Here is a 45,279-nt window from a genome sequence, read left to right as displayed (position 1 = left end):
CGCGCCCGGCGACCCCCCTTCACCCCTGCGGCCCAAGGTCCGCAACCGGACCCAGCCCCGGGCCCTGCTGATCGGCTCGTCCACGGGCGGGCCGCGGGCCGTGGGCGAGATGCTGGAGGGCATCGGCGCGGCCGCCCTGCGGCGCCTGCCGGTCCTGATCGTCCAGCACATGCCGCCGATCTTCACGGCGGTCTTCGCCGAGCACCTGTCCACCCGCACCGGGCTCCCGGCGGCCGAGGGCAAGGCCGAGGAGCGGGTCGAGCCGGGCCGCATCTACGTGGCCCCGGGCGGCCGCCACATGGGGCTGGCCGCCGGGGCCGGCGGCCCGATCATCAAGCTCACCGACGGCCCGCCGGTGAATTTCTGCCGCCCCGCGGTCGACGTGCTGTTCAAGGACGCGGCGGTCGTGTTCGGCGCCGCCACCGCGACGGTGATCCTCACCGGCATGGGCTCGGACGGGACCAACGGCGCCCGGGCGCTCACCGAGGCCGGCGGCCCGGTCCTCGCCCAGGACGAGGCCACCAGCACGGTCTGGGGCATGCCGGGCAGCGTCGCGCGGGCCGGGCTCGCCGAGGCCGTGCTGCCGCTGCCCGAGCTCGCGACGGCGCTGCGCGCCCTGATCACGGGGCAGCCGGCATGACCGAACTCGAGTTCGAATTCCTGCGCACCTTCCTGAAGCAGCGCTCCGGCCTCGCGCTGACGCCGGAGAAGCGCTACCTCGTGGAGAGCCGGCTGACCCCGGTCTGCCGCCGCTTCGGCCTCGCCAGCCTCGGCGACCTGATCGGCACCCTCAAGCTCGCCCAGAACAGCACGATCGAGCGGGCCGTGGTCGAGGCCATGACCACGAACGAGACCTTCTTCTTCCGCGACCGGATCCCCTTCGACCTGTTCCGCGACACGCTCCTGCCGGACGTGCTGGCGCGCAATGCCGGCCGCCGCCGGCTGCGGATCTGGTGCGCGGCGGCCTCCACCGGGCAGGAGCCGTACTCGCTGGCCATGCTCCTCCAGGAGGCGGCGCCGCGGCTCGCCGGCTGGCAGGTGGAGATCGTCGCCACCGACCTGTCGACCGAGGTGATCGAGAAGGCCAAGCTCGGGCTGTACAGCCATTTCGAGGTCCAGCGCGGCCTGCCGGTGCAGTGGCTGATCAAGTACTTCACCCAGGTCGGCGAGCAGTGGCAGATCGCCCAGAGCCTGCGCAGCATGGTGGATTACCGGCAGCTCAACCTGCTGCACAGCTTCGCCTCGCTGGGCCAGTTCGACGTGATCTACTGCCGCAACGTGCTGATCTACTTCGACGCGCCGACCAAGTCGGACGTCCTGGCGCGGCTCGCGGCGCAGCTCGCCCCGGAGGGCGCGCTCCTGCTCGGCGCCGCCGAGACGGTGATCGGCCTGACCGACCGGCTGTCGCCGAACCCGAAGCACCGCGGCCTCTACGGCCACGCCGAGGCCGCGCTGCGCCCGGCCGAGGCGGCGCCGCTGCGCATGGCCGCGAGCCTCTGAGCGGCGCGATCGGGGTTCCCGGTCGCGCCCCGGCTCCGAGCCGTCGCCGTACTCGACCCCGCGGCAGGGATCCGGGCGATCCCGGAAACGCGGCTTTAAGAACCGCGTGGGTAATTTGCACACGGACCCGCCGCCGGGCGAATCCGGCTCATCCGTGACCCGAGCCCCGTCATGAGTACCCTCACGTCCACCGCGGCAGCACAGCTCGCCGCGCAGCGATGGTCGCCGCCTCCGTCGCCCCAGACCCGGATGTCCGACACGATCAGCGGCGCGCTGTCGGCCGGCACGATCAGCAGCACCGACGCGACGGCGCTCACGAACGCCCTGAGCAGCATCGATTCGAGCCTGTCGTCGGCCAGCTCCGCCTCGGGCAGCACCGCGACAGGGTCGAAGCTCGACCCGTCCTCGATGAAGGACCGGATCGACGGTCTGATCGCCGATCAGGTCAGCAGCGGCAGCCTCACCGCCGACCAGGCCGCGGAACTGAAGAACCTGTTCGCCAGCCACGGCCGGAGCACCCAGAGCGGCGACGCCGCCGGCGACGGCATCGGCGACGTCGCCGGTCCGGCCGGCCCGCCGCCCGGGCCCCCGCCCGGCCCGCCGCCGGCGGACGCCGCGGGCAGCGCCGGGAGCGGGACGTCGGCCTCCGCGTCGGCCTCCGCGGCGGCCTCGACGTCGACCACCTCCGCGGCGCGGACGACGAACGACCTGCTGTCCACCTTCATCCAGCAGCTCCAGAGCAGCCAGTCGGTCAGCGCCGGCTACGGGGCGAGCGGCACCGCCAACGGCGGCACCGCCTCGGCGCTTCTGGTCGACTTCCGCAGCTGAGGCCCCGGCCCGTCCCGGCGAGGGGCCGGGGCGCGGGGCCGGGGCGCGCTCGGCGGGCCTCCCGCCCGGCGCATCGCCCGCCTGCGCGCGGCCGGGGTCGACCGCGGCCGCGCGACGCGGCATCACAGCGTGGACAGGATCGGGAGAGACGGCATGGCGGCAGGATCGGGGACCGGATTGCCCAAGGTCGCGTTCATCGGCACGGGCGGGACGATCTCGTCCCTCGGCCGCGACGCCCTCGACATCCTCGACTACACCGCCACCGACCGGCGCCTCGAGGCCGGCGCGATCCTGGACGCCGTCCCGGAACTCGCGACGGTCGCCACGGTGGTGCCGGTGCCGTTCCGGGCGGTCCCGAGCCCGGCGATCGGGTTCGCCGAGTGGCGCGACCTCGTCCGCCTGTGCGAGCGCCTCGCGGCCGAGCACCCGGATCTCGCCGGCATCGTCATCGGGCACGGCACCGCCACCCTGGAGGAGACCGCCTACGCCCTCAGCCTGACCCTGACGGTGGATCTGCCGGTGGTGCTGGTCGGCTCGCAGCGGCCGATGAGCGCCCTCTCCACGGATGCCAAGCTGAACCTCGTGGCGGCCGTGCGCACGGCCGCGGCGCCGGCCTCCCGCGGGCGCGGCGTGCTGGTGGTGCTCAACGACGAGATCCAGGCGGCCCGCGAGGTGACCAAGACCTCGGTGGCGCGGCTCCAGACCTTCCGGACCCCGGATTTCGGCGTGCTCGGCCACGTCGACGGCGAGTCCGTCCGCTACTACCGCCGCTCCGAGCGGGCGCACGCGCCGGGCACGCCGTTCGACATCCGGACGCTGTCGGCGCTGCCGCGGGTCGACGTCGCCTACGGATACGCCGACGCCGACGGCACCGCGGTCCGGGCCTTCCTGGCCGCCGGCGCGCGCGGCCTCGTCGCGGCCGGTCTCGCCCCCGGCATGACCCCGCCCGCCGAGGCCGAGGCCCTGGAGGCGGCGGCCGCCGCCGGGATCGTGGTGGTGATGTCGACCCGGGCCGGCAGCGGGGTGGTCCCGCTCACCACCCGGCTGCGCAACCGCGGCATCCTCAGCGCCGACAACCTCACCCCGCAGAAGGCCCGGATCCTGCTCGCCCTGGCGCTGACCGTCACGGCGGAGCCCGAGGCGGTGGCGCGGCTGTTCGCGACCTACTAGGCGCCGCGCCCGCCGGGCCCCGGACGCTCCCCGACGCGCGTGGGCTGCCACGCGCGAGCCCGTCGCGCGCCTGCGGGACGCGCCGGCGCGGCGGGCCGCATGTGCGATTTGGTCCAGAAAGTCCTACCGGACCCGGATAGGTCACGGATCAGTTCGGTGCAGTCCAGCTGAAGGGTCCTCGTCCCGGAAGACTGTCATCGGACGGAACAAGGTTCTGAAAGACGCCATCAGCATTGCGGAAGATGCTCGGGATCGGCTTCCGCGCAGGGCATGACGGTTCGCGTGCCCGCACAGGGATTCACGGCCATGCGCGCGACATCCATCGTTTCCATGACGCTGGCGCTCTCGGTCCTGTCCGGACTGGGCGCCCGGGCGGAGACCGCCCGGAGCGCCTCCGCGACGCTGGCCACCGGCGCCAGCGCTGCCGCGATGTACAATCTCGGGATCCTCTACATCAACGGCCAGGGCGTGAAGCAGGATTTCGGCACGGCCGGACGCTGGTTCGAGAAGTCCGCCGCCGGCGGCGACGTCGATGCCATGCTCAACCTCGGCAGCCTGTACTACAACGGGCAGGGCGTGAAGCAGGATTACGCCGCCGCGGCCGCGTGGTTCGAGAAGGCCGCCCGCGCCGGCAACGCCGAGGCCATGAACAACCTCGGCAGCCTCTACGATGCCGGCCAGGGCGTGGCGCAGGACTACGCCGCCGCCCGCAGCTGGTACGAGAAGGCCGCAGCCGCCGGTGCCGCGTCGGCCATGTACAATCTCGGGCTTCTCTACACCAACGGTCAGGGTGTCGGGCAGGATTACGGCGCTGCCGCCTCCTGGTTCGGGAAGGCCGCCGCCGGCGGCAACGTCGACGCGATGAACGCCCTCGGCAGCCTGCACCTCAACGGTCTGGGCGTGAAGCCGGACGCCCCCGCGGCCCGCCGCTGGTTCGAGAAGGCGGTCGCCGGCGGCAACGTGGACGCGATGAACAACCTCGGCAGCCTCTACCTGAACGGCCAGGGCGTGAAGCCGGACGCCGCCGCGGCCCGCCGCTGGTTCGAGAAGGCGGCCGCCGCCGGCCACGCGGAGGCGATGAACAATCTCGGCTTCCTCTACCTCAACGGTCGCGGGGTGAAGCAGGATTTCGACGCCGCCCGGCGGTGGTTCGAGAAGGCCGCCGGCGGGGCCGCGGCCGCGGGCGTCCCCGGAGACATCGCGCTCCGCTAGGGCAATGCGACGGCGGGGTCGCGGTCGAGACGCGCACCTGTCATGCCGGCGGGCGCGGTCCCAAGCGGGCCCGATGGGGCGAGGATGCGGCGCGGGTGGCCCGTCCCCGTCGGGACCCGTCCGGAGGGATCACAGACCCATGCCGCTGATCGACCCCGCCCGCTCGCTCCTCCTCGTCATCGACGTTCAGACCCGGCTGATGCCGGCGATCGCCGACGGGGCCGGAGTCATCGCCAATACGGGCCGCCTCACCGCCGCCGCGAAGCTGCTCGACGTCCCGGTCCTGGTCACCGAGCAGAATGCCGGCGGCCTCGGGCCGACCGTGCCGGCCCTGGCGCCCGAGCCCGGGACGGCCTTCGCCAAGATGAGCTTCGGCGCGACCCGGACGCCCGGCTTCCTGGAACGCCTGCCCGCGGACCGCGACCTCGTGGTCAGCGGCTGCGAGGCCCATGTCTGCGTGCTGCAGACGGTTCTCGGCCTGCGCGAGGCCGGCCGCGGGGTCGCCGTGGTGGCCGACGCCGTGGGCTCGCGGCGGGTCGAGAACCGGGAGGCCGCGCTCGCCCGGATGGCGGCCCACGGCGCCGAGATCGTCACCGCCGAGATGGTGGTGTTCGAGTGGCTCGGCACGGCGCGACACAGGCGGTTCCGCGACGTGGTGAGGCTCATCAAGTAGGCGCCGGGGCGGCGTCCGGGTCCCGCTGCGGAGCGCGCCTCAGGGGCCGTCGAGGGCCGCGCGGGTCTGCGGGTCGGGCCCGATATCGTCGGTGCCGGTCATGCCCAGCACCTCGATCAGGCGGGTCCGGGCGCGGCTGACCCGGCTCTTGATCGTGCCCACCGCCACGCCGCAGATGGCCGCGGCCTCCTCGTAGGTGAAGCTCTGGGCGCCGACCAGGACCAGCGCCTCGCGCTGGGCCGGCGGCAGCTGGTTCAGCGCGCTCTGGAACTGCGCCATCTCCATCCGGATCTCCTGCTCGGGGAGGGCGGTCAGGCGCCCGGCATGGACGCCGTCGGCATCCTCGACCTCGCGCTTGCGCTTGCGCTGCTCCGAGTAGAACAGGTTCCGCAGGATCGTGAACAGCCACGCGGTCAGGTTGGTCCCGCGGCGGAAGCTGGCGGCGTTGACCCAGGCGCGCACGAGCGTGTCCTGCACGAGATCGTCCGAGCGGTCGAGGTCGTAGGTCAGCGAGAACGCGAAGGCCCGCAGCGCCGGGATCGCTCCCAGCAGGAGGTCGCGCATCTCGGCGTCGGCGCCCCGGGGCACCGGACCGGACCCGCTCCCCGCGGGAGCGGCTTGCAGCATCAGGGTCATCGCGAGGCCTCCGTGTCGGAGTGGGCGGCGAGCTCGTCGAGCAGCGTCCGGAGCCGGTCCGGAATCGGCAGGGCCAGGACGCCGGCGTAGTGCAGGCGCAGGCCGCGCCCGATCCGGTCCCGCGCCCCGTCGTCGATCGGCCGGCCGGGCCCGCCGTCCCGCCGTGCCGGATGAAGCGCCGGATCCGGCGTCCGGCCCGGCACCGCGCGTGACGAGGCCGCGGCGACCGGTCCGGCCGCGTCCGCCGCGCCGGCGGCGTCCGGAATCCCTGGATCGTCCTCGGTCCCTGACATGGTCGCGCCCCCTGGCGTGCGCGATGCGGCCCCGCGGGGCCCGGCGGTCCGCCGGACCGTTGTCCCCATCGGTTCGGCGAAGACGCGTCTCATCGCCTTCGGGCAGCGCTGGTAGGCGCGGTGGATTTAATCGGTTCTGAACTCGGCATTCATCAAATCTTAATCTTGAAATAGCCCAGCTTGTGCCGAGATTAATCCGTATAATCTCAGATACAGATCAGAAATACTTATCTTTAGCTTGGCCGTGGCGACACTCGCCCGGCCTGCATGAACGGGGGGTGAGCGGGTCGCGGCGCGCCGCGGGGCAAGGGGCGTTCCGGCATTCGCGCCGGCCGACCGGCGTACGGCGACCGGGCGGACCCGGGGCATGAGCGGCGATGCGCGCGCGGGTGGCCCGAAAATTCGAGCGCCCGCGCCCGGGATTCTAACCTACCTTGTAGGACGGGCGCGCCGATTGCTGTCTGTTTGCCCAATGACACATGCTGGTTCTCAGTATCTGCAGTATGTCATCACTGCCAAGGCGCCGAACGGCGTCATTCAGCAGACCAGGGCCCGGGCGGCCAGCGCGGTCGTACTCGCGAAAGCTTGGCTCGCGGCGGGTCACACCGACGTCCGGATCGTGGATCCCCTCGGCAAGGCGCTTCATCCCGAGGGCTACCGTATGGCGATCATGAAGGGCGGAAAGCCCTACCGCTGACACGGGCCGGCCGCTCGGCGGGGCGACCCGCCTCGACGCGGGGTTCGTGATCCGCGTCCTCCGCGCCGGCGGCTCCCGCGCGCGGATCGCGCGCCGTCCGAGCGCGCCGGGACGGCACCGCTCAGAGCTTCACGCCCTCGAGATAGCCGCGGTTCCAGGTGGGGCTGATCAGGATCTCGTTGACGCAGACGGAGGCCGGCAGGCGGGCGACGAACAGGATCGTCTCGGCGAGATCCTCCGCCTGCAGCATGCGCCCGCGGTCCTCCGCGGTGACCGGAACCGGCCGCTTGTCGAGGAGGGGCGTCGCGACCTCGCCCGGGCAGATGCAGCAGGACCGGATGCCGTGCCCGCACTCCTCCTGGTTCAGGCTCTCCGAGAGCGCCACGAGCCCGTGCTTGGCGGCGGAATAGGCCGGCCCCGTCAGCTTGGAGACGTAGCGGCCGGCCCAGGAGGAGACGTGGATGATCAGGCCGCCCCGCTGCGCCCGCATGGTCGGCAGCACCGCCCGCGCCGCGTAGAAGGGGCCGTTGAGATTGACGCCGACCACGGCGTCGATGCCGGCCGGCGTGATCTCGCTCCAGCCGCGCTGAGGCACGTTGAGGCCCGCCGCGTTCACCAGCAGGTCGCAGCGCCGCCACGCGGCGTGAACCGTCTCCCAGGCGCGCTGCACGTCGCCGGCCACGCCCATGTCGGCCGGGACGACCAGCGCCTCGCCGCCCGCCGCGCGGACGAGCTCCGCGGTGCGCGCGAGGGCCTCCCGCCCCCGTCCCGTGAGCGCGAGCCGCATCCCGGCCCGCGCCAGCGCCAGGGCGGCCGCCTGCCCGATGCCGGATCCGGCCCCCGTCACCCAGGCGACCTGCCCTTCGAGCGCGCGCATCATGGCTTTCGGCCCCGTCCCTACGGCTTGGCGACGAGCGGGCAGCCGCCCTCGGCCAGGGGGCGGAAGGCCTGCTCGGCGGGGATCGTGTCGAGGAGCTCGTAGAGGTCCCACGGACCCTTCGACTCGGACGGCGCCTTCACGGCGAACAGGTACATCGGGTGGATCTTGCGGCCGTCCGCCCGGACGACGCCCTTGCCGAACAGCGGGTCGTCGGTCGGGTTGGCCTTCATCCACGCCATGGTCTTCTGCGGGTCCGTGGACTTCGTGGCCGCCACGGCCTTCAGGTAGTGCAGGAGCCCGGCATAGACGCCCGCATGGTTCATCGTCGGCATGGTGTTGCCGTTGCGCGGGTAGAAGCGCTCCGAGAAGGCCCGCGTCTCCGGGTTGAGATCCCAGTAGAACGACTCGGTCAGCACCAGCCCCTGCGCGGTCTGCAGGCCGATCGCGTGGACGTCCACGGCGTAGATCAGCAGGGCGGCGAGCTTTTGGCCGCCGTCGGTCAGCCCGAACTCGTGCGCCTGCTTGACCGCGTTGACCGTGTCGCCACCCGCGTTGGCCAGACCCACCACCTTCGCGCCCGAGGCCTGCGCCTGCAGCAGGAACGAGGAGAAGTCCGTGGCGGGGAACGGGACTCGGGCGGCGCCCAGCACCCGCCCGCCGCCCGCGTCGATCACGGCCTTCGCCTCGTTCTGCAGGGAGAGGCCGAACGCGTAGTCGGCGGTGAGGAAGTACCACGTGTCGCCGCCGCGCTTGAGCATGGCGCCGGCCGTGCCGTGCGCGAGGGCGTAGGTGTCGTAGGTCCACTGGATCGTGTTCGGCGAGCATTGCTTGCCGGTCAGCTCCGTGGTGCCGGCCCCCGAGTCGATGAAGATCTTGTTCTTCTCGCGGGTGACCTGGCTCACCGCCAGCGCCACCGAGGAGGTCGGCACGTCGAGGATCGCGTCCACGCCGTCGCGGTCGTACCACTGGCGGGCGACGGCGGCGCCGACGTCGGGCTTGTTCTGGTGGTCGGCCGAGACGATCTCGACCTGCACGTCCGGGCTGGTCTTGGCGAAATCCTCGACCGCCATCTGCGCGGCGACGACGGAGCCCTTGCCGCCGGTATCGGCGTAGACGCCCGACATGTCGTTGAGGACGCCGACCTTGACGCGGATCGGCTCGGCGGCGGCCGGTCCGGCGAGCACGGCGATGCCGATCGCGACCGAGAGGACGCAGCTCCGGATCAACGCCATCGTGGGCCGTCCTCCGCGAATGGTTCTGTCTTTCGGCCAGGAGGGCACGCTGGCATCCCAGCGTCAAGCGCCGGTCCGCGACCGGATCCGGGGCCGGCGAGACAGGCCGCGGCCGGATGTGTCGCGCCGGCGGTGCCGAAGACCTCGGGCCGGGCGCGCGGTCGGGCCTCGCGCGCTCAGCGGTACACGGTACAGCTGTTGACGTCCCCGCTCGGCAGGAACTCGCAGTTGGTGACCGGCGGGATGATCCCGTCGTCCGTCAAGGTCGAGATGGCCGCCTCGCTGATCGGCGGCGAGGTCAGCATCACCGTGCCGAACACCAGGCTGGCGGCGGCGAACGCCAGAACGGACAGCAGCACGGTGCGCCGGAGCGCGGGGAGCAGGGCGGTGGCCATGGATGTCCTCCCGAGCGGCGCAGCGTCGGCGCCAGCGGAGAGATTGGACTCCCAGGGCTCGGGGCGCGTCCCGCGTATGGGGGAGGGACCCGTGATTTCACGCGCGCCGACCGAAGGGTCGCCGGGCTGGCGACCGCCGTCGCGCTCAGGGCCGTCGCCCGGAACGCTCGCCGGCGGCTCCGCGCCCGCTCACCGCGACCTCGAGGGGGTTCCAGGGCCCGGGCGTGGCGGTCGAGCGGCGTCCACCGCTCAGCCGTGGCGCCGATCCGACGCGCTCGGTGCATCCTCTCGCACCATCGGCGGCCGCTCACGCATTCGTGGAGTCCGCAACACCGGCGGCGATCCACGCCCGCCCGCTCCGGTCGGAGATGCTGCCAAGCGGGCGTGGACGGCCGGCGGGGGCTTAGGCCACCGACAAGCTCGGCCCTAGCCGACGCACTTTGCCGGATGATGTCCGCGCCGCGCGGGCGCCGCGTGCAGGGCCGGACCTGCCGGCAGACGGCCAGCGGGACGCATCCGCCGCTATCCCCCGTCACACCGGCTGGGGCGCGAGGGTCTTGGCAGAGGCGAGAACAGGCCTCAGCGCTCGAATTTCATGGTGCCGGCGGAGGGGGCCTGAAGGCTCTAAAGGATGCCCTAAATGACTGATGTTAAATGGCTCAATTCTGAGCGCAAGGTCCGGTGTTACACCAGATGTTTCACCTGATGGCCTGGGCCTAGTGTCCCCTCCGAGGGGTGTCAGGCTCAAAGGGTGCCCCCCGGTCTCGCCAGGAGGCTCAAGGCGGGTCCTAGATTTCCCCCGGCCCCCGGAGTCCCACGAGGGGTGTCAGCGTTTGGTGGTGCCCCCGGTTCGGCCGGGAGGCTCATCCGGTTCCGCAGATTTGCGGAGCCTATCGGATCAGTGGGTTAGCCCAGGATCGGCCCCCTAGCGCCCCTGGAGCAACATCCCGACCCTATAGGCGAGCGTGTAGCCCTTCGGTGTAAGCTGGTACTGGATCTGGCGCCGACTTTCGGGGTGCGGATGGTGCTCCACCAGGTTCAGCGGGGCCGCCCGTGACCGGGGATTGTCTCCGATCTCCATAAGCAGCCTTGAGGCGCTTGGCTGGATCGTGCCCAGCATGACGGCGTAGTCTGAGGGTCCGAGGCCGGGTCTCAGCGCCACCGCTAGGTATGTGTCGATGTAGGCGGCCGGCAGGTTCGGCTCCAGGCTCCTGAAGGCTCCCACGACATCTCTGAGGCGTCCAAGGGTCCGCAGGGGGAGCCCATCATTTCCGACAATATCACCACCCATGCGCCCTCCTATCCGATCTGTATTGGTTTGCGTCCGAACAAGAAAAGACCCCCGAAGGGGCCTGGGTATCTTTAATATGACATGTGAACTTCCAGGGTGTCCACGTGGTCCATCACTTTGGTTGCCTCGGTTTCACGCGCAATAATCAGATGCCCGTCTCTGTATTCTCCGTAAGGGGCGGACTTTAACTGCTCCTGGCCCCTGGGGGTCATTGCCGTAAACAGGAAGCGCTCCTTTTGAGCCCCCCGGATGCCACTTGTTCCCTGGCTCATAGTAGGCAATGTCGTAGTGAAGCGTGCCCAGCATCGACTTAGACCCCCGACCGCTATTGTTCTCTTGCGGCCACGCTTGCCGTATCCCACAGTTTTTCGCTTGTTTCAAGCTTTGTTCCCGCGGCTGGTGGATATTTTTTTAGTCCAAGTTCTGTCGATGACATGCCGATACCCATAGGATGCCAATTGTCTTGTTCGTAAGAGGACTAAAACTCCTCAGACACCTGCCCGACCCCAGCGAGTTCACTGCACGGAAAGGTCGAACAACAACGAGAGGGTTTAACGGTTATTTTGAAGACGGGGCGGGGGCCTCTCTCCTGGTTTTGGGCCTGAAAGGAGACTCTATGGGAGAGGACCCGCCTTGGATTTCCCCGGGCTCAGCGCCTCGCCTATCACTCACACACAGCAGTGGTGACCTCGGGCACACCAGAAGCACCAAGAGCCCCAGGCAATCCGGGGCTAACTTCAGGGACATTAGCCGGGCGTGTCTCGGCCGTGAGGCTGGGCGTGGTCTCAGGCTTCCTTGGCGGTCAGCACACGGTGGACGGAGGCCTTGCCGATGCCGAGCTTGGTGGCGATTACACCCATGCTGAGACCCTGGGCTGCCATGGCCTCGATGTCGTCAGCCTTGGCCCGTGCGGTGGGCTTGCGACCCTTGTAGGCGCCCTCAGCCTTGGCCTTGGCGATGCCCTCCCGCTGCCTCTCCAGCATCATCTCCCGCTCGAACTGTGCCACGCCTCCGAGGACGTTGAGCATCAGCTTGCCGGTGGGGGTCGATGTGTCCACTCCCAGGTTGACGATGCGGAGAGCTACACCCTTGGCCTCCAGCTTGGCGATGATGTCGCCCATGTGGGTCACTGAGCGGGCCAGCCTGTCGAGCTTCGTCACAACGAGGGTGTCGCCAGCCCTAACGAAGTCCAGGGCGGCCTCAAGCTCCTTGCGCTGCCCCACGGACGACACTTGCTCCGAGTGGATGCGTTCGCACCCAAGGGCCTTCAGGTCTCTCACCTGGGCATCGAGGCCGGCTTCCTGCTCCAGGGTGGAGGTTCGGGCGTAACCAATGAGCATTGGGAGGGCTCCGGGGCCAGGATCGTTCCGTTGAAGTCCTAGACATAGTGAGCGGAACCGTTCCGTTTGTCAAACCCATTCTTGTGGAACGATAGTAGTGGTGGGCCGGAACGTTCCGCTGGAGCTTGCCCTATTGGAACGACGCGGTAGTAACGACAGGAGAGAAGTCGCAGATGATGCTATCTAGTTTGCTCGGCAACCTGACAAATACGAGCGGATCTTTTGCTCTCCACCAGAAACTGGGAGATGATTAAATCCGAGAAAGTTAGGCGCTTCAGAAGTTGGTCTTACTATCATCCCTACAGATTTAGCCAGAGATATGGCCCTTATCAGCTTGTTATTCAACCTATATATGGCATTAAACCACCCGTTAGTTATTTCCTTTTTACTGCCGTCACTTTGATATGCTCAGAATCAATGATTAAATCATTTTGCTTGTGTTGCATAACTTCATCGGCTCGTCCTTGGGGATCGAATATAATGTGAAGCAAAGGAACTGATGCTGGCGTGCAATAGATTATAAATTTGTTTATACCGTAGATCGTATCCCTCTCACCTTTTAGATAGATAAGATTGTTGTTACCTTCGATTGTCCACTTTGGCCGCTCAAATCCATTATTGACAACATTCAGATTTTCAAGTTGACCTGAATCAAGTTCCAAAATCTCAGTCGATCCTGCCAGCGTCCAAAGCCGGAAAAGCTCGACATCGATATCCATCTCTTTCATGTACTTAGTCACAATTGCTGAGAGCATTTGAGCCGCGTCAGCATCTCCGTCTCCCCTAGCCTGGAAAGCAAAACGGTGAACGCCAAACTTCGATCCACCACCTAGGGTGCGGAATTTACCTCCCAGAAAGGCGGCCGTGCAGGCACTCATGCAGATACCACTCTTTATACTATCGTATTCTGGCTGTGCATCCTTGACGCCCACGACGGTACTGAGCCCGTATTTTCTGATAATGCGCCCGATCTCAATACCGCTAATCAAATTGCCACCAGCCGAGTTCAACACGACTGAAGAATTATATTGAATTTCATTGCTCTTTAAGAAATTTTCGAGCCTGCTCGGCGCTTGGCGATCAATGATACCGTCGAGATATACATAGCGACCATTGCCAAGAAACAATGACATGTAGCCGTTAATCGGCCTCGATATTGTTATTGACAGCTTGTCTTCGGCGGCAACCCCGGGAAAAACTTGAAAGGCCAGCATCACCAAGGCAGCGTATAGCGATTTAAGACGGCGCAACGGTACACCTTTAGATGGGACATCCTCGCGCTGTATAATGCTCAGGTTGCGCTTCTGACCAGTGACCTTGTTGCAACAATCTTTGTCGGCTTCCTCTGCTAGGTATGCCAAATGAGCGATATCAAGCTGTTCCGCCTTGGTGAGGTTGTCAGTGAACTTCAGGGAGAGGCCGTCCAAGTTGAGAAGTCACTTCAAAAGCTCTTCGAGGGTAATCTGGAAGCCTTGCTGGGTGTAAGCTTCCTGGCGAGCGAGTACTCGACGGGCCCGGCCCATGGTGGTCGGATAGATACTCTTGGTCTCGATGAAGATGGCACGCCTGTCATCATTGAGTACAAGCGGTCAGTAAACGAGAATGTCGTAAACCAAGGGCTCTTCTATCTTGATTGGCTCTTGGACCACCGCAAAGAGTTCCAGTGGCTTGTGATGGAAAAGCTAGGCCACGAGGCGGCAAAGTCTGTCGAGTGGTCCGCCCCACGGCTACTATGCATCGCTGGTGACTTCACTCGATATGATGCTCATGCGGTCAAGCAGATTGCTCGGAACATAGCGCTTCTTCGCTATCGTCGGTTCGGTTCCGACCTGCTGATGATCGAGCTTGTACATGCTCCGAAACAGTCTAAGACTACGAATGCCAGCCAATCTGCTGCCGCGGACAGCGTGGCGTTGCCCTCAGGTCTGGCTGATAGTCCTGCGTCGGAAGACAAATACAAGTCCAGCCGCATTGCTTACCGCCTCAGCCAGTCGAGCGTCGCCCTTCAGGACATTTTCAGCGCAATCAAAGAGTACCTGATGGCTCTAGGCGATGATGTTCAGGTCAAGGAGCTAAGCTACTACGTGGCGTTCAAGCGCATCAAAAACTTCGCTTGCCTGGAAGTCTACCCGCAGACGAAGGTCGTGATCGCATTTCTAAAATTGGACCCCGCAACGGTTACGCTTGAAGACGGCTTCACACGCGATGTCACCAAAGTTGGCCATTACGGAACTGGCAATCTCGAAGTGAGCATGAGGTCCATGGATGATTTTACAAAGGCTCAGCCGCTGTTCGTGAGAAGCTATGAAGGGTCGTGATTGGTTGCCGTTGCGGTTCGAGGGAGACCACACAGCCTCCCCCGGTTATCCTCATGCCTCCTACAATCGCCTAGGAGGCCCGGTGAGCGGCTTGGCTGCTATTGAGCGGCACGCCTATCAAAGAACTCCAGGAAGCTCCCCCTGGGCTTCCCAGCGGATTTCACCGGGTCTCTTCCAGTTGGGGCCGTCCCGGTGTTCACCACAGGTGAGGCGGGAGGACTCATGAAGGTGCCCCAGCCCTTCTCGATAAGAGCATCAGCGTCCCTGGCTTGCTTGATGCGGTCATCGTACCGAGACTTGTAGAAGCCATCCGGGTCATAATCCTTGTACCTGTTCAGGATGGCTTGATTGTACCGCTGTTTCTCGTCGTATGTGCCAGTGAAATCCTTGCTGAGGTCTCGGAATAGTGAGGCTACCGCCTTGTTGTCGTACTTCGCGTTGCCCGGGAGCAGGGCTTCAAGCGCCCGGTTGGCATCCGCATCCGTCTGAACACCCTTGGCCTCCAAGAGGCGGGCATCTCTCATTCGCATTAGGTGTCCAAGGAGCCCAGCAGCGTTCCGGGTGCCTTCGTCGGAATCATTGGTGAAGTTCGCATACTCGTTGCCGATACGAGCAAGAGCCGAGAGGTTGACCTTCCCATCCATCAGCATCCGGGTGTACTTCCGGGTGCCTTCAGCGGCGTTCCAAGCCGTCTCAGCGGCGTCGTTGTTGCCCTGAATGAGCTTAATGGCCGTCTCGCTTATGGGTTTGGCATCGGGCGCGTGGATCTGTTTGACCGAGACGTTGCCGTGGCTGTCATAGGTGTACGCACGGCCTGTGTTCGGATTGATTTGGGTGGTGAGACCCTGATCCTCATTGACCTTCTGCATGGCCCTGATGGTCGTAAGGAGGGACTTCGCGCCATCCGGGTTGTCCCGGGCCATCATAGCGGCTCCGGCTCCGAGCAAGGCGTCTCCGATGTTCCAACCCTGCTGAGGCTTACCGAAGAGGGCACCAGGACCACCATCCATGAAGGCATCCCCGCCTTCCTTCGGAGGGGCCTGAGGTGTGATCGTCCCGGTAGTCTCGGGGTCGGCCGAAGCCGCCGGGGAACTGGCGACCGCTGAAGGGCTGATGGCGCCCTGCCCATCCGTGAGAAGCCGGAAGGCCTGATCCACAGCGCCCATGCGCCCAGAGTAGTTGTGGGCCGCCCTGGGGCCGTTCTGTGAGCCTGCGGGCCTCAGGGACCGGATTACGGCGTCATTGGCCTCCTGGCCGTTTCTAGCGGCTTTGAGGGCATCCCCATAAGGCTTCTCACCACCGTACTTGCCATCAAGCTCGTTGAACCAGTGGTTCGCCTGGACCGTGGGGTCATCCCAGGCCTTGCCCATGGCGGTCGCGGTGTTCTGAAGATTGCGGTAGCGGTCCCCGCGCCACTGGAAGGCGCCGAAAGCGGTCCCGTTGTCTCCAGGGGCGCCGTTGGTCCGTAGGCCGTTCTCCTGGGAGGCGTTACCGATAGAGGCTGCAATGGCGACAGGGGAGTAGCCCCGCTGTTGACCGACGGAGATGAGGGCCTGGGCGAGCGGTGTATTTAGGTTGACTGAAGAGGCTGGCAATGTGGTCTTTCCATAGGTGATCGTTCGTGGGCCAGGAAGTGGCGCACGTTCTGTTGGGTTGACTGTGCTTTGGTTTAGTTCTGAGAGGCTTCGGCCTTTGCGGCTCGCTTCTCGGCTTTAAGGCGTTTTTGTGCGGCCTTGTATTTCATTTCGTCCGCGTCAAGCATTTGCCGGATCGCAAGCATTTGGAGCCTGTGATCGAACGGACTGTGCCTGATCCGAAGCATCGCTAACTTGGCCCGGTCAGCGTAGACGCCCGATGGAAATTCCGTGCCGGGCTTGAGCGGCCTAAAATCCAAGTCAGCGTTTGCCTTGACTACCTCCCAGGCATCTACGGCCCACTCTCGGGTCATCCCAGCGGGGAGGTTCGAGGCAACATCGAGATTGGATTGAGGTCCAAGCATCTCCTCTAGTCGAGCCGCCTCTTTCTGAAAGTCTCGGTAGTTCGGTATGAATTCCTTGAGCGAGATACGGGACTTGGCCTTGGCGCGCTTCGGCTTCTTATTGGTGGTGTTTTGGGTCGTGGTCATGCGTAATTGTGAATGGGTTGTTCGTGTGTATGCCGTAGAATGGCCTGGGATGGCCCAGGAACGGCTTTGTGTTTTACGGGCAGGGCATCATCTACAATGAACTTAGAGGCCGCCTGTAGGGCCTCCTGGGCGATTGCAGCGTAGCTCTGGGCGACAAATACACCATCATGACTGGGGAGGGCCACGATGCCCAGGGACATAAGATGGTCTAAGGCTTCCAGAAGGATGTCACTTTCCAGCTTCATCAATCGATAGCCCAGCGGGACCTTGGGTGGCACAGGGGGGTCGATGATGGACACCAATGCGGGATGCTTGGCTTTCAGTGCGGCGCGGAGACTGCCTGGGGTGGCACCCGCAGGTAGGCCCTCCAGAGGTCTCCCGTACTTCCGGCCAGCCCTCCCGCCATTCAGGAGTGACGATAGGCCCTTCTTCACGGCTCCCCGGTGCTCCTGGTTTGTCTGGTCGTAGCCATCCAAGAGCCCAGTCAGGTCGTAGGGATCACCTGGGGGCCACTCCTTGCGCAGCAGTAGGTAAGCGAGCCGGGGGTGCATCGCCTCAAAGTCGAGGTCCGCAATGGGTTCACCCTGGATGCGGAGGCCGCCCCTGCGGTGCTTCGCCAGGTTCGTCCAGAACCCGCCGCTGAGCCGGCCGACTTGATCGAAGCGTGCGGCCTGGTCGTTCAGGACCACAAAGCGACGACTGAGGGTCCGGTCATTGATGGTGTCCACCAAGCCAAGGCCATCAGGGATGAACGCCAGATCCGCACCAGCGAGGAAGCTGTTTAGGCGAGACATTTCCAATCGGATGCGCTCAGTCTCAGGGGTGTCCTGGAACTCGATGTCTTTCCTGGTGGGCTCCTGGCCGGGACCGTGAACCACCTTCCGTCTGAGCATGACGAGCGGATTGCGCCTATCGATCCTGAAGCATCCCAGGTCCACGCCCAGGCCGGACACCAAGGCTGCTAATCGGCCGGTAGCCTGAATGGTGGTGAGGCCCTTGCCCCTCGCTCCGATGGCCTGAGTGAGGAAGCCTGCGGCCTCCAGGAGGTCCACGGTCTGTACGAAGGTAGCCCGGGGGATCGCGGGATTGTCGTAGGCCCTACGGCCCCCATTGTCCCGGCAGATGACCAGCGGCTTGCCCCCGGGGTGTCTGAGGAGGCTGTAGGTTAGATTGGACACAACAACATCGATGACGAAGCGGAAGGTCTGAGCGTCCTTTGCCCTGCGCTTCCTGGCCCTCTGTTCGATGAACGTTGCCTCATCAATCACCGCATCCAACACAGAGACGAGAGGTCCTGGCTTCGCCAAGCGGTACTGATTGAGCCAAAGATCCTTCTCCTTTGTGGTTATATCATCATCGTCATCCTCAGTTTCCTGGGTCATCCCTGGTCCTCATAGGTATCTTCTCATGTGTGTATCTATAACGGTCATCTCCCTCAGTGACCTGGGTCTGTAGGTGGACCCCAGGACTACCATTAGTAAATGGCATAAGGAAAACCCCAGGAGCACAGCGGCTCCCAGGGTCAGACGTGGCGTGGTCTTTTTGATCGATGCGGGATCGGCGAGAGAACGAAGGGGTTCCGGGTCCACTGCGGGGTGGCTTCAGGAGGTGGCTGCGGGTGGCCGTTTTCAGCCTGTTCTCTCTGGAGGGGGCATTTTGCGGGCCTTAAAGTGACCTAACCCACTGAGCTATATCAGGAACCTTGCCTATGAAACTGCATGGCCGACTGAGGCCTACTTAGCAGGCGTTATGTACGCAATCAGACATAGAGCTTTGGGCCACCAAACCGATCCTCGATACGGAGCATTGTTGTGCCGGGAACCGCCTGAGAAAACACCGAGGCCCAACCCGTAGCCTGTCCGTTCTCTAAAGGTGTCCCGTTGTGGACCGAAGTTACCACCAAGCCACTGAGCGAACATGAGAACCGAGCTATCGGCTGACCCGGGATTGTCCATCGAGGGGCGGGACATGGAACTGGTGGTTCTCTAAAGGGGAGGTAATTCGGGCCGTAAGTGAGCCTAACTTGCTGCCAGCGCTCGGGGATCTATCGAGCGGCATGCAAATGTGCCGGAGAGCTTGACTGCGGACATCCGAGGCCGACTGCTGGCACCACCGAAGGTCCGCTTAATGCCCGTGTTCTCTAAAGGGCCACCGTTGTGACCACCAAACCGATCCAAGCTCCTGAAGGGCCTCATGAACTCACCTATCGGCGGGAGGGCACCCGTAGATGGGCCCCAGAATGCTCTAGGAAGCCCCAGGACGGCCGTGAGCGGTCTCGGGGCATCAGATGGCCGGGAGAGGCTGAGGGGCGTCCTGGGGAGTCCTAGCGAAGCCGCCAACAGCCGCGCATCACACGGCTAGTCTTTCCACATGACCTTGATAGCCGAAGATATCGCCGAAAAACATAGAAGCCAAAGTACAATCTCTCCTGATGCGCCTTTGAAATCGAAGCCAAAACCCTTAAATTCAATTGGATTTTCGCCCTGCCGGAATAGAGCAATCACTATAAAAGATGCTAAGAATGCGAAGGGTAGCCCAATAATTGCAGCAAAATTCTTTACAACTAGATCTGACACAACACTATCATATCGATTTGCCCATAGAGCGTAGATTAAGACCGCAGCCATCAGTAAGCCTACAACTGCAATGCCCGCGTTTGTGGTTTGGCGCCAGTCCATTGGTTTGTTCTCCGTGTCCCATACAGATGACACGTGGCAGACAGAGCGGCTAGGAAATTCTAATAAGACGCCTTACGTGAGGCCGTAACTAAGTTTTCGCGGCGCGGGTTGCGGGTGCCTCAAGGCCTCCGTAGTGGCGAATCATGCGCGCCCTCGCCATTGCCCTGGTCTCTGTGTTGTTCAACCGGTCCAGCGGTGGCTCAAAGGTGTGCCGAAAGCGGGGGTACTGTGTTCTGCCCGGGCGGCGTCATGGGCTTCCGGGACTCATCGGGCAACCTTTAGATCGGCAAGGGATGTCGGGGCAACGTGATCCCGAGGATGGATGACAGCGACCGGGGCCAAGAGGTGCCCAGACGCAAGCGGGATCGAGGAGGCTTCATCAGCGAGCAGGAGTGGTGAGGCTCAAGTCTACCGTCGTTTGACGGGGCCGGGTCTCGGAGGCTCAAAACGGGGCGTGAAAGGTCTTGCCGCCTTCCAGAAGGCCACCAGAGAGAACACCACGAACCAGGAGCCGATGATTGCCATGTGCGCCCCACGCCAGAACGGGGACCAATCTCGGAGGTACTGCATCCTGTGGAGTGATGGGGTCCAGGAGGGATCCGCGTAGGTCGGGGCGGACCAAAGCATCAGCGAGCCAACGGCCAACAGAAAGAGGCCACCCCCAGCGGCCTTCAGGCGGCCCCTCATTGTCGGCGGGAAGTCATCAGGCTCCAGGAGTGCCATTGCGTGCCGTCGCGGTCAGATTGCGGCCTGGGGAGCCTCCAGCACCGCCTTTCGCATGTGCTCGTGAAGCTCCTCAAGCGTATAGCCCATTACCAGGAGAGCCATGCCGTCCCAGGTCATCTCGAAGGATCGGACATCGCGGTTGGCCGCAGGGTCGAAGGCCGTAACCTCTTGAAACATAAGGTGGTCCAGATTTGGACGGCCGGTCATGGCAAGCTTCTGGAGGAGCGTATCAACGTCCTGGAGGACATCTGCATGACGCTTCCCGGTGACCTCAGCCACGTTCCGGCTGGTGCTATGTATGTGTCTCTCTAGCGAAAATCTGTCCGTGCTTTGCCTCCCATTGATCTAGCACAGGGTATACCACCTCCTTAGCAAACTGGCAGTGTTCGATCAAAGCGGTGTGTTTTTGCTTTGGATGTCCGATCAATAATCCTATGAGGTTGAGCGAAAACTTGGTGACGTTCATGGCATTATCAGCAGAGTATATTGCTAGCCTTCGTTCAGTGGCGACGCCTAAGCGAGGATGATTTACAGGCTCTCTGGCTGTGGCTGAAGGATGGACCGCCTCATCTCTAAATGCGAAGACAACCTTTAAGTGGTCTCTTATTTCCAGGAAGCTCTTGTTTCCAATCTTGAAGGACATGCGGAGCGCCTCCGCGACTTGGGAGTATCTAGCTAGTTTCTTTTCTCTCCATTTCTTTGCAACATCGCCAGGCAGCGGGCACCGATCTACAACTGTGCCGTAGAACCCATCTATTGCAATAGCAGCGGCGCTAATGGCCTGCATGCCCTCGCGCATTTCCAGCTCCAAAGCGAGAAGTTGCTTTTCGTCTCCGCCGTCGGTCCATATAGAGTCCAGCGTCTTCCCAGCTTCTGCGCACTTTTCAGCGTGATCCACGGCAATCATCAACCATTGGGGGTACATGTCGTACCCAATGTGTAACGTCATATTATTAGAGATGGACCCGTCGTCTTCCATTGTGATAGTCAGGCCGCCGGCTGGTATCACAGGGCGAGAACCCCGCGTGATTAGCACTCCTGCCATTCTTTATGCTCCCGGCATCAAAGCGGCTTGCGGAGGTTTCGGGGCCACCTTCAGCATGTACTCATGAAGCTGCTCGAGCGAGTACCCTTCGCCGTATCCCTGGCCGACTGACCGCTCCTCCCAGCCACCGATGATGTCCTGGATTTCCTTCGGCACCTTCGCGTGTCTCAGACGGTCGCGCATGGCATGTCGGAATGAGTGAGAGGTCTTGTCGTTCTTGAGGAGCGTCTTCAGCCACTTGTTGATGGTGTTGCCCGCATAGACAGCCTTCAGTTCCCCATCCCGGAGATACCTGGGGAATAGCCACACAGAAGGGGTCATATCTCGCTTCAGAGGGGCCGCCAGGGCTCGTTGTGCTGCCCACAGGGCCTCACCTACCAGCGGAATCTTACGCTCGCTGTTGGGCGTCTTGAGCGTTCTGCCGAGCTTCGGGTGCGGCTGAATGATGATGTGAGGCACGGGGCCGTCCAGGACCACATCAGACCGCAGGAGCCCAGCGATTTCCGCAAGGCGTGCCCCAGTGTCCGCCTGGAGGGCAATGATGTGACGAGGGGTGTCGTCTTTCTTCCGGCAGGCCTCGGCCACCTTGCGAAGCTCCTCGGCCGTGTACGGAAGGCGTTCCTTGGTGTCCAAGTGCTCCTGGGCAATCTGGATGCCCTCGAAGGGGTTGTTCCGCCCGTGAACGTCGAACTCCTTGAGGCCACGGTTGAAGACGGCCACCACGGTGTTGAGATTGCGCCTCACGGTCTGGGTCTTATTGCCTCTGGAGAGCATCGCTTCCACAAGTTTATGGGCATGGTCTCTGCGGCAATCTGTCAACGGAAGGTCGCCAATGGTCATGTAGACCTGGGCAAATACCCTATCTGCGTCAGCCTTGAACTTGGGCGCTTGGCCTCGCTTGTGGAGCCTTAAGTAGATTTCCAAGGCATCACTCAGGCGGGGTTCAAGGATTGTGTCTCCCTCCTTCAGGAGTCGGACGGCCTCCCGCTCCTCAGGGGTCCAGAGGTCTTCAACATCGATGTGGTCGCGATAGGCACCGTGTCGAGCATCAGTGTAGGTCTGTCCGTACCGCCGCTCAAAGTAGCCATCCAGGGTCGCCCCCGGGTCCTCCCATATCTCAAGCTTCCGCCCCAGGTCGCCCGGGTTGAGGTTCAATGCCACCAGGAGGTGCTTGGCTGCCTCACGGACAGCTGAGGTGGTTCCGCCAGGTGCTTCTTGGCCCTTCAGTGTGGCCCAAAGGACATCATCTGCCTTCGCCAGCTTCGCAGCCGCGACCGCTGCAACCTTCGGATCACGGGTCTTGAGGCTCCTACGGATCTGAGCCTTACCCCCATGATGGGGCTGGGCGTGTTTGGGAATCCGTCGGATGTACCAAAGGACCCCATCGCCCTTGAAGTCGTGAACGTAGCGGGTCGTCACCACCAGCCAGCCGAAATCGAGGAACTTCCGAGCCACGGGTACACCCAAAGTTACACCTTGGACACCCCTTGATGGCCCTTAAGCTCCTCTCAATACGACACAAAATCAAGTTGTGGCGGTGCCGGCGGAGGGGATCGAACCCCCGACCTTCGGTTTACAAAACCGCTGCACTACCGCTGTGCTACACCGGCAGGCGCCCTGAAACCATTGAGGAAATTGGCGGTTTCGGTGCGTCAGGAGCGTCTTTGACTACGATTGTAGGCGTTTCGTCAAGGCACAGAACTCGGCACACTCCGTTCACTGCTCGTTCGCGTTGCCCTTCGAGCGAGCCCAACAGGCCGGCTCCCGAGGAAATCGGGGGTCGGCACAAGAGTCGGCACACTTTACGGCACAGGATCGAATGGCCAAGGACCCTGCGACCGTCTCCGAGCTGTTTGAGGCGAAGGAGATCACCGACCAGGAGTTGGGAGGCTTGCCGAAGACCCGACGGGCGTGAACGGGACCTGTTTGACGGCCCGGCCGCGTTCCACCTCCTCGGCGAGGAAGATGACGAGATCGTCGCCTACGCCAGGTTCCTGCCGACGACGAGGCCACACCTTCTCTCGCACCTGTACCCTGAGATCATGCAAGGCGGCTCCGCTCCGAAGGGACCGGCGATCTACGAATGGACACGCCAAGCGATCGTCGCGAGGAGACGTGAGATGCCGGATGCCGACCTATTCGCCGCGGCTGTTTCTGGTGCCATAGCGCTGGTGGTCCATGCTCTGAATCTCGACGGTTTGCTCATCGAGTTCCATCCCGCGCATATCCCGCGGCTGCTCGACACCGGCTGGGATGTCCGACCGCTCGCCCTTCCGACCTCCTACGAAGGCTCCAAGATCGTCCCGGTCTACGCCCGGGCGACCGGCCGCACCCTGAATGCTGCGCAGGCGGCCTTCGCGGCTTGGCCAAGCGCTCAGCTTCGCCTGCCGCACGGCCTCGTGGGGCGCGGGCAGCTCGAAGCCACAATTCAGTAACGTTCGGACCGCCGAGAGGAGCACGACCGATGTCACTCGCCGCGCAAAGCGTGCCGTTCTTCCGGGTGTATCGCGAGGTCACCTTGGCCCTTTACACCACTCTCGTGGAAGAGCTCTGCAGCTCGCCAGGCTTGCCGTATCAGTTCGCCACCACGCTTGAGGATATCGGGCAGGGCTTCATGAAGCTTGCCGACAGGGTCAACGGCGAACTCGAACGCCGTAGCCTCCTCGACCGCGAAGTCGAAGCCGAGCATACCGTCGAGGCCAAGATTGAAGCGTTTCTGGCCCGCACGTTCGTCACTCACCGGGATCCGTTGAGCAACATGCCAGGCGAGGCGGCGAACGCGGGGCTGGATCGGGCGCTCGTTGAGCAAGCGCTGAAGATCGCCCTCACGATGACCCACGATCTACCGGTTGTTCAGCCTAGCTGAACAGCGGATCTATCGCTTTGCCTTCTCCGTGGGATGACACGGCGCAAGGCGGGCCGACGCCACGCCGAAGGTCCTACCGCCTCAGGGCATCCGCCCGCGCTCGGATTTGCATCGGCGCTCGCTAGCGCGCTGCCGACCGAGCTTCGACCGCCACCACGATCGCCGAGCGTGCCGAGCTGCCCGGTCGTGACTGAGCCGCATAATCTATCTTTGGATGGCGATCTCCTCGCCAGGCTGCATCATCCTGCCCGAGGGGACCCGCGGTGCCGGCGAGCCGCCCGACGACCTCGAAGGCGATCGACGCGATGGTCGCGCTGGAGCCCAGGTCGAAGTCGGGCGAGGCGAGGTAGGCGGTGCCGTTGTAGGGCAGCGCGGCGGCCGGGTAGCGCGCCAGCGCCGGCCCCCAGGGCTGCTGCGGCGTGTCGCCGGGGATGAGGCTGAGGAAGTTGGTCGGGAACGGCGTGACCGACTGGCCGCTGAAGACTTCGCCGATGCCCTGGACCGGCCCCTCGGCGAGGCCGAACATGATCCAGGTCGAGTAGGTGTAGCCGGTGCCGCCGTGGCGGCCGCCACCCTTGCCGCCCGCCTTCTTGCCGCGCTGCGCGTGGGTCTGGAAGCCGTCGGACCAGATGACGTTCGGCGCGATGCGGTTGGTCCCGTAGACGACCGGGATCGGCAGCGCGCTCGAGGCGGTCTGGACCTGCAGGCCGGTGTAGTCCGGCCGGACTGTGCGCTGCTTCCCGCCGAACAGGCTCATGGCAGCCTCAGACCGGGTCGGCCTCGGCGGTCGCGCGGGCGGCCCAGAGGCTGAAGAAGCGGGGGGGCCGGCCGGGCTCGGCGAGGACGGGGTTGCGCATGATCGGCTCCTCGATCACGGCCTGGGCCGGCGAGAAGGCGTGCACCAGCGTCAGTGGCTCGGTCGCCGTGACGATGCCGCCGTGGGCGTAGGCGCGGCCGTAGCGGAACACCACGACATCCCCGGGCTGCGGGTGCTCAACTTCGGTGGCGCGCTCGAACACGAAGCCGAGGTAGCGCTCGTCGTCGCGGTGGAGGTGCCAATCCTGCGGGTAGGGGCGCGGGTCGAAAGTCGGCACGAGGCCGGCATCGACGAACACGCGCACGAGGAGCATGCCGCAATCGACGCCGACGCCGCGCAGGTCGGCGCCGGGATGGTAGGGGGGCCAAGCCAGCCTCGTGCCTCGCGCACGAGGATCCGGCGCACTCCATCTTCAGCGAGCATTCGGAGCCCTCGACGCGCTGCATCCCCGGTCATGTCATCGCGCGCTGAGCCCTACTCTCTGGCAGACGAGCCCAGCTAAGCGATCCGGATCTGACGCCGGATCCAGGCTCGGTATGTCTGCTTCGCGTGGTTTCCTGCCTGTCTTCTTGCGGTCGGCGGATGAACTGAAGCGGACACGGCGGCGGGACATGCTCACGACCGCGAGCGGACCTCGATATCTCCCGAAGGCTGGATGCTCCTGCTACGATCCCTCGATGCGCCCCACATCGCTGTCCCCATCTCCTTCGACTGCGCGGATCAAGCCTTCCGCCCTCGACCTGATCGGCCATACGCCACTGATCGCCCTCGACCGCATCCACCGTGGCCCCGGCCGCATCCTGGCGAAGGCCGAGTTCATGCAGCCCGGTGGGAGCGTCAAGGATCGGGCGGCCCGTGCCATCGTCCTTGCCGCGCGTGAGGACGGGCGTTTGGCCCCCGGTGCGCCCGTTGTGGAGATGACCAGCGGCAACATGGGAGCCGGTCTCGCGGTGGCCTGCGCTGCACTGGGACATCCCCTCGTGGTCACGATGTCCGCCGGGAACAGCCCCCAGCGTGCCCGGATGCTCGAAGCGCTCGGGGCCGAAGTTATTCTGGTGCCGCAGATCGACGGAGCAGCTGGGCAAGTCACCGGGGCGGACGTAGACGCGGCGGCTGATGCGGCGGCGCGCATCGCGGAAGATCGGGGCGGCTATTACGTCAACCAGTTCCACGCGCCGGAGTGTATGCGCGCCCACCGCGAAACGACCGGGCCGGAGATATGGGAGCAATCCTCCGGCCAGGTCGATGCCTGGGTGGCCGCTGTAGGGACCGGTGCGACTTTCCTCGGAGTGGCGGCGGCATTGAGGGAACGTAATCCCCACGTGATCTGCGCCGCCGTCGAACCGGAGGGATGTCGCCCCCTGGCGGGATTATCAGTCACAAAGCACCGCCACCTCATCCAGGGCACAAGCTACGGAAGCATCCCCCCACACTGGAATGGTGATCTGATGGACCTGTCTATTCCCGTAACCGATGAGGAGGTGGAGCGCTGGCGTAGAGGGCTCGCGACGCAGGAGGGCTTGCACGTCGGCTACTCGGCCGCTGCCAACGTAGCTGCGGCTGCTGCGCTGTTGTCGTCCGGACGCCTTCCAGCCGACGCAATCGCCGTGACCGTGCTGTGCGATACAGGCTTGAAATACTGAGGCCCACATCCCGCGCCGATCACGCCGATCCGAGGTTGCCGGACGGAGACGAATGTCCGCTTCCGGGAAGCGCCCGCGGCGGTGCGGGCGACTGACATGGGTCGAAAGCAGGCCGTCCGCTCAGGGTGGTTTTGCGACGGTCCGCTTTTGGACGGAGAAGCATCGAAGCGGACGTCGCTGCCGTGCCTGCTTCCGACGCCGGGCGGGCTCCCAAGGGACCTGCTTATAGGCATTCAGCAGCGCAGATTTCGGCGCGGTGGTTGGTGGTTTCATCGGGCGCCTGTTGTAAGATCGGAACTATGCCCGGCATCTTCGATTGGCTCAGCAACCGTAGGTCGTCCGAACAGCGTGGCCCTGCTGTCGCGGCGCACTCGGATATGGCAGCTGGGGATGCGCCCGGCGAACTCTATGCCCTTCTCTCGGCTCGGCTTGGCGACTACCCGCCCGACACGCCGCTCCATCGCGGTGATCCAAGGGGTCTGACGCCGGAGCAACGCGCCGAGAACCTAGCTCAGTTTCTCGCCCGCGACCCCAATCGGATCGCCGTCCTCGTCTCTTGGCTTGCCCGAGAAGGGCTCGACGGAGCGGCGGTGCTGAAGGGCGACGAAGCGGCGCTGGCGGAGGGTCGACGGATCGATGCGTGGCTTGCCGGCTGGGTCCCGCACCGCCCCTTCGATCTCGTTCTGGGCGATAGCGAGGTCGGTCCGCCGCGCGCCCGCTGGTTTGCGAGCGACCGCGCGGGTGCGGATCTCGTGTTCAGCTTCGTCTCCGATCTGGCACGGCTCAACGCCGCGGCCATCGCTGCAGCTGATCCGTTGTTCTCTTGGGCGGTTGTAGAGGATGCGCTCGAGGCTGCGGCCACCGCCGACCCGGTCGACAACCCCCATGGGGAGCCGAGTGACCGGCGTTACCACCTCTGTCTTGTCAGGGACACTCACGACGGCTCGATGCCGATTGTCCTCGACGTACCGCTCGCGATGCTCTGCCTGGTGCATGGGCGCATGTCGCCGCTCGGCCTACCGGTACCGGCGGAGTTCCCGATCGGGCTGCATGCGATCCGGTCGGGCGCCTATGCTTGACAGCCTTCTTCGCGAGCGATCGCAAGCTGCAAGAGCTGCTCGGGGTGGAAGGCGGCTTGTCCGCTTCCAAAGAGCAGCGGCATCGAAGCGGCCGTAATTGCCTCCTCGCCCAAAAATATTACACCAAACAGGGCGGTCGAAATTCTGTTGTCGAGATTTTCCGGGTGCGCCTATCAATCCAAATCGAAAAAACAAGTAGCTCGCCTTATCATGATTAAGGTTCAGAGCGGGCGAATGTTGGCGCTTCGATGGCCTTCAAACAGCAGAACGCGCCCGATTTTGCCAGCTCGTTCAGGGCGCACCGGTCGAGCGTGGGTGTCCGCACATCTCAAATTGATGATGTGGGCGCTAACAGCTACTGGAATAGAGCCTTTGACCGATCTTTTGCTTCGGTATTTAGCTGCCCCGATCCAGCGCACCACCCAGTGCTCTCGCCCTCGGCGCAAGGCCGGGGGCTGCTCCAACTTGACTATACGCCAAGTCAGACGTCTACCATCGCGCTTGGCTGAAGACATGAGTGTGGCCCCCGATGACTTCTGATACGAGGGTCAGTCAGTTGCGCTCTTTCCTTTGACGGACTTTGATCTTCATCAAACCACGCGAGGTCCATAGCGCGTGAACCATGTCCTCCCTATCAGGCGTCGCCTATCAGCCTGTTCAGTGGGGCGGTGGGGCCCACGTACCCCGAGACTGGGAGGCGCGCCGGCTGGATGAGGCGGGCAGCAACCAGACCGCCAAGCGATCGAACGGCTGCTTACAGGCAACGCGCCAGCTGCCATGAATGGAGAGGTTGGGTCGGTAGCTGGCCGTCCGCTCGGGGTGGAAAGCTTCCGGTCTGCTCATCGATTGGCAGCCCGGGAAGCTGCCGTCGCCCCAGCCATGGTCGTGTTCGGAAGGGGCTCAGGCTTTCGCGACGACGGGAAGCCGGAAGGGCGCTCCGAGTCGATTAAATGCGTTCATCGCCGCGATGGCGATCGTGAGGTCCACGAGATCCTTTGCCGTGAAAGCCGCGCTCGCGGCCGCATAGGCTTCGTCGGAAGCGTGCGTCTCGCTGACCAGTGTGACTTCCTCCGCCCACGCGAGCGCAGCTCGGTATTGGTCGGAGAACAGGTGGGGCACCTCGGCCCAGACTGGAACCAGGGCGACCTTCTCGAACGGCATCGTCTTGAGGAGATCACGGGAATGTAGGTCGATGCAATGCGCGCAGCCATTGATCTGCGACACGCGCAAGAAGACGAGGTGGATCAGTTCGTGGGGAAGGTCGGTGCCCGTGGTGATGTAGTGGTGGATGCCGAAGAACGCCCTCGCGCCCTCCGGCGCCACCTCAGTCCAGACTAGCCGCTTGTTCTGACTCATGACGGATCCCGGTGCTCGGAACGCCGGAGATCGACGTTCGAAGCTACGACGAGCTGGCCCGCAAAGATGTGACATGCCACGCCACATTCCTGCTCGACAGGCGGACACGTGGCTCGTTCACGCTCGGACGTCCGCTTCGAAGCAGTCTCTCCGAGGCATCCGCCGACCGGATTGGGTCGACCGCGGAAAGTCCCTTTGCGAGGGATCGGTCAACCTCCGCATCCCGCCCTCAGCGACATCTCCGCAGCCGCCGCTCCGAGGATTTTGAAAGCGGCCACTTCGAGGCCCGCTCAGCGGGGCTATCGCGCGTGAGGGATCGTCACGGCTAGGCAGTTTGGGTTAAAGCAGCATCCGGTTGGGCGTCCGATAGAAGGCGCCTGGGAGTTTGTAGGGAGCCAACTTGGCCGACGATGCCACGCTGCGCCGACTGCTCGCTGGTATCGCCCGGGGAGAGGCAAATCGGCTGGCCGAACTCTACGATCTCACGAGCCCGAAACTTTACGGCCTGATCCTGCGTATCCAGCGTGACCGTGGCTTGGCCGAGGACGTGCTTCAGGACGTCTACATGCGCATCTGGCAGGCCGCGGGCAGCTACAAGCCCGAGGCCGGGCCGCCGCTGCCGTGGCTCTGCACCGTCGCCCGCAATCGCGCCATCGACAGCGTACGGCGGAAGGTCGAGCATCAGGGCCCGGAATTGGATACCGGCGAGGATTGGGTGGCGCGGCTGATCGATCCGCACGATGGGGCGGCAGATTTCATGGACCGGAGCGCCCTCCTGGCCTGCCTCGGCCGTCTCGACCCCAAGCACCGGGACTGCGTCGTGCTGGCCTATTGCGAAGGGCAATCTCGGGAGGATTTGGCGCGGCACTTCGACCGGCCGGTCAACACCATCAAGACTTGGCTGCACCGGTCACTCGCAGGCCTCAAGTCCTGCCTGGAGGCTGTCTCGTGAGCGGCAGCGGCCAGCCCGGCATGGACCCGACGTCCGAGCATGACATGCGCGCGGCCGAGTACGCCCTCGGGACACTCGACGCGCGGGAGCGGGCGGCGCTGGAGCGCGAGGCGAGCCAAGACCCCGGCACGGCCAGCCGCATCCGCGAGTGGGAGCGGCGCCTGGCGCCGCTGATGGAGGCCGTGCCGCCCGTGGCGCCGCCGCCGCGGGTCCGCGAAGCGCTGCTGCGCGCGCTGCCAGACGCGACCGACGTAGCGCGAGGTGAGCTTCGCCACCTGCGGCGGCAGGTGAGGCGCTGGCGGATCGCCGCGGCAGGGTCAGGCCTGCTCGCCGCGGGCCTCGCGCTGTTCGTGGCCGTCGGGCCGTCACGAACCCCGGCGGGAGGGCGCTATCTGGCTGTCGTGCAGGGAGGCGGGGCGCTGCCGGCGCTGATCGTGCGTGTCGACACGCAGACCGGCCTCGCAGAAGTCAGGCCCGTCGGTGCCGACGCGCCCGCCGGGCGGAGTCTGGAATTGTGGTACGTCGGCGCAGGAGGGGCAAAGCCACTCGGCCTCGTCGGAGCGGCGCCAAGTCAGGTGAGGCTACCGCAGGACACCGCACCGGACGGGGTAATCGCGGTCTCGGTCGAGCCGCCCGGAGGCTCACCGAGCGGCCAACCCACGGGTCCGGTGATCTACACCGGCAAGCTCATCGCCGAATGACCGGGCGCGGCGGGCACGCCTGCCGGCGCTCGCGTGATCTGAAAGGCCACGCGCTGTCGAGGCCCGCAGCCCTCACGGGCCGCGGGCACTGCGCGTTACGGCATCAGCACGGCGTTGATGACGTGGATGACGCCGTTCGACTGCATGACGTTCGGGATGGTCACCGTCGCGGTGTTGCCCTTCTGGTCGGTGACGAGAACCTTCTTGCCCTGCACCTCGACGGCGAGTGGTTCGCCCTCGACGGTGGTCAGCACGCCCTGTCCACCCCCCTTCTTGGCCAGCGCCATCAGGTCCTTGGCGGTGTAGACACCCGGGACCACGTGGTAGGTCAGGATCTTCGTCAGCGTCGCCTTGTTCTGCGGCTGCACGAGGCTTTCCACCGTGCCCGGCGGCAGCTTGGCGAAGGCGGCGTTGGTCGGCGCGAACACCGTGAACGGGCCCGGGCCGTTCAGCGTATCGACGAGGCCCGCGGCCTTCACGGCAGCGACGAGGGTGGTGTGATCCTTCGAATTGACCGCGTTCTCGACGATGGTCTTCTGGGCGTACATCGGCGCGCCGCCGACCATCGGGTTCTTGGCGTAGGCCGCGCCGCTGGCTCCGAGGCTGAGCGCGAGGGTCAGGGCGAGCGCCTGGGCCGTGCGGCGGCCGGTGTTCTGAGTGAGCATCGTGTTTCCTTCAGTCCGAACCCCGATGAACGGGGCAGCGTGGGCCCTTACGAGGCCATCGGAGAGAAAGTTTCGCGGGATGAATGCAAACGGCCGGGAGGCGATCGCCTCTGCTCCCATCCCGTCTGAACGAACCTGAAATCGCCACAGACGGCGATTTTCAGCATCCAGGGTGACGATGGTGGCGCCGGAGCCGGGCCGGAACGCCTGCGTCAGGAGCCCGTCGAAGGACAGGGCCGAGGTCGAGCGGTCGACGGTTCCGAGCGCCGCGGCGGTCTGGGTGCCCGCGGCCGTGGCGGTGATCAGGACCGAGGTGATCGTGGTGATGGCGCCCAGCACCTCGGCGCCGGCCGGGCCCCAGAACCACGCGTAGCCGAGCGCGCCGGGCACCGGGTCGACCGAGGCCGCGATCGACCCGGTGGCGCCGGTGGTCGCGACCGTGGCGGCGGCCGAGCGGGCCGCAGCGCCGCCGCCGAACACGTCGGTCGAGCCGTCCGCGTTGGTCCGGGTGATGGTCGACTGGATGCCGTCGGCGACGGTGCCGTTGATCACGCCGTCGAGCGCCAGCGCCACGGCGATCACCGACCAGGTCTGGGCGGCGAGCGCGCCGCCGGTGGCCGCGCCGGACAGAGTCGGGGTCGGCGTGGTGCCGAGCGCGAGCGAGGTGTTGCCGCCGAGCAGCATCGCCTCCTCGCCGAGCATCAGGCTCTGGAGCCCGGTACGGGCGGCGATGGCGCGCACGTCGTCGAAGCCCTGCGCGGCGTACTGGGCCTCGAACTCGACGTTCGACTCGATGCCGATGCCCTTGTAGCTGGCGGTGTAGTCGGCGGTAGCGACGACCTGCACGCCGCCGCGGTTGCCGCCGAGACGTCGATGCGCATCCCGGAGACGTTGATGCCGGTGATCGCCCGCCACGCGGCCTGGATGCCGCCCTTGCCCGAGACGCGCGGGATCGCGTTTCGCAGGGGCGTGAGCACCGGGTAGAGCGACTTCGCGCCGAGTTCGAGGTCGTAGCAGGTCAGGCCGGAGGTGGGCGAGCTGGCCGGCGCGAAGGTCGACTTCTGCAGATCGATCCCGAGCTGCGCCAGGATCGGGTCGGTGAGCGGCTTGGCCTGCGCCTCCTTGAGGAGGGCGAGGACGTCGACGTGCTGGGTCATGGGGCGTGATCCTGTGCGGATGCACGGCCGCGCCGGCGCTGACCCGTCCCCGGGGCGCGGGACATCGGACGTAGAGGGGGCATGGGCCCTGCGGCCCGTCGGGGGACGCGCGCGATCCGTCCCCGGACCGACGGCGCGTCGAGAGTGGTCGATGTGCGGTGTGTCGGACGGTACGCGTCAGACTGACGGTTTCGACACCGACGGTCTGCCTGGGTGGAATTCTGCCGGTCCCCTTTCGGGCGGCCGTGTCTATCGACGGATCGCAACTCCGTGATCATGCGAGCGATACGCACATGGTTGCAGCATATTATATACAATACGCGTCCGGACCTTCATTCCTCGCCACCGGGTGGTGTCGGGGGCGCCTAGGCCTCAAATGCAACCGCTTTTTTCGACAGAAAAGATCCACCCTCGGAACGCGTTCCGCCAGTGGCGCGAAATGGTCTGTGAACAGCTGGTCCCGGTGGAGTTGAAGACCGTCGACGAGGCCCCGTTCAAGGGCAGCATAGCCGCAACGAATATCGGCGCCGTGCCGATTTCACACTTCGCACACACGGCCATGCGCAGCGAAACGACGGCCGACGCGGCCCGGCGCGACGACCGGTCCGATCGGGCCTACGCGGTCCTGATGCTCTCCGGCCGGGCTATCGCCCGACAGGGCGACCAGGAGGCGGAATGTCGGATGGGCGACCTTTTCGTCCTCGACGCACGCCCGGCCGTCGTCCAGACGGAGACGAGCAGTACCCTGATCCTGGATCTGCCGCGCGATCGTCTGGAAACCGCACTGGGCCCGTCCCGGCTGTTCAGCGCCCTCAGGGTCGGCGCGGACCACGCCTCCACGACCTTGGCGCGGACGTACATCCAGGATTTGGTTGCGGTCGCCGATCGGCTCGGCCCCGACGCGGCCGCCCGCTTGGCGTCGATCGGGATCGACCTAATCGTAGCCAGCCTCGCCGAACGGATGGCGCAGGAGGTACCGCGTTCCATACACGGCAACGTCACGGTCCAGCGTGCCAAGGCCTATGTTGAGACCCATCTGGGCGATCCGAGTTTGGATCCACCACAGCTCGCCGCCGCAATGGGGCTGTCGCTACGCCGGCTGCAGGAGCTGTTCCACGAGCGCGGCCGGCACATCTCCGACTACATCTGGGAACGCCGCTTGGAGGTGGCAGCCAAGCGCCTGACCGACCCGGCCTGTGCACACCTGTCCGTCGGCATGCTGGCCTACGCCTGTGGCTTCAGCAGCCAGGCGCATTTCGCCCGCCGCTTCAAGGATCGCTACGACGTGAGCCCCCGTGAATACCGGCAGGCGCACACGCAGGACCTGCGGTCGGTTGCGACCGCTCTCGGGCTGTCGCCCTAGCGGCTGAGTGACGGAAGCGGGTCGCTATCGGACTGTCTGCTCGGTGTGGAAGGGAGATCGGCCGCTTCGGAGCTGCGGATACATCGGAGCAGACATGGCCGGTGAAGCCGCTCAGGCCGCTCGATGCAGGGACGAGGGTTCGCTCTCAGGCGTTTGCTGAAACGCTGTAAAAGTGAGGGCATGAAATACATCCACTCCCACCTCTGGCCAGGGGTGCCGTTGGCCCTCGTTTCGGCCGTCTTGTTCGGTGCCTCCGCTCCGTTCGCGAAGCTTCTGCTCGGCACCGTCTCGCCGCAACTGCTTGCTGGGCTTCTCTACCTCGGCGCGGGCATCGGCCTGGCAATCGTGCATGTCAGCCGAGCTACCTTTGGCGTTCCAGCCCAGGAAGCTCCGCTCCGCCGGCATGATCTGCCGTGGCTGGCAGCAGTCGTGCTGTTCGGTGGGTTGGCCGGGCCGCTTCTGCTGATGCTGGGTCTGTCGCACACCTCTGCCGCGTCTGGCTCGCTGTTGCTCAACCTCGAAGGCTTGGCGACTATGCTCATCGCGTGGGTGGTGTTCCGGGAGAACGTTGATCGCCGTCTGATACTGGGTGCGTTCGCCATCCTCGTGGGCGCGGTCGTGTTGTCGTGGAACGGTGAGGGTGTGCGCCTCGATGCGGGCGCGGCGTTGATCGCCGCCGCCTGTCTGGCCTGGGGCATCGACAACAACCTGACCCGCAAGCTCTCCTCGTCCGATCCGGTTGTCACGGCCACGATTAAGGGGGTGGTTGCGGGCAGCGTCAACGTGGCTCTGGCGCTGATGTTGGGCGCGGCAATGCCATCCTTGGCAATGATCGGCGCAGCGGCGGTGGTCGGCTTCCTCGGTGTCGGGGTGAGCCTCGTCCTATTCATGCTGGCCTTGCGCCACCTCGGTGCAGCGCGCACTGGGGCCTACTTCTCACTTGCGCCTTTCATCGGCGCGGTGATTGCCGTCGGGCTGCTAGGCGAGCCGGTGACGGTGCAGCTCGTCGTGGCCGGCGCGCTGATGGGTATGGGTCTGTGGCTGCACCTCGCAGAGCGCCACGAGCACGCGCACCTCCATGAGACGATGGAGCACGAGCATGCCCACGTCCACGATGAGCACCACCAGCATCATCACGATGGGCCGGTGACGGAGCCACACTCCCATTGGCACCGCCATGAGCCGCTACGGCACACCCATCCTCACTACCCCGACCTCCACCATCAGCACGGTCATGTTTGATGGGGCTGGAAGCGGCTGCTTTCGAGATGCGGCGATAGCCGCCGCCGTGGCTGGGTCGGGTCGCGATCGGTCGCAAGTGATCGTACGCAGGCACCGGATCTGAGCGCCTCAGCGGGCGAGCGCGAGCTGCTGCGGGTTCTGGTGCGAGACCTTGATCAGCCGATCCGCGCGCGCCTCCGGGCTCATCTTGGCTGGGTGGTCGCGGATCGCGTCCACGGACGGAATGTCAGATGAACCGGAATCACCCGCGCTGCCCTTCGTGACCGCGCGGCCCACGAGATGGCGCGGCACGGGCTGATCTCCCATCATCTCCGCGAGTGCCGCGATCTGCGGCAGCACCTCGTCGGTCAGCGTCTTCTGCAGTGCGTCGCGCTGGCCGGTCATCTTGGCGAGTTCGACCCGAACCGCTTCGACCGCATCGCTGCCCTTGGTCGGGTCGGCGCCGGCACCCCTCTCGGCCGACTCACAGGTTGCCCCGAGGTCCCAGGCGTCGTCATGCATGCGCTGGATCCGCTCCTGGTCCGCCCGGCTGTTACGCGCCCCGATCTTGGCGAGCGCCCGTCCGGCGGGGCTATCGGGCGCGACCGCCTTCACCAGCGCATCGTAGGCGGCGTCCGAGAGCGGGCCAGCGGCCAGCGCCATCGCGGCGTCGGTCGGCGCATCGTCCATCAGGTCCGCGATCTCAGCCGCCACCAGGGCCTGCAGGAGGGGCACGCCCTGCGTGGCCCCGGCCTCCATCTGCCGGGGCAGGGACGCGTCGCCGTCGGCGTAAACCACGTCGAGCACCGCCGACCCGCGTCGCGCGAACTCGGTGTACCCGTCGCGCCGGCTCGTCAGCCCCGCCCGCACCTGCACCGGAACGTCAGGCGCCGGCGAGCCTTGGGGGATCGCGCGATCGGGGGAGGCCGCGAAGCGGGGGAACCAGGGACCTGCATGCGGCTTGGCTCGGCATGCCCGGAAAGACGCCCGCCAAGAAGAAGCCGCCGAAGGTCGTGGTCGACGGGAAGCCGCCCCGCAAAGTGGGGCTGCCGACGCAACTGGCCGCGATCCAGACCCGGTACCGCAGCGCGCTGCTCGACGCGGCCGACCTGCCCTACGCCGAGCAGGGCGACCGCATCCGGTCCGCGTTGGCGACGCTCCTTGCCGAGAAGGCCGCTCTCGGCGTGACGGACGGCGAGGACGCTGCGGAAGGGGAGTAGGCCTACCGCCCCATGCCGCGCGCGGGGGAAGCCCGGGCCGTCGGAATCCGGGCCCGGTCAGCGCGTCGGCGCAGGCGTCGCCCCGGCTCCCCAGCCTAGGGGCGGGATCCGGATCGGGAGCGCTCGCACAGCGATGTGTCTCGGGAACGGTGCGGAAGAGTCCGCGCATTGGGGGAGGGCGGCCTGGTCCCGCTCGCCCCGCCGCCGCGCGATGATCTCGGTCGGGCGGCCCCGCTCGTGGAAGGCTCGACGGCCCGCGGCAGGTCGCCCGCATTGGCTAACGCACGAAGCTGGATCGCGCGGTTCGGCCGGCCGACGTGAAGACGGCCGAGGCCGCCCGATGCCCGGCCGCCGCTACATCGACGGCCGCGCCGGCTCGTCGAGCACCACCCCGAGATTGCCTGCCGAGCGCCAGACCACGCGCGCGCTGATGCGCTCCTCGGTCTGCGGGATCTCGAGCATGAAGGTCTCGGGAAGACCGAAGACGCTGTTCACGCGGAGCTGCGCTCCGCCCGGCGATCGATCCAGGACCCTGCAGCCCACTGGCCGGCCGAAATTCGGCACGATGCGCCCGGTCAGATCCGTCTCGGCTCTCGGGCGGGCGCGTCTCTCGATGGGCATTTCAGGGCACTCAACTCTCTAATCCGCCCCAGATTATCGCCCCTGTCTCTGCTGAAAGTCTTGAATCGCACATTTGGCGACGGGTCGCACTTCACGCGTGCCGCGGCCTGCCTTCCGGGGCCTCCCCGCGCGAGCGGCGAAGGGACGGCATGGGCGCGCTCATGGTCGTGCTACCAGCGACCCGCTGTCGGCTCATCCAGGGCAGGCTTGTCGTCCGGAACGAGGTGCCGCAGGGGGGCATCGGACCAGTTCTGGCCCGGCTGCGGCATAGCCCAAGCCAGGGCCGCGATGGCGGCAAGGCTGAAGCCGGCACAGAGCAGCGCCGCCGCGATATGACGGCCCGGCGCGTGCTGACGCCACGCGCGTTCCACCAGCACGTAACCGGCGCTCCAGGTCAGAACGACCAGCAGCGGGAAGAGGCCGAGCAGCATCGAATTCATCGGCGGCCCCTCCTAGCGACTGGCGATCTGGGCGACGATGCCGAAATCGAGCCCGTCCGGCCTCGGCTGTGCGTGCTCAGTTTCGCCGCGGGGGTCTGCATCGATCGCGGATGCTTGGCGCGCGGGCGAGCTTTCCCACGCCTTCACGGTGCTCGCTGTCCCGAGGAAGGCGAGCCCGAGGCAGCCGACCCCGAGGAGCCTCATGCCGCGACGAGGCTTCTGATCCGCGCGTTCATGAGCCAGAACGTCGTGCACGGCGGCACGCCTGGCGGCACAGTCATTGAGCATGATGTCCTCCGTCCTCCGCGAGATATCGCGGGCTTGGACTGAGGGATAAGAGTCGCGATTTACGGGGCGATGTCGTGTTTGTTGCGGACGAAATCTTGGCTACTCGAGTTCCACACCGTCACGGTCCGTCGCGCGAGCGGTCTCGAGCGGGGGAGCGGCGTGGCGGCCCGAGCTCGGCGCGCCCGTCCAGCGTGTGGAGGTGATCGGGCCGAGGCTGCGCAGCCTCGCGCCAGAAGAAGTCGGCCTGGTCGCGATCGAGGCACCCATCCGGCGCGCCCGCGCGCTCGGATGTCTCGGTCGCGACCCGCGCGATGGCGGCCCGATCGCTCAGGACGACGTCGCGCGGGCCGCGCGCGAGGTCGTCCGGGTGAGACAGGTCGCGCAGCACGTCGGCCGGGACCCGGCACGGAACGACGCGGCCGCCGAGCGATCCGAGGCGGACGTGATCGAGCGTCTCCGGATCGATGGGAGACACGCGCCTCGCGGCTGCGGGACCGACGCAGCCTGACCGAGGGCGGTTCAGACGGTGATGTCCACCACGCGCTCCTGCAAAGCGGGCAGCTCGCGGCCGTCCGCCGGCGCTCGGGAGTCGGTGGACGCCGGCACCGGCATCGTGACGGTATGCAGCCCCGCCCTGTGCGCGATGGCGGCTTCGGCACGCGCCGACTGGATCATCTCCGTCGCCTTCACGGGGCCGACGGCGTTGATCGAGGTGGTGATGGTCATGGCTCCGACCTCCTCACCGAGGATCAGAGCACACGATCCGTGATCGAACGATTTCGGCGATCCATTCAACTCGACGCATCGCCGCCGGCCCGCGTCGCGCGGACCTCATCCCTCCGCCCTGTCGCCCTGACCCTGCTTGGCCCCGCCATTCGGGTCCGTGCTGTCCTCGCCACTCGCGGAGCCGCTCCCGTGACCCTGCGGGGTGAGGCGCGGGCGATCAGGGGTGAGATCCTCGGGCTTCGTGCCTTTCGCTTCGTCGGGCATGGGCGTCCTCCTTCCCGGCGAACCCCAGGCGCGACCGAAAGTTTCGGCGGCAGGCCTGGGTCCGGCTGTCCGGCCGTGCCGTGCGCGTCGGCGAGCACAGCGTCAGCCCGGGTTCGCGCTCGGGCCGGACCGCGCCCTCCAGGGTCACGCCGACACGCCGCCGGCCGTCGGCTGCAGGACATCGCGCGAGGCGCCGCCCGGGCGGAGCGCCATCAGCCCTATGCTGGCCGATACGACCGCGAGCATGAGCAGCAGGAGCAGGGCTTCTCGCAGCTCGGGCCCGTGCCCCTCGGTGTGACGGAGCGCGAACGCGCCGGCGGCGAGAACCGCGATCAGCGCGACCGGGACGACGAGTATCACGGGCATCGGGCGCTCCTGGCGAGCACACAACGTTCGCTCAAACCAGAAGTTGCTGCGCGGGGCGCCTGCCGAGGCTCGAGCTGTGCGCTCCGGCGGGTCCGGCCTCAGTGGCCCGAGCGGCGGATCAGGCTCTTGAGGCGCTGGTCGGCGGTGTCGAGGCGATCGGCGATCCCCCGCCGGATGCACTTGCCGACGGAATCGCCGGCGTAGAACCCGACCGTCTGGTCCTGGTTGCGGCAGGACTGGACCGGCGGCCACGCCACCACCCCCGCCACGACCAGAAGCACGACGAGGCTGTCGACGACGAGCCAGCCCTTCCAGCCGAGCCGGAAGCCGCGCCGCCGCTCGGGCGCCCGGCTCCGGCGCTGGGGGCGGTTCGCGCCGTCCGGGCCGACCCGCGCCATGCGGGCGCGGAACTGGGCCTCCTCGACGGCGTCGGAGGCGCGGGTTGACGAGGCCGGCAGGAGCGGGCGGGTGGACATGGCGGCCTCACGGAGGTCGGTTCGGGGCGGATCGGGGGCGCGGCGCGGAAGGGTCTGCGGCGGTCGCTCAGTTGATGAGCCGCTTCAGGAGCGCGAGGTTGTCCTGGATCGACAGGACGTTGCCGAGCATCTCGGTGCGGGCGCAGGCCCCGGCCCCGACGAGCCCCAGCCAGCCCGCCGCCGGACGGGCGCTGCAATCCGCGAAGCTGCCGTACAGGAACAGCCCGGCCGGCACCGCGAGGAGGGCGAGCTTCGTCAGCGAGAAGAACCGCCCGAGGCCCCCGCGCGGACGCCGGGCGTCGCGGTCGTCGTCCCAGTCCCGGTCGTCCGGCTCCCAGCCGTAGCGGTCCGCCCGATACGCCGCCGCGTCGATGTCCCGGTCCCGGCGATACATGGCGTTCCGTGCTCGGTCTGATCCAGTCGGACCGAAGGTGCCACGCTTTCGTGAAGCTCAACCTAAGAGCAATGTTTAAGTTCTTCCGAACCGGTCCCGCCCAGGTCAGGCGGCGAGCGCCCGCTTCACGGTGGCGCGGAGATCCGCCAGGGAGAAGGGCTTGGTCAGCACGTCGGTGACGATGGCGTCGAGCCCGCGCGCGCGCTCGCGCTGGTCGGCGAAGCCGGTCATCAGCAGGATGGTCAGGTCGGGGAAGTCGCGCTTGGCGGCGAGGGCCAGCGCGATGCCGTCCATGAGCGGCATGCGGATGTCGGTGAGCATCAGATCGAAGCCGCCGTCGGCCTCGTTGAGGCGGTCGAGTCCGTCGCTGCCGTCGTTGGCCGTGACGACCGCGTGCCCGTCGATCTCGAGCCCCCGCTTGAGGAAGCCCCGGACGGTCTCTTCGTCATCCACCAGGAGGATGCGCGCCATGTGGTCCCGTAACCGTCCCCGAAATCCGCGCGCGACCCGTCGCGACGGCGCGCGCGCCCAAACGCCGACAGACACAGACGAATTCCCCGTCTGTCAAGTCGTCGCAGGCCGAATTGTCCCTCGGGTCGCGGCGCGCGGCGAAAATGCCGCGCTGCGGGAGCGGTCAAGCGTCGAACAGGTCCGGGTCGCCGTCGCCGTAATCGACCACGCCCACGAAGGGCAGCTGGCGGAAGGCGTGGGCAGCGTCCATCCCGTAGCCGACGACGAACACGTCGGGACAGGTGAAGCCGACGAAATCCGCGTCGATCGTCACGGCGCGCTTGCCGGGCTTCTCCAGCAGCACCGCGGTGAGGACCCGCCGGGCGCCGCGGGCCATCAGCAGGTCCTTGGCGAAGACGACGGTCCGGCCCGATTCCAGGATGTCGTCCACGAGCAGCACGTCCCGCCCGCGCACCTCGCTCTGCACGTCGCGCAGGATCTCGACCTGCCCGCTGGAGACGGTCCCGGTGCGGTAGCTCGACAGGTGCACGAACTCGACCTGCGGGGCGAGCCCGACCCGGTGCAGCGACCGGAGCAGGTCGGCCGCGAACATGAAGCTGCCCTTGAGCACTGCCACGACGAGGAGGTTCTCGGGCCGCGCGGCGAGGATCTCCCGGGCGAGCTCGTCGTTGCGCTTGGCGATGGCCGCCTCGTCGAACAGGGTCCGGACGCGCCGTTCAGGGATGCTCATCTCTCGTGTCCCGAAGCCCGTTGGCGCGGCGGGATCCGACGCCGCGCTCGAAGACGGTCTTAGCGTCCCGGGCGCGCGCGGGGAACTCCGGATCCGCTAGGCCGGTCCCGCGCCGTTGCGGCAGGCGGCCGAGAGCCGCCGTCGACGCGGCTCAGGCTTCGGCCGCCTGCCGGAACGGGCGGAGCAGGCGGGTGAGCCCGCGCCGGCGCGCCGGCCGGGCCGGACGCCGCGCCCCGGCCAAGTCCACCTCTGGCCCCGGCTGCGCTTCGATCCCGTCCGCCTCGTCCCCGTCGTCGGGCTCGACGTGACGGACCTCCTCCAGGACATCCGTCACGATGCGCGGGATGGGCCGCGCGTGCTCCTCCAGGAGCAGCGAGGCGGTCCAGAGGCGGCTCGCATTCGCGAGGGGCAGCTTTCCCTGCGTCAGACGCTCCATCAGCATCCGGTCCGCGAGCGAGGCCGCGAGGGCGCTCACGATCTCGAGCTGATCCTGCTGTGTCGTGCTCTTCATGGCAGTCTTCACGCTAACGATAATAGTCTTCTCCCAGCCATGACTGTATGCGAGCAAATTTGGCGATTCTATAACATGCGCGGGCGCTGGAGCGGCCGCCTGTGTACAGGCCGGCTTCCGCGCGAGGACCGGTCCGGTCGACTCCGATCGGGTCGGGGTCCGGGCCGGCCCAGATCCGGCGCGGCGCCGTCCGCACACAAGCAAAAGGGGCTGGCGATCCGCCAACCCCTCGCGCTGTCGAGCTGAATGGATGGTACCACCGCCCCGGCTCGAACGGGGGACCCCCAGATCCACAATCTGGTGCTCTAACCAACTGAGCTACGGCGGCACTGGCGCGGGGTGTATCGTGGGCCGCGGCAGTTTTCAAGGCGATGTGTGCACGGGATTTCGACTTCGTGGATAGCGCCGTCCGGGTCCCCCGCGCCGGGACCGGCCGCGCCCCCGCGACACCGCCCGTTTGCAACGGGATCGGACCCGGCTGTAACTGCGACGGCGGGGTCGACGCGGCGGCGGCGCCGATCGGACGGACCGGAGGCGAGGGGCGGACCGTGAGCGCGCGACAGCCAGCGGCCGCCGCCGGCGGGAACAGGGCGCCCGGCAACGGATCGGCCGACGTGCCGGCCCGATCGGCCGCCGGGCCGGGCCGGCGGCCGCGCCGGCGCTGGGCGGGGGCTGGCCTCGTCCAGGCCCCCGGACGGCTCCGCAGCCTTGTCCGCCGGAGCGAGGGCGGCCTCGTCGCCCTCGCGACCCTGGTGGGCTGCGTCGCCGGCGTGGCGGTCTCGGCCATGACCTGGATCACCCAGACCCTGCGCGAGCTGCTCTACCAGCTGCCCGCGGGCGCGCGCCTCAGCGCCGTCGACGCCGTGTCGCCGGCGCTCCTGCTCGTGGGCCCGTGCCTCGGCGGCGCCGTCCTCGGCCTGCTGATCGTCGCCGCCAACTACGTCCGCGGCCCGCGCAGGCGCCCGGCCATCGATCCCATCGAGGCCAACGCCCTGCACGGCGGCCGCATGTCCCTGCGCGACAGCCTCTACCTCGCCCTCCAGAACGTCATCTCGAACGGGTCCGGCGCCTCGGTGGGCCTCGAAGCCGGCTACACACAGATTGCCTCCGGCCTCGCCTCGCGGCTGGGCATCGCCTTCGAGGTGCGGCGCAGCGACCTGCGCACCCTGGTGGGCTGCGGCGCGGCCGGGGCGATCGCGGCCGGCTTCGGGGCGCCGCTCGCCGGCGCGTTCTACGCCTTCGAGCTGATCATCGGCACCTACTCGATCGCCACGCTGACGCCCGTGGTCGTCGCGGCGCTCTGCGGCAACCTGATCTCGCGCGCCCTGATCGAGGCGCAGCCGCTCGTCGATCTCGGCGACATGCAGGCGGTCACGACCTCGCACGTCACCAGCCTGGAGATCCTGCCGAGCCTCGCCCTCGGGCTGTTCTGCGCGGGCCTCGGCATCCTGATCATGCGCGGCGTCACCCTGGTCGAGCGCCTCGTCCAGGCGTCCGGTGTGCCGCGGGTGGCGGCGCCCGCCTTCGGCGGCCTGTGCGTCGGCGCGCTGGCGCTGCTGGCGACGCCGCAGGTGCTGTCGGGCGGCCACGGCGCCCTGCACATGCACTTCGCCGCCGAGGGGCAGGGGCACGGCATCGCGGTCCTGGCCGCGCTGTTCGCCGCCAAGGCCACGGCCTCGGCGATCTCGATCGGCTCGGGCTTCCGCGGCGGCCTGTTCTTCGCGTCCCTGTTCCTCGGGGCCATCGCCGGCAAGCTGTTCGCCGCCCTCGCCCCGGTGCTGGTGCCGCCGCTGGCGGATTTCGGCCTGACGCCGCTCGCCTACGCGGTGATCGGCATGAGCGCCCTCGCGGTGGCGGTCATCGGCGGCCCGCTCACCATGACGTTCCTGGCGCTGGAGGTCACCGGCAGCCTGCCGATCACCGGCGTCGTCCTGGCGGCGGTGATCGCGTCCTCCCTCACCGTGCGCAAGACCTTCGGCTACTCCTTCGCCACCTGGCGCTTCCACCTGCGCGGCGAGAGCATCCGCAGCCCCCACGACGTCGGCTGGATCCGCTCGCTGACCGTCGGCCGGCTGATGCGCCGCAATCCCGGCACCGTGGCGCTGGACACGCCGCTGCCCACCTTCCTGCGCGCCCATCCCCTCGGCTCGCCCTCCCGGGTGATCGCCGTGGACGGGGGCGGGCGCTACGCCGGCATCCTGAACGTGCCCGAGGCGCACGCGGCCGCCCGGGATGCCGGCGCCGACGCGCAGCCGGTCCTCGCCGACCTGCTCCTGCACGCGGACGATTTCCTCACGCCGGGCATGAACGCCAAGGACGCCGCCGCCGCCTTCGACAGGACCGAGAGCGAGGCGCTCGCGGTCGTCGAGAGCGCCGAGAGCCGGAAGGTGCTGGGCCTGCTCACCGAGAGCCACACGCTCAAGCGCTACAGCGAGGAGCTCGACCGCCAGCGCCGGGCGATGGCGGGTGAAACCGACTGATTGTCAGGCCGTGGTGTTGACCCGGTGCCGGCGCGGACCAATCACCTGACGCCGGCGACCCGGGCTCCGCACGGGGCCGCCCTCGAGACGCGTGGAGGATTCATGGCCACTCCGGAGAACAGCCAGCAGCGCCGCTACCGCATCGCGGTGATCCCCGGCGACGGCATCGGCAAGGAGGTGGTGCCGGAGGGCGTGCGCGTGCTGGAGCAGGCCGCCAAGCGGCACGGCTTCAGCCTCCAGCTCGACTGGTTCGATTTCGCCAGCTGCGACTACTACGAGCGGCACGGCCGGATGATGCCGGAGGACTGGAAGGCGCGGATCGAGACCCACGACGCGATCTTTTTCGGCGCCGTCGGCATGCCGGAGCGGGTGCCCGACCACGTCTCCCTCTGGGGCTCGCTGATCCTGTTCCGGCGGGAATTCGACCAGTACGCCAACCTGCGTCCGGTGCGGCTGATGCCGGGGGTGAAGTGCCCGCTCGCCGACCGGGAGCCCGGCGACATCGACTTCTGGGTGGTCCGGGAGAACACCGAGGGCGAGTACTCGAACGCGGGCGGCCGGATGTTCGCCGGCACGGAGCGGGAATTCGCCCTGCAGGAGACGATCATGACCCGCCACGGGACCGACCGGATCCTCAGGTTCGCCTTCGAGCTGGCCCAGAAGCGCCCGAAGAAGCACCTGACCTCGGCCACGAAGTCGAACGGCATCTCGATCACCATGCCGTACTGGGACGAGCGGGTGAAGGCGGTGGCCGGGGCCTATCCGGACGTGCGGTGGGACCAGTACCACATCGACATCCTGACCGCGCATTTCGTCCTCAACCCGGACCGGTTCGACGTGGTGGTCGCCTCCAACCTGTTCGGCGACATCCTGTCGGATCTGGGGCCGGCCTGCACGGGCACGATCGGCATCGCGCCGTCCGGCAACATCAACCCGGAGCGGGTGCATCCTTCCGTGTTCGAGCCGGTCCACGGCTCGGCGCCGGACATCGCCGGGCAGGGGATCGCCAACCCGATCGGCCAGATCTGGTCGGGGGCGATGATGCTGGAGCATCTCGGCGAGCACGCGGCGGCGGCCGAGATCGTCAGCGGGATCGAGCGGGTGCTGTCCGAGCGGACGCTGCGCACCCGCGACCTCGGCGGCAACGCCGACACGGAGGCCTGCGGCAGGGCGGTGGCGCAGGCGCTGGGGTAGGGCAATCACCCCGGGCCCCCTTCCACGCCCTCATCCTGAGGTGCCCGCGCCGGCGGGCCTCGGAGGAGCATTCCAGGGATCGCGAGACCTCTGGACGGCTCCTTCGAGGGCTACGCTGCGCTCCGCCGCCTCAGGTTGCGGTGCGTGGTCCGGAGACCCGTAGCGGACCGTGGCGTCAGCGCGGGCGGCGGCGCACGCTCACGACGTTGCTCGCCGGCTCGGCCTTGGCGGTCTCTGCC

52 protein-coding genes, 2 tRNA genes and 1 pseudogene are annotated in these 45,279 nt (G+C 66.6%); 20 read left to right on the top strand and 35 right to left on the bottom strand.

The features are described from left to right. From ME121_RS24205 to ME121_RS24180, 6 genes are all read left to right on the top strand, one after another. The coding region (locus tag ME121_RS24205) for a CheB methylesterase domain-containing protein (protein WP_491892881.1) at nt 1-640 on the top strand (640 nt) is incomplete at its 5' end. Continuing rightward, nucleotides 637-1,500, top strand: coding sequence for a CheR family methyltransferase (locus ME121_RS24200; protein ID WP_012320959.1), 864 nt, complete (start codon nt 637-639; stop codon nt 1,498-1,500). The genes ME121_RS24205 and ME121_RS24200, both read left to right, overlap by 4 nt. A 171-nt stretch (nt 1,501-1,671) precedes the next feature. Then, nucleotides 1,672-2,328, top strand: coding sequence for a hypothetical protein (locus tag ME121_RS24195; protein ID WP_059409749.1), 657 nt, complete (start codon nt 1,672-1,674; stop codon nt 2,326-2,328). A 153-nt stretch (nt 2,329-2,481) separates the two neighbouring features. Next, on the top strand, nt 2,482-3,498 hold the full coding sequence (locus ME121_RS24190; protein WP_012320957.1) for an asparaginase: 1,017 nt from the start codon (nt 2,482-2,484) through the stop codon (nt 3,496-3,498). Nucleotides 3,499-3,804: 306 nt separating this feature from the next. Next, on the top strand, nt 3,805-4,710 hold the full coding sequence (locus tag ME121_RS24185) for a tetratricopeptide repeat protein (RefSeq protein ID WP_058607028.1): 906 nt from the start codon (nt 3,805-3,807) through the stop codon (nt 4,708-4,710). Between the two features lie 139 nt (nt 4,711-4,849). Then, entirely contained in the window at nt 4,850-5,383 is a 534-nt protein-coding gene (locus ME121_RS24180) for an isochorismatase family protein (RefSeq protein WP_053621236.1), read from the top strand. A gap of 39 nt (nt 5,384-5,422) precedes the next feature. On the opposite strand, the gene ME121_RS24175 is transcribed toward ME121_RS24180, so the two are convergent. Together ME121_RS24175 and ME121_RS24170 are read right to left on the bottom strand one after the other, a co-directional pair. Continuing rightward, the gene (locus ME121_RS24175; protein ID WP_012320954.1) at nt 5,423-6,019 is read right to left on the bottom strand and encodes a sigma-70 family RNA polymerase sigma factor; all 597 of its coding nucleotides are present in this window, start codon (nt 6,017-6,019) and stop codon (nt 5,423-5,425) included. Then, entirely contained in the window at nt 6,016-6,312 is a 297-nt protein-coding gene (locus ME121_RS24170; RefSeq protein WP_059409748.1) for a NepR family anti-sigma factor, read from the bottom strand. Before ME121_RS24170 ends, ME121_RS24175 begins: the two co-directional genes overlap by 4 nt. Nucleotides 6,313-6,679: 367 nt before the next feature. Between ME121_RS24170 and ME121_RS24165 the strand changes: the two genes are divergently transcribed. Then, nucleotides 6,680-7,009, top strand: coding sequence for a hypothetical protein (locus tag ME121_RS24165; protein ID WP_234740832.1), 330 nt, complete (start codon nt 6,680-6,682; stop codon nt 7,007-7,009). 121 nt (nt 7,010-7,130) lie between these two features. Here the strand turns inward: ME121_RS24165 and ME121_RS24160 are convergent, their stop codons facing one another. From ME121_RS24160 to ME121_RS34215, 6 genes are all read right to left on the bottom strand, one after another. Further along, nucleotides 7,131-7,889, bottom strand: a complete 759-nt coding sequence (locus ME121_RS24160; protein ID WP_012320951.1) for an SDR family oxidoreductase — start codon at nt 7,887-7,889, stop codon at nt 7,131-7,133. A gap of 17 nt (nt 7,890-7,906) precedes the next feature. Further along, nucleotides 7,907-9,121, bottom strand: coding sequence for an ABC transporter substrate-binding protein (locus tag ME121_RS24155; RefSeq protein ID WP_012320950.1), 1,215 nt, complete (start codon nt 9,119-9,121; stop codon nt 7,907-7,909). 176 nt (nt 9,122-9,297) lie between these two features. Continuing rightward, on the bottom strand, nt 9,298-9,516 hold the full coding sequence (locus tag ME121_RS24150; protein ID WP_012320949.1) for a hypothetical protein: 219 nt from the start codon (nt 9,514-9,516) through the stop codon (nt 9,298-9,300). Nucleotides 9,517-10,441: 925 nt separating this feature from the next. After that, entirely contained in the window at nt 10,442-10,741 is a 300-nt protein-coding gene (locus ME121_RS24145) for a hypothetical protein (RefSeq protein WP_408902448.1), read from the bottom strand. A gap of 851 nt (nt 10,742-11,592) precedes the next feature. Then, entirely contained in the window at nt 11,593-12,147 is a 555-nt protein-coding gene (locus ME121_RS24140; RefSeq protein WP_059409745.1) for a recombinase family protein, read from the bottom strand. Nucleotides 12,148-12,521: 374 nt separating this feature from the next. Then, a complete protein-coding gene (locus ME121_RS34215; protein ID WP_491892880.1) occupies nt 12,522-13,574 on the bottom strand; it encodes a COG3904 family protein in 1,053 nt (350 codons plus the stop codon). Here ME121_RS34215 and ME121_RS24135 point away from each other — a divergent pair. Further along, complete coding sequence (locus ME121_RS24135) at nt 13,509-14,465, top strand: DUF5655 domain-containing protein (protein ID WP_059409744.1); 957 nt, start codon at nt 13,509-13,511, stop codon at nt 14,463-14,465. The two genes, ME121_RS34215 and ME121_RS24135, sit on opposite strands and share 66 nt — an antisense overlap. 98 nt (nt 14,466-14,563) lie before the next feature. Here ME121_RS24135 and ME121_RS34210 read toward each other — a convergent pair whose 3' ends face one another. The 8 genes from ME121_RS34210 to ME121_RS24110 form a co-directional block, all read right to left on the bottom strand. Beyond that, nucleotides 14,564-16,060, bottom strand: coding sequence for a phage tail tip lysozyme (locus tag ME121_RS34210; protein ID WP_143739241.1), 1,497 nt, complete (start codon nt 16,058-16,060; stop codon nt 14,564-14,566). A gap of 74 nt (nt 16,061-16,134) precedes the next feature. Next, nucleotides 16,135-16,590 carry a hypothetical protein gene (locus ME121_RS34205; RefSeq protein WP_143739242.1) on the bottom strand — a complete coding sequence of 152 codons (456 nt, stop codon included), beginning with the start codon at nt 16,588-16,590 and terminating at the stop codon, nt 16,135-16,137. Then, nucleotides 16,587-17,972, bottom strand: a complete 1,386-nt coding sequence (locus tag ME121_RS24125; protein ID WP_059409742.1) for a hypothetical protein — start codon at nt 17,970-17,972, stop codon at nt 16,587-16,589. The genes ME121_RS34205 and ME121_RS24125 overlap by 4 nt, the downstream gene beginning before the upstream one ends. A 975-nt stretch (nt 17,973-18,947) precedes the next feature. Next, nucleotides 18,948-19,268, bottom strand: coding sequence for a hypothetical protein (locus ME121_RS34200; protein WP_143739243.1), 321 nt, complete (start codon nt 19,266-19,268; stop codon nt 18,948-18,950). Nucleotides 19,269-20,006: 738 nt separating this feature from the next. Then, nucleotides 20,007-20,273, bottom strand: coding sequence for a Rha family transcriptional regulator (locus ME121_RS24120; RefSeq protein ID WP_059409741.1), 267 nt, complete (start codon nt 20,271-20,273; stop codon nt 20,007-20,009). Between the two features lie 13 nt (nt 20,274-20,286). Next, nucleotides 20,287-20,892, bottom strand: coding sequence for a hypothetical protein (locus ME121_RS34195; RefSeq protein WP_143739244.1), 606 nt, complete (start codon nt 20,890-20,892; stop codon nt 20,287-20,289). A 150-nt stretch (nt 20,893-21,042) separates the two neighbouring features. Further along, nucleotides 21,043-22,494, bottom strand: a complete 1,452-nt coding sequence (locus ME121_RS24115) for a DUF6538 domain-containing protein (protein ID WP_245337778.1) — start codon at nt 22,492-22,494, stop codon at nt 21,043-21,045. Between the two features lie 83 nt (nt 22,495-22,577). Continuing rightward, a tRNA-Thr gene (locus ME121_RS24110) sits at nt 22,578-22,649 on the bottom strand. Nucleotides 22,650-22,703: 54 nt separating this feature from the next. On the opposite strand from ME121_RS24110, the pseudogene ME121_RS34190 reads away from it, so the two are divergent. From ME121_RS34190 to ME121_RS24100, 3 genes and pseudogenes are all read left to right on the top strand, one after another. Beyond that, nucleotides 22,704-23,129 (top strand): annotated as a pseudogene (locus tag ME121_RS34190) (acyl-homoserine-lactone synthase); the annotation flags it as partial. 30 nt (nt 23,130-23,159) lie between these two features. Next, nucleotides 23,160-23,474, top strand: coding sequence for a hypothetical protein (locus tag ME121_RS34185; protein WP_244413114.1), 315 nt, complete (start codon nt 23,160-23,162; stop codon nt 23,472-23,474). A gap of 29 nt (nt 23,475-23,503) precedes the next feature. Continuing rightward, nucleotides 23,504-23,905 carry a hypothetical protein gene (locus ME121_RS24100; protein WP_012320947.1) on the top strand — a complete coding sequence of 134 codons (402 nt, stop codon included), beginning with the start codon at nt 23,504-23,506 and terminating at the stop codon, nt 23,903-23,905. A 121-nt stretch (nt 23,906-24,026) separates the two neighbouring features. Here the strand turns inward: ME121_RS24100 and ME121_RS24095 are convergent, their stop codons facing one another. After that, nucleotides 24,027-24,662 (bottom strand): hypothetical protein, encoded by a 636-nt coding sequence (locus ME121_RS24095; protein ID WP_059409739.1) that lies wholly within the window; start codon nt 24,660-24,662, stop codon nt 24,027-24,029. Between the two features lie 7 nt (nt 24,663-24,669). Further along, nucleotides 24,670-25,035, bottom strand: coding sequence for an NlpC/P60 family protein (locus ME121_RS24090; RefSeq protein WP_491892879.1), 366 nt, complete (start codon nt 25,033-25,035; stop codon nt 24,670-24,672). A gap of 364 nt (nt 25,036-25,399) precedes the next feature. On the opposite strand from ME121_RS24090, the gene ME121_RS24085 reads away from it, so the two are divergent. Continuing rightward, nucleotides 25,400-26,365 (top strand): PLP-dependent cysteine synthase family protein, encoded by a 966-nt coding sequence (locus tag ME121_RS24085; RefSeq protein WP_012320945.1) that lies wholly within the window; start codon nt 25,400-25,402, stop codon nt 26,363-26,365. A 299-nt stretch (nt 26,366-26,664) separates the two neighbouring features. After that, nucleotides 26,665-27,444 (top strand): hypothetical protein, encoded by a 780-nt coding sequence (locus ME121_RS24080; protein WP_058607040.1) that lies wholly within the window; start codon nt 26,665-26,667, stop codon nt 27,442-27,444. Between the two features lie 900 nt (nt 27,445-28,344). Here the strand turns inward: ME121_RS24080 and ME121_RS24075 are convergent. Further along, nucleotides 28,345-28,800, bottom strand: a complete 456-nt coding sequence (locus ME121_RS24075) for a carboxymuconolactone decarboxylase family protein (RefSeq protein ID WP_024829020.1) — start codon at nt 28,798-28,800, stop codon at nt 28,345-28,347. A gap of 400 nt (nt 28,801-29,200) precedes the next feature. Here ME121_RS24075 and ME121_RS24070 point away from each other — a divergent pair, with 400 nt between their 5' ends. Together ME121_RS24070 and ME121_RS24065 are read left to right on the top strand one after the other, a co-directional pair. Continuing rightward, nucleotides 29,201-29,752: an RNA polymerase sigma factor gene (locus ME121_RS24070; RefSeq protein WP_012320942.1), complete on the top strand. Its 552-nt coding sequence runs from the start codon at nt 29,201-29,203 to the stop codon at nt 29,750-29,752. Further along, nucleotides 29,749-30,453 (top strand): anti-sigma factor, encoded by a 705-nt coding sequence (locus tag ME121_RS24065; protein WP_012320941.1) that lies wholly within the window; start codon nt 29,749-29,751, stop codon nt 30,451-30,453. The genes ME121_RS24070 and ME121_RS24065 overlap by 4 nt, the downstream gene beginning before the upstream one ends. Before the next feature lie 95 nt (nt 30,454-30,548). Here the strand turns inward: ME121_RS24065 and ME121_RS24060 are convergent, their stop codons facing one another. Both ME121_RS24060 and ME121_RS34180 read right to left on the bottom strand, forming a co-directional pair. Continuing rightward, a complete protein-coding gene (locus tag ME121_RS24060) occupies nt 30,549-31,118 on the bottom strand; it encodes a fasciclin domain-containing protein (RefSeq protein WP_024831186.1) in 570 nt (189 codons plus the stop codon). Between the two features lie 701 nt (nt 31,119-31,819). Next, nucleotides 31,820-32,275, bottom strand: coding sequence for a hypothetical protein (locus ME121_RS34180; protein WP_143739246.1), 456 nt, complete (start codon nt 32,273-32,275; stop codon nt 31,820-31,822). Between the two features lie 376 nt (nt 32,276-32,651). On the opposite strand from ME121_RS34180, the gene ME121_RS24055 reads away from it, so the two are divergent. Further along, nucleotides 32,652-33,638, top strand: coding sequence for a helix-turn-helix domain-containing protein (locus ME121_RS24055; RefSeq protein ID WP_059409750.1), 987 nt, complete (start codon nt 32,652-32,654; stop codon nt 33,636-33,638). A 180-nt stretch (nt 33,639-33,818) separates the two neighbouring features. Next, the gene (locus tag ME121_RS24050; protein WP_024829022.1) at nt 33,819-34,880 is read left to right on the top strand and encodes a DMT family transporter; all 1,062 of its coding nucleotides are present in this window, start codon (nt 33,819-33,821) and stop codon (nt 34,878-34,880) included. A gap of 108 nt (nt 34,881-34,988) precedes the next feature. On the opposite strand, the gene ME121_RS24045 is transcribed toward ME121_RS24050, so the two are convergent. Next, nucleotides 34,989-35,666 (bottom strand): hypothetical protein, encoded by a 678-nt coding sequence (locus tag ME121_RS24045; RefSeq protein WP_179239948.1) that lies wholly within the window; start codon nt 35,664-35,666, stop codon nt 34,989-34,991. A 164-nt stretch (nt 35,667-35,830) separates the two neighbouring features. Here ME121_RS24045 and ME121_RS24040 point away from each other — a divergent pair, with 164 nt between their 5' ends. After that, entirely contained in the window at nt 35,831-36,079 is a 249-nt protein-coding gene (locus tag ME121_RS24040) for a hypothetical protein (protein ID WP_012320937.1), read from the top strand. 354 nt (nt 36,080-36,433) lie between these two features. On the opposite strand, the gene ME121_RS24035 is transcribed toward ME121_RS24040, so the two are convergent. The 13 genes from ME121_RS24035 to ME121_RS23980 form a co-directional block, all read right to left on the bottom strand. Beyond that, nucleotides 36,434-36,700 carry a PilZ domain-containing protein gene (locus tag ME121_RS24035; protein WP_012320936.1) on the bottom strand — a complete coding sequence of 89 codons (267 nt, stop codon included), beginning with the start codon at nt 36,698-36,700 and terminating at the stop codon, nt 36,434-36,436. Between the two features lie 170 nt (nt 36,701-36,870). After that, complete coding sequence (locus tag ME121_RS24030; RefSeq protein WP_059409737.1) at nt 36,871-37,140, bottom strand: hypothetical protein; 270 nt, start codon at nt 37,138-37,140, stop codon at nt 36,871-36,873. Nucleotides 37,141-37,152: 12 nt separating this feature from the next. Beyond that, nucleotides 37,153-37,428: a hypothetical protein gene (locus ME121_RS24025; RefSeq protein WP_012320934.1), complete on the bottom strand. Its 276-nt coding sequence runs from the start codon at nt 37,426-37,428 to the stop codon at nt 37,153-37,155. A 118-nt stretch (nt 37,429-37,546) separates the two neighbouring features. Next, complete coding sequence (locus tag ME121_RS24020; RefSeq protein WP_053622502.1) at nt 37,547-37,903, bottom strand: hypothetical protein; 357 nt, start codon at nt 37,901-37,903, stop codon at nt 37,547-37,549. A 44-nt stretch (nt 37,904-37,947) separates the two neighbouring features. Further along, nucleotides 37,948-38,154: a hypothetical protein gene (locus ME121_RS24015; protein WP_012320932.1), complete on the bottom strand. Its 207-nt coding sequence runs from the start codon at nt 38,152-38,154 to the stop codon at nt 37,948-37,950. Nucleotides 38,155-38,259: 105 nt separating this feature from the next. After that, the gene (locus ME121_RS34175) at nt 38,260-38,418 is read right to left on the bottom strand and encodes a hypothetical protein (RefSeq protein ID WP_164891368.1); all 159 of its coding nucleotides are present in this window, start codon (nt 38,416-38,418) and stop codon (nt 38,260-38,262) included. Nucleotides 38,419-38,562: 144 nt separating this feature from the next. Continuing rightward, entirely contained in the window at nt 38,563-38,784 is a 222-nt protein-coding gene (locus ME121_RS24010) for a hypothetical protein (protein ID WP_012320930.1), read from the bottom strand. A gap of 98 nt (nt 38,785-38,882) precedes the next feature. Further along, a complete protein-coding gene (locus ME121_RS24005) occupies nt 38,883-39,260 on the bottom strand; it encodes a hypothetical protein (protein WP_012320929.1) in 378 nt (125 codons plus the stop codon). A 67-nt stretch (nt 39,261-39,327) separates the two neighbouring features. Next, nucleotides 39,328-39,654, bottom strand: coding sequence for a hypothetical protein (locus ME121_RS24000; RefSeq protein WP_012320928.1), 327 nt, complete (start codon nt 39,652-39,654; stop codon nt 39,328-39,330). Nucleotides 39,655-39,759: 105 nt separating this feature from the next. Next, entirely contained in the window at nt 39,760-40,125 is a 366-nt protein-coding gene (locus tag ME121_RS23995; protein WP_010687322.1) for a response regulator, read from the bottom strand. A 163-nt stretch (nt 40,126-40,288) separates the two neighbouring features. Beyond that, nucleotides 40,289-40,855 carry a hypoxanthine phosphoribosyltransferase gene (hpt, locus tag ME121_RS23990; RefSeq protein ID WP_012320927.1) on the bottom strand — a complete coding sequence of 189 codons (567 nt, stop codon included), beginning with the start codon at nt 40,853-40,855 and terminating at the stop codon, nt 40,289-40,291. Between the two features lie 151 nt (nt 40,856-41,006). Beyond that, nucleotides 41,007-41,366, bottom strand: coding sequence for a hypothetical protein (locus ME121_RS23985; protein ID WP_012320926.1), 360 nt, complete (start codon nt 41,364-41,366; stop codon nt 41,007-41,009). A gap of 251 nt (nt 41,367-41,617) precedes the next feature. Beyond that, nucleotides 41,618-41,694, bottom strand: a tRNA-His gene (locus ME121_RS23980). 457 nt (nt 41,695-42,151) lie between these two features. On the opposite strand from ME121_RS23980, the gene ME121_RS23975 reads away from it, so the two are divergent. Continuing rightward, a complete protein-coding gene (locus ME121_RS23975) occupies nt 42,152-43,846 on the top strand; it encodes a chloride channel protein (protein ID WP_210383473.1) in 1,695 nt (564 codons plus the stop codon). 102 nt (nt 43,847-43,948) lie between these two features. After that, the gene (locus ME121_RS23970; RefSeq protein WP_012320924.1) at nt 43,949-45,040 is read left to right on the top strand and encodes a tartrate dehydrogenase; all 1,092 of its coding nucleotides are present in this window, start codon (nt 43,949-43,951) and stop codon (nt 45,038-45,040) included. The last annotated feature ends 239 nt before the right edge of the window (nt 45,041-45,279 follow it).

This window comes from Methylobacterium sp. ME121 (genome assembly GCF_000974725.1).
GTDB classification, from domain to species: Bacteria; Pseudomonadota; Alphaproteobacteria; order Rhizobiales; family Beijerinckiaceae; genus Methylobacterium; species Methylobacterium radiotolerans.
This window is presented reverse-complemented; position numbering and strand designations above follow the sequence as displayed.

Coding starts and splice junctions, on each gene's coding strand:
- ME121_RS24005 (WP_012320929.1), bottom strand. CDS start 39,260: ATGTCCACCCGCCCGCTCCTGCCGGCCTCGTCAACCCGCGCCTCCGAC.
- ME121_RS24000 (WP_012320928.1), bottom strand. CDS start 39,654: ATGTATCGCCGGGACCGGGACATCGACGCGGCGGCGTATCGGGCGGAC.
- ME121_RS24085 (WP_012320945.1), top strand. CDS start 25,400: ATGCGCCCCACATCGCTGTCCCCATCTCCTTCGACTGCGCGGATCAAG.
- ME121_RS24195 (WP_059409749.1), top strand. CDS start 1,672: ATGAGTACCCTCACGTCCACCGCGGCAGCACAGCTCGCCGCGCAGCGA.
- ME121_RS24050 (WP_024829022.1), top strand. CDS start 33,819: ATGAAATACATCCACTCCCACCTCTGGCCAGGGGTGCCGTTGGCCCTC.
- ME121_RS34185 (WP_244413114.1), top strand. CDS start 23,160: ATGCCGGATGCCGACCTATTCGCCGCGGCTGTTTCTGGTGCCATAGCG.
- ME121_RS24185 (WP_058607028.1), top strand. CDS start 3,805: ATGCGCGCGACATCCATCGTTTCCATGACGCTGGCGCTCTCGGTCCTG.
- ME121_RS24135 (WP_059409744.1), top strand. CDS start 13,509: ATGAGCGATATCAAGCTGTTCCGCCTTGGTGAGGTTGTCAGTGAACTT.
- ME121_RS23975 (WP_210383473.1), top strand. CDS start 42,152: ATGACCTGGATCACCCAGACCCTGCGCGAGCTGCTCTACCAGCTGCCC.
- ME121_RS24160 (WP_012320951.1), bottom strand. CDS start 7,889: ATGATGCGCGCGCTCGAAGGGCAGGTCGCCTGGGTGACGGGGGCCGGA.
- ME121_RS24175 (WP_012320954.1), bottom strand. CDS start 6,019: ATGACCCTGATGCTGCAAGCCGCTCCCGCGGGGAGCGGGTCCGGTCCG.
- ME121_RS34175 (WP_164891368.1), bottom strand. CDS start 38,418: ATGCCCGACGAAGCGAAAGGCACGAAGCCCGAGGATCTCACCCCTGAT.
- ME121_RS24015 (WP_012320932.1), bottom strand. CDS start 38,154: ATGACCATCACCACCTCGATCAACGCCGTCGGCCCCGTGAAGGCGACG.
- ME121_RS23995 (WP_010687322.1), bottom strand. CDS start 40,125: ATGGCGCGCATCCTCCTGGTGGATGACGAAGAGACCGTCCGGGGCTTC.
- ME121_RS24125 (WP_059409742.1), bottom strand. CDS start 17,972: ATGACCCAGGAAACTGAGGATGACGATGATGATATAACCACAAAGGAG.
- hpt (WP_012320927.1), bottom strand. CDS start 40,855: ATGAGCATCCCTGAACGGCGCGTCCGGACCCTGTTCGACGAGGCGGCC.
- ME121_RS24180 (WP_053621236.1), top strand. CDS start 4,850: ATGCCGCTGATCGACCCCGCCCGCTCGCTCCTCCTCGTCATCGACGTT.
- ME121_RS24035 (WP_012320936.1), bottom strand. CDS start 36,700: ATGCCCATCGAGAGACGCGCCCGCCCGAGAGCCGAGACGGATCTGACC.
- ME121_RS24100 (WP_012320947.1), top strand. CDS start 23,504: ATGTCACTCGCCGCGCAAAGCGTGCCGTTCTTCCGGGTGTATCGCGAG.
- ME121_RS23985 (WP_012320926.1), bottom strand. CDS start 41,366: ATGAAGAGCACGACACAGCAGGATCAGCTCGAGATCGTGAGCGCCCTC.
- ME121_RS24150 (WP_012320949.1), bottom strand. CDS start 9,516: ATGGCCACCGCCCTGCTCCCCGCGCTCCGGCGCACCGTGCTGCTGTCC.
- ME121_RS24155 (WP_012320950.1), bottom strand. CDS start 9,121: ATGGCGTTGATCCGGAGCTGCGTCCTCTCGGTCGCGATCGGCATCGCC.
- ME121_RS24140 (WP_059409745.1), bottom strand. CDS start 12,147: ATGCTCATTGGTTACGCCCGAACCTCCACCCTGGAGCAGGAAGCCGGC.
- ME121_RS24060 (WP_024831186.1), bottom strand. CDS start 31,118: ATGCTCACTCAGAACACCGGCCGCCGCACGGCCCAGGCGCTCGCCCTG.
- ME121_RS23970 (WP_012320924.1), top strand. CDS start 43,949: ATGGCCACTCCGGAGAACAGCCAGCAGCGCCGCTACCGCATCGCGGTG.
- ME121_RS24055 (WP_059409750.1), top strand. CDS start 32,652: ATGCAACCGCTTTTTTCGACAGAAAAGATCCACCCTCGGAACGCGTTC.
- ME121_RS24200 (WP_012320959.1), top strand. CDS start 637: ATGACCGAACTCGAGTTCGAATTCCTGCGCACCTTCCTGAAGCAGCGC.
- ME121_RS24190 (WP_012320957.1), top strand. CDS start 2,482: ATGGCGGCAGGATCGGGGACCGGATTGCCCAAGGTCGCGTTCATCGGC.
- ME121_RS34180 (WP_143739246.1), bottom strand. CDS start 32,275: ATGACCCAGCACGTCGACGTCCTCGCCCTCCTCAAGGAGGCGCAGGCC.
- ME121_RS34200 (WP_143739243.1), bottom strand. CDS start 19,268: ATGGACTGGCGCCAAACCACAAACGCGGGCATTGCAGTTGTAGGCTTA.
- ME121_RS24040 (WP_012320937.1), top strand. CDS start 35,831: ATGCCCGGAAAGACGCCCGCCAAGAAGAAGCCGCCGAAGGTCGTGGTC.
- ME121_RS24075 (WP_024829020.1), bottom strand. CDS start 28,800: ATGAGTCAGAACAAGCGGCTAGTCTGGACTGAGGTGGCGCCGGAGGGC.
- ME121_RS24170 (WP_059409748.1), bottom strand. CDS start 6,312: ATGTCAGGGACCGAGGACGATCCAGGGATTCCGGACGCCGCCGGCGCG.
- ME121_RS24010 (WP_012320930.1), bottom strand. CDS start 38,784: ATGCCCGTGATACTCGTCGTCCCGGTCGCGCTGATCGCGGTTCTCGCC.
- ME121_RS24030 (WP_059409737.1), bottom strand. CDS start 37,140: ATGAATTCGATGCTGCTCGGCCTCTTCCCGCTGCTGGTCGTTCTGACC.
- ME121_RS24090 (WP_491892879.1), bottom strand. CDS start 25,035: ATGCTCCTCGTGCGCGTGTTCGTCGATGCCGGCCTCGTGCCGACTTTC.
- ME121_RS24080 (WP_058607040.1), top strand. CDS start 26,665: ATGCCCGGCATCTTCGATTGGCTCAGCAACCGTAGGTCGTCCGAACAG.
- ME121_RS34205 (WP_143739242.1), bottom strand. CDS start 16,590: ATGACCACGACCCAAAACACCACCAATAAGAAGCCGAAGCGCGCCAAG.
- ME121_RS24095 (WP_059409739.1), bottom strand. CDS start 24,662: ATGAGCCTGTTCGGCGGGAAGCAGCGCACAGTCCGGCCGGACTACACC.
- ME121_RS24025 (WP_012320934.1), bottom strand. CDS start 37,428: ATGCTCAATGACTGTGCCGCCAGGCGTGCCGCCGTGCACGACGTTCTG.
- ME121_RS24165 (WP_234740832.1), top strand. CDS start 6,680: ATGAGCGGCGATGCGCGCGCGGGTGGCCCGAAAATTCGAGCGCCCGCG.